General features: G+C 52.7%; 52 protein-coding genes and 1 riboswitch (2 of these 53 running past the window's edge). Of the genes, 26 read left to right on the top strand and 26 right to left on the bottom strand.

Annotated elements, in window-relative coordinates; all coding sequences use genetic code 11:
* The 6 genes from LZ463_RS11275 to thiE form a co-directional block, all read left to right on the top strand.
* Positions 1 to 452 carry the end of a tetratricopeptide repeat-containing diguanylate cyclase gene (locus tag LZ463_RS11275; protein WP_241455723.1) on the top strand. 1,702 nt of this gene lie to the left of the window's left edge, so the window shows 452 of its 2,154 coding nt (coding positions 1,703-2,154); its start codon lies off the left edge, out of view; its stop codon occupies positions 450 to 452.
* Between the two features lie 77 nt (positions 453 to 529).
* Positions 530 to 630: riboswitch (TPP riboswitch) on the top strand.
* A 78-nt stretch (positions 631 to 708) separates the two neighbouring features.
* Positions 709 to 2,622 carry a phosphomethylpyrimidine synthase ThiC gene (gene thiC, locus LZ463_RS11270; RefSeq protein ID WP_241455722.1) on the top strand — a complete coding sequence of 638 codons (1,914 nt, stop codon included), beginning with the start codon at positions 709 to 711 and terminating at the stop codon, positions 2,620 to 2,622.
* Between the two features lie 2 nt (positions 2,623 to 2,624).
* Positions 2,625 to 2,825 (top strand): sulfur carrier protein ThiS, encoded by a 201-nt coding sequence (gene thiS, locus LZ463_RS11265; RefSeq protein WP_241455721.1) that lies wholly within the window; start codon positions 2,625 to 2,627, stop codon positions 2,823 to 2,825.
* A 65-nt stretch (positions 2,826 to 2,890) separates the two neighbouring features.
* Positions 2,891 to 3,679, top strand: coding sequence for a thiazole synthase (locus LZ463_RS11260; RefSeq protein WP_241455720.1), 789 nt, complete (start codon positions 2,891 to 2,893; stop codon positions 3,677 to 3,679).
* Positions 3,680 to 3,689: 10 nt separating this feature from the next.
* Complete coding sequence (gene thiD / locus LZ463_RS11255) at positions 3,690 to 4,535, top strand: bifunctional hydroxymethylpyrimidine kinase/phosphomethylpyrimidine kinase (protein ID WP_241455719.1); 846 nt, start codon at positions 3,690 to 3,692, stop codon at positions 4,533 to 4,535.
* Complete coding sequence (gene thiE / locus LZ463_RS11250) at positions 4,523 to 5,140, top strand: thiamine phosphate synthase (protein WP_241455718.1); 618 nt, start codon at positions 4,523 to 4,525, stop codon at positions 5,138 to 5,140. The genes thiD and thiE overlap by 13 nt, the downstream gene beginning before the upstream one ends.
* A gap of 5 nt (positions 5,141 to 5,145) precedes the next feature.
* On the opposite strand, the gene LZ463_RS11245 is transcribed toward thiE, so the two are convergent.
* Entirely contained in the window at positions 5,146 to 6,033 is an 888-nt protein-coding gene (locus LZ463_RS11245) for a LysR family transcriptional regulator (protein WP_241455717.1), read from the bottom strand.
* A 111-nt stretch (positions 6,034 to 6,144) separates the two neighbouring features.
* Between LZ463_RS11245 and LZ463_RS11240 the strand changes: the two genes are divergently transcribed.
* The gene (locus tag LZ463_RS11240; protein ID WP_241455716.1) at positions 6,145 to 7,116 is read left to right on the top strand and encodes an MBL fold metallo-hydrolase; all 972 of its coding nucleotides are present in this window, start codon (positions 6,145 to 6,147) and stop codon (positions 7,114 to 7,116) included.
* 55 nt (positions 7,117 to 7,171) lie between these two features.
* Here LZ463_RS11240 and LZ463_RS11235 read toward each other — a convergent pair whose 3' ends face one another.
* Both LZ463_RS11235 and dapA read right to left on the bottom strand, forming a co-directional pair.
* Positions 7,172 to 7,888, bottom strand: coding sequence for a hypothetical protein (locus LZ463_RS11235; RefSeq protein ID WP_241455715.1), 717 nt, complete (start codon positions 7,886 to 7,888; stop codon positions 7,172 to 7,174).
* Positions 7,889 to 7,950: 62 nt separating this feature from the next.
* Positions 7,951 to 8,916 carry a 4-hydroxy-tetrahydrodipicolinate synthase gene (dapA, locus tag LZ463_RS11230; protein WP_241455714.1) on the bottom strand — a complete coding sequence of 322 codons (966 nt, stop codon included), beginning with the start codon at positions 8,914 to 8,916 and terminating at the stop codon, positions 7,951 to 7,953.
* Between the two features lie 392 nt (positions 8,917 to 9,308).
* Between dapA and LZ463_RS11225 the strand changes: the two genes are divergently transcribed.
* Positions 9,309 to 11,600, top strand: a complete 2,292-nt coding sequence (locus tag LZ463_RS11225; protein ID WP_241455713.1) for a UvrD-helicase domain-containing protein — start codon at positions 9,309 to 9,311, stop codon at positions 11,598 to 11,600.
* Positions 11,601 to 11,613: 13 nt separating this feature from the next.
* The gene (locus tag LZ463_RS11220; protein ID WP_241455712.1) at positions 11,614 to 12,876 is read left to right on the top strand and encodes a putative Na+/H+ antiporter; all 1,263 of its coding nucleotides are present in this window, start codon (positions 11,614 to 11,616) and stop codon (positions 12,874 to 12,876) included.
* Between the two features lie 137 nt (positions 12,877 to 13,013).
* Here LZ463_RS11220 and coq7 read toward each other — a convergent pair whose 3' ends face one another.
* Positions 13,014 to 13,667 carry a 2-polyprenyl-3-methyl-6-methoxy-1,4-benzoquinone monooxygenase gene (gene coq7, locus LZ463_RS11215; protein WP_489686106.1) on the bottom strand — a complete coding sequence of 218 codons (654 nt, stop codon included), beginning with the start codon at positions 13,665 to 13,667 and terminating at the stop codon, positions 13,014 to 13,016.
* 375 nt (positions 13,668 to 14,042) lie between these two features.
* Between coq7 and LZ463_RS11210 the strand changes: the two genes are divergently transcribed.
* Positions 14,043 to 15,179: a porin gene (locus tag LZ463_RS11210; RefSeq protein WP_241455711.1), complete on the top strand. Its 1,137-nt coding sequence runs from the start codon at positions 14,043 to 14,045 to the stop codon at positions 15,177 to 15,179.
* 378 nt (positions 15,180 to 15,557) lie between these two features.
* On the top strand, positions 15,558 to 16,619 hold the full coding sequence (locus LZ463_RS11205) for a porin (protein WP_241455710.1): 1,062 nt from the start codon (positions 15,558 to 15,560) through the stop codon (positions 16,617 to 16,619).
* Positions 16,620 to 17,158: 539 nt separating this feature from the next.
* On the opposite strand, the gene LZ463_RS11200 is transcribed toward LZ463_RS11205, so the two are convergent.
* The 8 genes from LZ463_RS11200 to dusB form a co-directional block, all read right to left on the bottom strand.
* Positions 17,159 to 17,989 carry a 2-keto-4-pentenoate hydratase gene (locus LZ463_RS11200; RefSeq protein ID WP_241455745.1) on the bottom strand — a complete coding sequence of 277 codons (831 nt, stop codon included), beginning with the start codon at positions 17,987 to 17,989 and terminating at the stop codon, positions 17,159 to 17,161.
* 128 nt (positions 17,990 to 18,117) lie between these two features.
* Positions 18,118 to 19,197, bottom strand: a complete 1,080-nt coding sequence (gene ruvB / locus LZ463_RS11195; RefSeq protein WP_241455709.1) for a Holliday junction branch migration DNA helicase RuvB — start codon at positions 19,195 to 19,197, stop codon at positions 18,118 to 18,120.
* A gap of 3 nt (positions 19,198 to 19,200) precedes the next feature.
* Complete coding sequence (gene ruvA, locus LZ463_RS11190) at positions 19,201 to 19,782, bottom strand: Holliday junction branch migration protein RuvA (RefSeq protein ID WP_241455708.1); 582 nt, start codon at positions 19,780 to 19,782, stop codon at positions 19,201 to 19,203.
* A gap of 135 nt (positions 19,783 to 19,917) precedes the next feature.
* On the bottom strand, positions 19,918 to 20,460 hold the full coding sequence (ruvC, locus tag LZ463_RS11185; RefSeq protein ID WP_241455707.1) for a crossover junction endodeoxyribonuclease RuvC: 543 nt from the start codon (positions 20,458 to 20,460) through the stop codon (positions 19,918 to 19,920).
* Positions 20,461 to 20,914: 454 nt separating this feature from the next.
* Positions 20,915 to 21,196, bottom strand: a complete 282-nt coding sequence (locus LZ463_RS11180) for a GIY-YIG nuclease family protein (protein WP_241455706.1) — start codon at positions 21,194 to 21,196, stop codon at positions 20,915 to 20,917.
* A gap of 81 nt (positions 21,197 to 21,277) precedes the next feature.
* Positions 21,278 to 22,843 (bottom strand): bifunctional phosphoribosylaminoimidazolecarboxamide formyltransferase/IMP cyclohydrolase, encoded by a 1,566-nt coding sequence (gene purH / locus LZ463_RS11175; RefSeq protein ID WP_241455705.1) that lies wholly within the window; start codon positions 22,841 to 22,843, stop codon positions 21,278 to 21,280.
* Between the two features lie 47 nt (positions 22,844 to 22,890).
* Positions 22,891 to 23,124 carry a helix-turn-helix domain-containing protein gene (locus LZ463_RS11170; RefSeq protein WP_110258221.1) on the bottom strand — a complete coding sequence of 78 codons (234 nt, stop codon included), beginning with the start codon at positions 23,122 to 23,124 and terminating at the stop codon, positions 22,891 to 22,893.
* Between the two features lie 91 nt (positions 23,125 to 23,215).
* Positions 23,216 to 24,226 carry a tRNA dihydrouridine synthase DusB gene (gene dusB / locus LZ463_RS11165; RefSeq protein WP_241455704.1) on the bottom strand — a complete coding sequence of 337 codons (1,011 nt, stop codon included), beginning with the start codon at positions 24,224 to 24,226 and terminating at the stop codon, positions 23,216 to 23,218.
* Positions 24,227 to 24,536: 310 nt separating this feature from the next.
* On the opposite strand from dusB, the gene LZ463_RS11160 reads away from it, so the two are divergent.
* Complete coding sequence (locus LZ463_RS11160) at positions 24,537 to 25,865, top strand: NAD(P)/FAD-dependent oxidoreductase (protein WP_241455703.1); 1,329 nt, start codon at positions 24,537 to 24,539, stop codon at positions 25,863 to 25,865.
* A gap of 178 nt (positions 25,866 to 26,043) precedes the next feature.
* Here the strand turns inward: LZ463_RS11160 and LZ463_RS11155 are convergent, their stop codons facing one another.
* A complete protein-coding gene (locus LZ463_RS11155; protein WP_241455702.1) occupies positions 26,044 to 27,747 on the bottom strand; it encodes a glycoside hydrolase family protein in 1,704 nt (567 codons plus the stop codon).
* 327 nt (positions 27,748 to 28,074) lie between these two features.
* Between LZ463_RS11155 and LZ463_RS11150 the strand changes: the two genes are divergently transcribed.
* Genes LZ463_RS11150 through LZ463_RS11140 form a run of 3 tightly spaced genes read left to right on the top strand, consistent with a single transcriptional unit; the run spans position 28,075 to position 30,487 of the window.
* The gene (locus LZ463_RS11150; protein ID WP_241455701.1) at positions 28,075 to 28,680 is read left to right on the top strand and encodes a hypothetical protein; all 606 of its coding nucleotides are present in this window, start codon (positions 28,075 to 28,077) and stop codon (positions 28,678 to 28,680) included.
* A 29-nt stretch (positions 28,681 to 28,709) separates the two neighbouring features.
* Entirely contained in the window at positions 28,710 to 29,744 is a 1,035-nt protein-coding gene (locus tag LZ463_RS29215) for a sensor histidine kinase (RefSeq protein ID WP_241455700.1), read from the top strand.
* Positions 29,741 to 30,487 (top strand): LytR/AlgR family response regulator transcription factor, encoded by a 747-nt coding sequence (locus LZ463_RS11140; RefSeq protein ID WP_241455699.1) that lies wholly within the window; start codon positions 29,741 to 29,743, stop codon positions 30,485 to 30,487. The genes LZ463_RS29215 and LZ463_RS11140 overlap by 4 nt, the downstream gene beginning before the upstream one ends.
* 126 nt (positions 30,488 to 30,613) lie before the next feature.
* Here the strand turns inward: LZ463_RS11140 and LZ463_RS11135 are convergent, their stop codons facing one another.
* The 3 genes from LZ463_RS11135 to tyrS form a co-directional block, all read right to left on the bottom strand.
* Complete coding sequence (locus LZ463_RS11135) at positions 30,614 to 31,273, bottom strand: histidine phosphatase family protein (RefSeq protein WP_241455698.1); 660 nt, start codon at positions 31,271 to 31,273, stop codon at positions 30,614 to 30,616.
* A gap of 4 nt (positions 31,274 to 31,277) precedes the next feature.
* The gene (gene dtd / locus LZ463_RS11130) at positions 31,278 to 31,718 is read right to left on the bottom strand and encodes a D-aminoacyl-tRNA deacylase (protein ID WP_241455697.1); all 441 of its coding nucleotides are present in this window, start codon (positions 31,716 to 31,718) and stop codon (positions 31,278 to 31,280) included.
* 136 nt (positions 31,719 to 31,854) lie between these two features.
* Complete coding sequence (gene tyrS, locus LZ463_RS11125; RefSeq protein ID WP_241455696.1) at positions 31,855 to 33,123, bottom strand: tyrosine--tRNA ligase; 1,269 nt, start codon at positions 33,121 to 33,123, stop codon at positions 31,855 to 31,857.
* Positions 33,124 to 33,391: 268 nt separating this feature from the next.
* Here tyrS and LZ463_RS11120 point away from each other — a divergent pair, with 268 nt between their 5' ends.
* The 3 genes from LZ463_RS11120 to LZ463_RS11110 are packed head-to-tail and all read left to right on the top strand — an operon-like array spanning position 33,392 to position 36,529.
* Complete coding sequence (locus LZ463_RS11120) at positions 33,392 to 34,765, top strand: M23 family metallopeptidase (protein ID WP_241455695.1); 1,374 nt, start codon at positions 33,392 to 33,394, stop codon at positions 34,763 to 34,765.
* Between the two features lie 36 nt (positions 34,766 to 34,801).
* Positions 34,802 to 35,338, top strand: coding sequence for a GNAT family N-acetyltransferase (locus tag LZ463_RS11115; RefSeq protein WP_241455694.1), 537 nt, complete (start codon positions 34,802 to 34,804; stop codon positions 35,336 to 35,338).
* A gap of 42 nt (positions 35,339 to 35,380) precedes the next feature.
* Positions 35,381 to 36,529, top strand: coding sequence for an anhydro-N-acetylmuramic acid kinase (locus LZ463_RS11110; protein ID WP_241455693.1), 1,149 nt, complete (start codon positions 35,381 to 35,383; stop codon positions 36,527 to 36,529).
* A gap of 50 nt (positions 36,530 to 36,579) precedes the next feature.
* Here LZ463_RS11110 and LZ463_RS11105 read toward each other — a convergent pair whose 3' ends face one another.
* A complete protein-coding gene (locus LZ463_RS11105) occupies positions 36,580 to 37,305 on the bottom strand; it encodes a tetratricopeptide repeat protein (protein ID WP_241455692.1) in 726 nt (241 codons plus the stop codon).
* A gap of 315 nt (positions 37,306 to 37,620) precedes the next feature.
* Between LZ463_RS11105 and LZ463_RS11100 the strand changes: the two genes are divergently transcribed.
* The 3 genes from LZ463_RS11100 to LZ463_RS11090 all read left to right on the top strand — a co-directional run bounded on the left by LZ463_RS11100 (position 37,621) and on the right by LZ463_RS11090 (position 41,790).
* On the top strand, positions 37,621 to 38,289 hold the full coding sequence (locus tag LZ463_RS11100) for a DsbA family protein (RefSeq protein WP_241455691.1): 669 nt from the start codon (positions 37,621 to 37,623) through the stop codon (positions 38,287 to 38,289).
* Positions 38,286 to 39,209, top strand: a complete 924-nt coding sequence (locus LZ463_RS11095) for an aldo/keto reductase (RefSeq protein ID WP_241455690.1) — start codon at positions 38,286 to 38,288, stop codon at positions 39,207 to 39,209. The genes LZ463_RS11100 and LZ463_RS11095 overlap by 4 nt, the downstream gene beginning before the upstream one ends.
* A gap of 214 nt (positions 39,210 to 39,423) precedes the next feature.
* On the top strand, positions 39,424 to 41,790 hold the full coding sequence (locus LZ463_RS11090) for a putative bifunctional diguanylate cyclase/phosphodiesterase (protein WP_241455689.1): 2,367 nt from the start codon (positions 39,424 to 39,426) through the stop codon (positions 41,788 to 41,790).
* Between the two features lie 17 nt (positions 41,791 to 41,807).
* Here LZ463_RS11090 and LZ463_RS11085 read toward each other — a convergent pair whose 3' ends face one another.
* The gene (locus LZ463_RS11085) at positions 41,808 to 42,695 is read right to left on the bottom strand and encodes a LysR substrate-binding domain-containing protein (protein WP_241455688.1); all 888 of its coding nucleotides are present in this window, start codon (positions 42,693 to 42,695) and stop codon (positions 41,808 to 41,810) included.
* Between the two features lie 77 nt (positions 42,696 to 42,772).
* Positions 42,773 to 44,197, bottom strand: a complete 1,425-nt coding sequence (locus LZ463_RS11080; protein WP_241455687.1) for an FAD-binding oxidoreductase — start codon at positions 44,195 to 44,197, stop codon at positions 42,773 to 42,775.
* 106 nt (positions 44,198 to 44,303) lie between these two features.
* Between LZ463_RS11080 and LZ463_RS11075 the strand changes: the two genes are divergently transcribed.
* The 3 genes from LZ463_RS11075 (at position 44,304) to LZ463_RS11065 (ending at position 47,856) form a co-directional block, all read left to right on the top strand.
* Positions 44,304 to 44,855 carry a cob(I)yrinic acid a,c-diamide adenosyltransferase gene (locus tag LZ463_RS11075; RefSeq protein ID WP_241455686.1) on the top strand — a complete coding sequence of 184 codons (552 nt, stop codon included), beginning with the start codon at positions 44,304 to 44,306 and terminating at the stop codon, positions 44,853 to 44,855.
* 227 nt (positions 44,856 to 45,082) lie between these two features.
* Complete coding sequence (locus LZ463_RS11070; protein WP_241455685.1) at positions 45,083 to 46,918, top strand: ATP-binding protein; 1,836 nt, start codon at positions 45,083 to 45,085, stop codon at positions 46,916 to 46,918.
* A 290-nt stretch (positions 46,919 to 47,208) separates the two neighbouring features.
* The gene (locus LZ463_RS11065; RefSeq protein ID WP_241455684.1) at positions 47,209 to 47,856 is read left to right on the top strand and encodes a DsbA family oxidoreductase; all 648 of its coding nucleotides are present in this window, start codon (positions 47,209 to 47,211) and stop codon (positions 47,854 to 47,856) included.
* A gap of 106 nt (positions 47,857 to 47,962) precedes the next feature.
* Here the strand turns inward: LZ463_RS11065 and LZ463_RS11060 are convergent, their stop codons facing one another.
* Both LZ463_RS11060 and LZ463_RS11055 read right to left on the bottom strand, forming a co-directional pair.
* Positions 47,963 to 49,015, bottom strand: coding sequence for a DMT family transporter (locus tag LZ463_RS11060; RefSeq protein WP_241455744.1), 1,053 nt, complete (start codon positions 49,013 to 49,015; stop codon positions 47,963 to 47,965).
* A 59-nt stretch (positions 49,016 to 49,074) separates the two neighbouring features.
* Positions 49,075 to 49,632, bottom strand: coding sequence for a TetR/AcrR family transcriptional regulator (locus LZ463_RS11055; protein WP_241455683.1), 558 nt, complete (start codon positions 49,630 to 49,632; stop codon positions 49,075 to 49,077).
* A gap of 238 nt (positions 49,633 to 49,870) precedes the next feature.
* On the opposite strand from LZ463_RS11055, the gene LZ463_RS11050 reads away from it, so the two are divergent.
* On the top strand, positions 49,871 to 50,254 hold the full coding sequence (locus tag LZ463_RS11050) for a DUF2141 domain-containing protein (protein WP_241455682.1): 384 nt from the start codon (positions 49,871 to 49,873) through the stop codon (positions 50,252 to 50,254).
* Between the two features lie 7 nt (positions 50,255 to 50,261).
* Complete coding sequence (locus LZ463_RS11045; protein WP_241455681.1) at positions 50,262 to 51,182, top strand: sterol desaturase family protein; 921 nt, start codon at positions 50,262 to 50,264, stop codon at positions 51,180 to 51,182.
* A gap of 90 nt (positions 51,183 to 51,272) precedes the next feature.
* On the opposite strand, the gene LZ463_RS11040 is transcribed toward LZ463_RS11045, so the two are convergent.
* The 5 genes from LZ463_RS11040 to LZ463_RS11020 all read right to left on the bottom strand — a co-directional run.
* A complete protein-coding gene (locus LZ463_RS11040; RefSeq protein WP_241455680.1) occupies positions 51,273 to 51,833 on the bottom strand; it encodes a hypothetical protein in 561 nt (186 codons plus the stop codon).
* 422 nt (positions 51,834 to 52,255) lie between these two features.
* On the bottom strand, positions 52,256 to 54,109 hold the full coding sequence (locus LZ463_RS11035; RefSeq protein ID WP_241455679.1) for an O-linked N-acetylglucosamine transferase, SPINDLY family protein: 1,854 nt from the start codon (positions 54,107 to 54,109) through the stop codon (positions 52,256 to 52,258).
* A 575-nt stretch (positions 54,110 to 54,684) separates the two neighbouring features.
* Entirely contained in the window at positions 54,685 to 56,529 is a 1,845-nt protein-coding gene (dxs, locus tag LZ463_RS11030; RefSeq protein ID WP_241455678.1) for a 1-deoxy-D-xylulose-5-phosphate synthase, read from the bottom strand.
* A gap of 197 nt (positions 56,530 to 56,726) precedes the next feature.
* Positions 56,727 to 57,614: a polyprenyl synthetase family protein gene (locus LZ463_RS11025; RefSeq protein WP_241455677.1), complete on the bottom strand. Its 888-nt coding sequence runs from the start codon at positions 57,612 to 57,614 to the stop codon at positions 56,727 to 56,729.
* Positions 57,611 to 57,671, bottom strand: partial view of an exodeoxyribonuclease VII small subunit gene (locus LZ463_RS11020; RefSeq protein ID WP_241455676.1) — the 3' portion only. 233 nt of this gene lie beyond the right edge of the window; the window shows 61 of its 294 coding nt (coding positions 234-294); its start codon lies off the right edge, out of view — the gene reads right to left on this strand; it ends in the stop codon at positions 57,611 to 57,613. Before LZ463_RS11020 ends, LZ463_RS11025 begins: the two co-directional genes overlap by 4 nt.

Below are 57,671 nucleotides of genomic sequence, written 5' to 3'. Positions count from 1 at the left end.
TGGTGTTGCGCTGGGGGGGCGAAGAATTCCTGATTTACTCGCCCCGCACCAACCCTGCACAGTTGAAAAACCTGGTTGACCGCGTCTTGCGCGGCATAGGCGAGGAGCCAATCAAAGTGGAAGGCGCAGAAATCCACGCAACATTGACAGCAGGTTTCATCAGCTTGCCGTTTTCTGGTGTGCCCGAGTTGATGTGTAACTGGGAAAAAGCCCTGCAGATTGCTGATATGGCGCTCTACCTGGGTAAAGTTAACGGACGTAATCGTGCTTACGGTGTCAGCAGGCTATTGATTCCGTATGAGGAAGCCTTGCCCGTACTTGATCATGACCTGTCCGCCGCCATCAAGGCTGGTATGGTTGAACTGGCTGAAGTGCACGGGCCGGTGAAAGCGGCAGAAGAGCCGGTTACCTTGTCAGACGCACAAGGTGATCTGGTCAGTGAAATGAAGTAACAACCACAAATAACAGCCATAGCTTGTAAAAAGTCGTATAATTTGCCGTCGCTGCCGGTCCGCCAAGGACCTGCGGTGAAAAATGCTAGGGGTCCTGCCAACTGTTTGTTGTCGGGTGAGAAATACCCTCGAACCTGATCTGGATAATGCCAGCGAAGGGAAGCTGCCGAAGACTGTGCCGCCCGTGTTCCTGTGTGTGCCACCTGATTTGGAAACTCCTTTGCTGGCTCCAAGCCAATAAAGCCAAGGAGCCAAAATGAACGCCAACCCGCAATTTCTGTCTGCTACCGCTACGGTAGATGAGGCAGCAATCCAGCCATTACCGAATTCCCGTAAAGTTTATGTACAAGGGAGCCGTCCTGATATCCGCGTACCCATGCGCGAGATCAGCCAGGCTGATACGCCCGCCATGTTTGGTTCTGAAAAGAACCCGCCGATTTATGTGTACGACACATCCGGCCCTTACACTGACCCTGAAGCAAGGATAGATATACGTTCAGGACTGGCTTCCGTACGCGGCGCCTGGATAGCCGAACGCAATGACACCGAAGAATTAGCAGGCCCGACTTCTGAATACGGTATTGCCCGTCTGCATGACCCCAAGCTGGCTGAACTGCGCTTCAATCTGAAACGCAAGCCACGCCGCGCACTGGCAGGCAAGAATGTCTCGCAGATGCACTACGCGCGCCAGGGCATCATTACGCCAGAAATGGAATTTGTCGCCATCCGCGAAAACATGCGCAGACAGGAATACCTGGCCAACCTGAAAACCTCCGGCCCCATGGGCAGCAAGCTTGCTGAAGTGATGGGACGCCAGCATCCCGGCCAGTCATTTGGCGCTTCCATCCCCACAGAAATCACACCGGAATTCGTGCGTTCAGAAATTGCCCGTGGCCGCGCCATTATTCCAGCCAACATCAACCACCCTGAAATCGAGCCGATGATCATAGGCCGTAATTTCCTGGTCAAGATCAATGCCAATATCGGCAACTCAGCAGTGACTTCTTCCATCGGTGAAGAAGTCGAGAAAATGACCTGGGCGATACGCTGGGGTGGCGACAATGTCATGGATCTGTCCACCGGCAAACACATCCATGAAACCCGTGAATGGATCATCCGCAATTCACCTGTACCTATCGGTACCGTACCGATTTACCAGGCGCTGGAAAAAGTCAACGGCAAGGCAGAAGACCTGACCTGGGAAATCTTCCGCGACACGCTGATTGAGCAGGCTGAGCAGGGCGTTGATTACTTCACCATCCATGCCGGTGTACGCCTGCAATACGTACCGATGACGGCCAAACGCCTGACCGGCATCGTTTCGCGTGGTGGTTCCATCATGGCGAAATGGTGCCTGGCACATCATAAGGAAAGCTTTTTGTACGAGCATTTCGAAGACATCTGCGAAATCATGAAGGCTTATGACGTGTCCTTCAGTCTCGGCGATGGCCTGCGCCCTGGCTCCATCTATGACGCCAATGACGAAGCACAATTAGGTGAATTGAAAACCCTGGGTGAGCTGACACAGATCGCCTGGAAGCATGATGTACAAGTCATGATTGAAGGTCCCGGTCATGTGCCCATGCACCTCATCAAGGAAAACATGGACCTGCAACTCGAGCAGTGTCACGAAGCACCTTTCTATACTCTCGGACCCTTGACGACTGATATCGCCCCTGGTTACGACCATATCACTTCTGGCATAGGCGCAGCACAGATAGGCTGGTATGGCACGGCCATGCTGTGCTATGTGACACCGAAAGAACATCTGGGTTTGCCGAACAAGGTCGACGTCAAGGACGGCATCATCACTTACAAGATCGCTGCCCATGCAGCCGATCTGGCAAAGGGCCATCCCGGTGCGCAGATACGTGACAATGCCCTGTCCAAGGCACGCTTCGAATTCCGCTGGGAAGACCAGTTCAACATTGGTCTCGATCCCGACAAGGCGCGCGAATTCCATGACGAAACACTGCCCAAGGACTCTGCCAAGGTTGCCCATTTCTGCTCCATGTGTGGTCCGCATTTCTGTTCCATGAAAATCACCCAGGAAGTACGTGATTATGCCCAGGCTCAGGGTATTACCGAGATACAGGCCCTGAAGCAGGGCATGGAAGTCAAGGCGGTTGAGTTCATCAAGTCCGGTGCTGAAATCTACAAGAAGCAATGACCATGATAGCGATACAGCTTAATGGAGAAACGCGGCAACTGGTGAGCGCGCTGCTGGCTGATCTGATTACGGAACTGAATCTGTCGCAGCAGGCGATTGCGGTGGCGGTTAACCGGCAGATCATTCCGCGGTCGCGTTGGGCAGAACATCAGTTGCAGGTTGATGACAAGGTGGATGTGGTGCGTGCGATTGGCGGTGGTTGAGGTTTTAAGGTTCCTTCCCCTTCAAGGGGAAGGAGTTAGGCGGCATCCCAAATTTTGGAGAAACAATGAACACACAAAACCAAGGCTTGACCATAGCCGGTAAAACTTACCGCTCCCGCCTGCTGGTCGGCAGTGGCAAATACAAAGACCTGGAGCAAACCCGTCTGGCGACCGAAGCCAGTGGTGCAGAGATCATCACCGTGGCGATACGTCGTGTGAATATAGGCCAGGACCCGAATGCACCAAGTTTGCTCGACGTGGTACCGCCGAGTAAATACACGATACTGCCCAACTCGGCGGGTTGCTATAACGCTGAAGATGCCGTCTATACCCTGCAACTGGGACGTGAATTACTGGGCGGCCACAAGCTGTGCAAGCTTGAAGTGCTCGGTGATGAGAAAACCTTGTTCCCGAATATGCCGGAAACCTTGAAGGCTGCAAAGGTATTGGTGCAGGACGGTTTTGATGTCATGGTGTATTGCAGCGATGACCCGATACAGGCGCGCATGCTGGAAGATATAGGCTGCGTTGCTGTCATGCCCCTGGCCTCATTGATAGGTTCTGGCATGGGTATCTTGAATCCATGGAACTTGTCGCTGATCATCGATCAGGCGAAAGTACCGGTGCTGGTTGATGCCGGTGTCGGTACCGCATCCGATGCAGCGATCGCCATGGAACTCGGCTGTGATGGTGTGCTGATGAATACCGCCATTGCGGGTGCAAAAGACCCGGTGCGCATGGCGCGCGCCATGGGGTTGGCAGTAGAAGCCGGGCGCGAAGCCTTCCTGGCGGGACGCATGGCGCGCAAATTTGCCGCGTCGCCATCGTCCCCCATGGCTGGTCGTATTGTCTGACGTTCATCCGATGAAAGCATCAACCCGTCCCTGTGTGCTGGTGTTTGCCGGACATGATCCCAGTGGTGGCGCCGGCATACAGGCGGACATAGAAGCGATTGCCGCGCAAGGTGCGCATGCCCTGCCGGTGATTACGGCATTGACAGTGCAGGACAACGATCATGCCTATGCGGTACATGCCGTCGATGTGCAGATCATCTTGCAGCAGGCAATGACCCTGGTTGCCAAGATGCCTGTCAAGGTGGTCAAGCTGGGCATCGTCGCACATAAAAAAAATGCCACGGCAATTGCAAGCTTTATCGAGAACATGAAACAGCAACAGCCGGATTTGCAGGTCATCGTTGATCCTGTGCTGGGCAGCGGCCATGGCGACAGCCTGTCGCTTGACGATGCCGTTGTTGCGATACAGCCTTTACTCAAGGTTGCCACCCTGGTTACGCCAAATTTGCCAGAGCTGAAGCGGCTGTCTCCAAAGAGTCAGGATTTGCATGCACAGGTAGGGCAATTGATGCAGGACATGGAGGCGGATGTCTTGCTCAAGGGCGGTCATGCAAATGAAGCCATGGTCAGGAATATCTGGTTCCAGCATGGGCAATGGCAAACTGCGCAGGAGTGGCAATGGCCACGTCTGCCGGGTGAGTTCCACGGCAGCGGCTGCACGCTGGCTTCCGCCATCGCCGGGCAACTGGCATGTGGTGCGGACATGGGTGAGGCGCTGGGCCATGCGCAAGCTTATACCCAGCAGAGCCTGCAACATGCCTATGCCATCGCGGCGGGGCAGTTGATACCGGCACGCCATGCTGTTGTCATTAAAAAAAGCAAAAGAAGCAAACAGGAGGAATCATGCATCAATTAAAAGGTTTGTACATCGTCACACCGGACTGGGATGATACGGCGCAGCTCGTGGCGGTGACAGAACAGGCATTGCAGGGTGGCGCAAATATCGTGCAATACCGGCACAAGACCGCCAGCAGCACCCTGCGCAAAATCCAGGCGACAGCCTTGCTGGAATTGTGCAGGGAATTCGACAAACCTTTCATCATCAATGATCATCTGGATCTGTGCCTGGAGATTGATGCTGATGGTCTGCATGTAGGCGGTACCGATATCACCGTGGCAGAAGCCAGGGTCAAATTGGGGCCGGACAAGATATTGGGGGCGTCCTGTTATGGTGATCTTGAACTGGCCAGAACTGCAGTAAAAGGCGGCGCCAGTTACATTGCCTTTGGCGGTTTCTACCCCTCGCGCATCAAGAAATATGCGGTAACGACACCGGCCTCAATAGTCGCAGATGCCGGCAGGGAATTTAACTTGCCCAAGGTGGTGATAGGTGGCATGACGCTTGATAATTGCCGGCCTCTCATAGCCAACGGAACGGAGATGGTCGCGGTGATCAGCAGCGTCTACATGGCCGAGCAGCCGCGCGAGGCAGCACAGGCATTGACTGCCCTGTTTGCCTAGGTGTATCAGGCTTGCAGCCTGCCTGCCAGCTTACTCAGTTCTTCCAGCAGTAACTGGTAAATCACTTTTACCCTCAAGGTATCACGCAAGTCCGGATGAGTCAGCAGCCACAGTTCTGATGCACAGTCCGGCTGCGTTTCGCCCAGTCTTTGCAGACCTGCCTGGGCATCACCCATGAAGCAGGGCAGCAGGGCCAGGCCCAGCCCTGCTGCGCAGGCATCGCACACACCGCCAAAACTGTTGATACGAAAGCCGACTTCATCCAGCGGTTTGAATTTTTCCAGCCAGCGCAGGCTGCGATGGCGGCTGCGTGTATCGTCCAGGGCTATCCATTCATGTTCGGCCAGGTCCGTTGACGGATGCGTCTCCAGGTATTCCCTTGCTCCATAGATGGCAAAGCTCAGGCCGGCAATGCGCTTGCCTATCAGGTGCTCGGGCGGTTGCAGGGCCGGGCGTATGGCAATGTCGGCATCGCGTTTTGACAGGTTGGCCATTTCATTGTCTATCCCTACCTGCAGGCTGATCTGCGGATAGCGCTGACGGCACAGGTGCATGATGGGTTTCAGTAATACCCGCGCCACACTATCTGTCGTTGTGATACGCACACTGCCGCTGGGGCGCAGGTCTTGGCCGGCTACCTTCAGCAAGGCCTGGGCGGCCATGTCATTGATCAAGGTGCCAGCCTTGGCCAGTTCTTCACCAGCTGCGGTAGCCTGATAGCGCCCGGCGTGGCGCTCGAACAGGCGCACGCCCAGCTGGGCTTCGAGTTGCGTGATGCGGCGAAATACCGTTGCATGATTTACATCAAGCAGGCGTGCTGCACCCGCCAGCGAACCGGTCTGCAAGATGGCTGCCACATAGCGCAAGTCATTCAAGTCTTCTCTGATTTGCATAAGTGCAAATAATTATTGTCAAATATTGGAATATTTATGCGTCAATGCAAATGATAAGCTGCTTTCACTGTCAATTCAATTGACCTAACTGATCTAACAAGGAGCCTTGCCATGAAATCGATGTTGATCAAAACCGCCGTTGCCCTGAGCCTGTCGTCCGGTTTCGCTGCCTTTGCGGGCGAACCGATCTGGGACGGCAACAAGGTTGAGATGGTCAGTGAAAAACTGGCTGACCATGTTTATGCCTATTACGCCAAAGATGCCCGTGAGCTCAACGCCAAAGGCGGCGCCGCAGCCACCAGCGGCGGCCTGATCGTTGGCAGCAAAGGGGCGCTGCTGGTGGAAACCATGCTTAATCAGCGCCTCAATAAACAGGTGCAGGACCTGAGCCGGAAACTGGGCGGCAAGCCCCTGATGTATGCCGTCAATACCAGCTCGCATGGCGATCATTCTTACGGCAACATGTTCATGCCCGCCGGCACGCGCATCATTCAGCATGCTGTGACGCGAGACTATATTGCCGCGCATCTTGATGATGACAAGGCTTTCATGATCAAGAACTTTGGCACTGGCAGGGGTATAGAGCAAATCCAGGTGCGCAGCCCGGATGTGCTGGTGCCTGCCGGCGGCAAAATCACGATAGACCTCGGTGGCAAGAGCGTTGATATCATCGATTTTGGTTTTGGCCAGACCGGTGGCGACCTCTGGGTGTGGGAGCCGCAGTCCAAAGTATTGTGGGCCGGTAACCCGGTGATTGCCGCCAAGCCTGCCTTGCCCTGGCTGCTTGATGGCAATCTGGTGGAGACTCTTGATACCTTGAAGCGCGTGTATGCCTTTTTACCAGAAGATGCCCGCATCATACCCGGCCATGGAGTGGCCATGACACGTAACGACCTGAACTGGCATATCAATTACCTCGACACCATACGCAACAAGGTACAGGCGGCAATCAACCAGGGCCTGACGCTGGAACAAACCGTGCAGCAGACCACCATGCCGGAATTTGGCGGATATGCTTTGTTTGGCTGGGTACACCCTGGCCTGAATGTACCGGCAGCATATAAGGACCTGAGCAAGAAATAAGCTGGCTGAATACAGCAGGAAATCTCCCAGGCCCTGGCCTGGGCGAAAGAGAATGTCAGCGGTTCTGACTGTCACTTGTTGGCGGTTCCAGGCTTTCCACCTGCAATAATTCCGGTGTCGTCAGTATGCCTACACTCAGAATGTCATGACCCTCGATGTTATTGCACTTGCGTGGATTTTCCAGACTGCCTGCATTGCAGAAACGGATATTACCCTTGCTGGCATTCGCGCCAGGGTAATAGAAAAACATCATGTCATTGGCCTGTTTGATGAACAGGGCCCGATCAAGCAGCTCTTCCGGGAACTTGCCCTGGGTTGCATTGAGCAGCCATTCCTTCAGTTTGGGGATGGCTTCAACAGAAATCTCCAGGGTTTCCTTGTTGTGAGGGCCATGGAAGCCAAGACTGGTCCTGGCCAGGTCCTTGCCGGCCAGCATCTGCCTTTCTATGCCAGCCATGAAGATGATGGCGCAGGCAGAGTAGCAACTGCCGCGCACAGCCGTATTGATTTTTCTTTGCGTGATCAGATGTGAAATACCATAGGCAGCGCCCATGTCACCACCCGGGCTTTCTGTCAGTACCACGTGCTTTACCGGTCCGCCACTGAGATTGCGGTGAAAGCGTTGAAGATCACTGGCCTCGATTTTGCCAAACAGGATCAGGGTGTCGTTTGACCTCAGCATGGTCATGGCCGAGGCCGGGCTCACCATGCAGGGCAGTGCTGACAGGCTGAGTGTCAGTGCAGACAGCAGTTTGTAAATACTTGGCTTCATAAAAGAGCAGATAACAAATACAGCGCGCATTATCGGCTGCATTGCCCTTTCGGGCAATGCCATCATGGCACGTCCTGCAGGCAGGCATAGGCTTGCAGGATTTTTTCATTCATCGCAATGCTGGCATTTTGCATGGGTGCACGCAAATTGGCCTGCATGGGATAGATGGAAGCGAGCACCGCTTTCAAGGGAGCGGGATTGGGTTCTTCAAACAAGGCCTGCATCACTGGCAATAAATGGTAAAAGATGCTCCTGGCCTGATCCAGTTGTCCTTCACTGATCAATTTGTGCATGCGTGCAAATAAATCAGGGCGCAGATGGGCAGAGGCCAGTATGGCGCCGGTGCCGCCCAGGCACAGTGTGCTGAAGACCTGGTGATCTTCACCAGCCAGCACTTGTATCTCATCATCAATGATCAATTGCATGGTCGCATGCAGATTACCGCCGCAATCTTTGATGGCCACGATATTGTCGTGCCTGGCCAGTTCGCGCAGGGTGGGCAATTCCATGTTGACACCGGTACGGTAGGGGATGTTGTATAACAGCACCGGTACTGCAGAGGCATTGGCAATAGTCTGGAAGTAATGCAGTACGCCTGCTTGTGAGGGGCGTATGTAATACGGTGCCGTCACCAGTACGCCGGCGACCTGGCGCTGGCCTGTCAATGCCAGCCTGTCCAGGACGTTTTGCATATGATTGCCGCTCAGGCCCATGATGACCTGGCGGGCAGGCACAACAGCCAGTACCGCATCGAGTACCTGCAACTGTTCATCGCTACTCAGTGCGGCTGCTTCACCGGTGGAGCCGCAAACCACCAGGCCGGTGGCACCGTCAGCTATCAGTTTCTTTGCCAGGGTTTGTAGCGCCGGGAAGTCAATGGCGGCATCTGCGCTGTCGGTGAACGGCGTAATCAGGGCAACCCAGATGCCGGAAAAATCGGGTTTGCCATTTGCCCTGCGGGCGAGGGCCGCAGTATTCTGTGTGCTGATATGACTGCTGTTACTGTTGTTGCTCATATTGCTGGACATGCCTGTTCTCCTGTAGACCGGTAAAGACCCGTCTTCGGAGTTGACATGGGATACAAGGGGGTATTAACCGTTTTGCCATCCTGTCAGCTCACCTGACGGGACAGCACGCCCCGGTCAGATGAGCGTCTGTTTCTTGGCTTTGGCAAAGACCGGTCCCAAAGCAGCGATGCCCTGAGTTTGTGTCTGGTCTTTGGTGTGAATGTGCATGGTAATAAGATAAAAGTGTTGCCCTGATTATCTGCGGCTTTGCGCGATATTGTCAATACGCGATTTCTTCGCCGACAACAATATTGCCGGGCTACTCTCGATTGTGTGTGGCTTAACCTGTGCTTTGCTGAGTCCCGTACATAGTCCATCGTCTGGTCCTGCGCCGAGTCCCGTATAATCTGTCTATGCAAAATTTACTCCATAACTTAAATCCTGAACAACTTGCCGCCGTGACATTGCCGGCCCAGTCTGCCCTGATACTGGCTGGTGCGGGTTCCGGCAAGACGCGTGTGCTGACGACCCGCATCGCCTGGTTGATACAGACTGGCCAGGTCTCGCCTGGCGGTATACTGGCGGTGACTTTTACCAACAAGGCTGCCAAAGAGATGCTGACGCGGCTGTCGGCAATGTTGCCTATCAATACACGTGGCATGTGGATAGGCACTTTCCATGGCCTGTGCAACCGCCTCTTGCGTGCGCATCATCGCGATGCCGGTTTGCCACAGACTTTCCAGATACTCGATTCTGGTGACCAGCTGTCTTTCATCAAGCGCCTGCTCAAGGCGAATAATATCGATGATGAAAAATTTCCACCCAAGACCCTGATGTATTTCATCAATGGCGCCAAGGACCAGGGCTTGCGTGCCGCCCAGGTCGATGCCTATGACGATTTCAACCGCAAGCTGGTTGCTCTCTATGATCTGTACGATGCTCAATGCCAGCGTGAAGGCGTGGTTGATTTTGCCGAACTGCTGTTGCGCACCTATGAGCTGCTGAGCCGTAACCAGCCACTGCGTGAACATTACCAGGACAGGTTCCGCCATATCCTGGTCGACGAGTTCCAGGACACCAATGACCTGCAATACAAGTGGCTCAAGCTGATGGCCGGCGAGGGGACAAAAAAGGGCGGCGCCGTGTTTGCCGTCGGTGATGATGACCAGAGCATCTATGCCTTCCGTGGCGCCAATGTCGGCAATATGTCCGCTTTCGAACGCGAGTTCCAGGTGCAGAACCTGATCAAGCTGGAACAGAATTACCGTTCGCACGGCCATATCCTCGACAGTGCCAATGTGCTCATCGAACACAACAGCAAGCGTCTGGGCAAGAATCTGCGCACCGATGCCGGCCATGGTGAACCGGTGCGCATCATGGAAGCCAGCAGCGATATACAAGAAGCCAACTGGATCATCGATGAGGCCAAGAACCTGATACGCGAAGGTTCGCTGCGCAGCGAGATTGCCATCCTGTATCGTTCCAATGCGCAATCACGCGTGATTGAGCATGCGCTGTTCACGGCTGGCATTCCATATCGTGTTTATGGTGGTCAGCGCTTTTTTGAACGGGCAGAGATCAAGCACGCCATCGCCTACCTGCAATTGATGGATAACCCGCATAATGATTCTGCCTTCTTGCGCGTAGTGAATTTCCCAACGCGCGGCATAGGTGCCCGCTCGCTGGAGCAATTGCAGGATGTCGCGGGGCAGCACCAGACTTCCCTCTATGCTGCAGTACGCCATGTGGGTGGCAAGGCCGGTTCTTCGCTGGCATCTTTCGTCAAGCTGATCGAAGGGGCACGTTTTGAAACACAAAACCTGCCGCTGCCCGAGATGGTCAAGATCGTGCTCGAAGTCAGCAGCCTGTTGACTCACTATCAGAGTGAAAAAGAAGGTGCTGACCGTATAGAAAATCTGGAGCAACTGGTCAATGCCGCTACGCTATTTGTATCGGAAGAGGGTTTCAATAAGGAGGCACCTGCTTTTGCCGGCCCCGCCAGCAGCGCAACTGTCCTGCTCGATAACGGTGCAGGCGATCAAGTTATCGATGCCGATGCAGCCTTGCCGACAGTGATGTCGCCCTTGTCTGCCTTCCTTTCACACGCTTCGCTCGAAGCAGGTGATAACCAGGCCCAGGCCGGCCAGGATGCCATGCAATTGATGACCGTGCATTCAGCCAAAGGCCTGGAGTTTGATGCCGTCTTTATCACCGGCCTGGAAGAAGGTTTGTTCCCGCATGAGAATAGCGCGCAGGAAGACAGCGGTGTCGAAGAAGAGCGCCGCCTGATGTATGTGGCCATCACACGCGCCCGCAAACGCCTGTACCTGAGCTTCTCACAAACCCGCATGCTGCATGGCCAGACCCGTTATAACATGCGTTCACGCTTTCTTGATGAGTTGCCGGAAGAATCTTTGAAATGGCTCTCCCCGCGTGTACAGGCCAGCTGGTTTGGCAACAAAAAATCTGCCTGGGATGAGTCGCCCGATGAAGCTGCCAACCAGATTGCACAAAGCTTCAAGCAAAAAAATACAGGTGCAGGCTGGCGCATAGGCCAGAACGTATCTCATGAGCGATTTGGTGAGGGTGTGATCGTCAATATTGAAGGGGGCAGCGGCGGTGCCAGCCCCAATGCTCAAATCAATTTTGGCAAGTTTGGTATGAAACGGCTGGACCTGAGTGTCGCAAAACTAGAAAAAATATAAGGAAGAGACAGGGATGAACACAGAGCAAACGCTGCTTTATATCGCAGCGGCCATTTTTGCGGTCGCTGTTTTGCATACTTTTTCCGGCAAATTTTTTGCGCACATGGCGCACCAGAGCAAACACCATTCAGGTCTCTGGCATTTGCTCGGCGAAGTTGAGGTAGTGTTCGGTTTCTGGGCCTTTGTTCTGGTCATGATAGTTGCAGCCTATAGTGATCAGAAGTCAGCTATCCATTACTTGGAAGGACAAAATTTTACCGAACCGCTGTTTGTTTTTGTTATCCTGGTGATTTCTGGCACCAAGCCAGTCTTATGGTCGGTTCAGCATTTTGTGTCACGCGTTGCAGCCGTTGTGCCGTTGCCTACCCAGTTGGCCACGTATTTCCTGTGTCTTTCTTTGATCCCCTTGCTGGGTTCAGTAATTACCGAGCCAGCGGCCATGACGCTGGCGGCTTTGATGCTGCGCGACCGGTTTTATAAAAAGAAGATTTCTGCAAAATTGAAATATATGACTTTGGGCACCCTCTTTGTCAACGTATCGATAGGTGGTGTGCTGACGCCATTTGCCGCACCTCCGGTATTGATGGTGGCAGAAAAATGGGGGTGGAATGTGTCACACATGTTCTTTCATTTTGGCTGGAAGGCCGCTGCGGCGGTCGCTCTGAATGCACTGATGCTGACTCTGTTATTTCGAAAGGAGTTGCAAACCGTGGAGTCAGAGCCCGACAGTGCCGATGCCGGGGCCGTACCATTGACGGTTGTGGGAATACATTACCTGTTCCTGGTTGCGGTGGTCTGGTTTTCGCATTACTCGGTAGTGTTTCTTGGTCTTTTCCTGTTCTTCCTCGGTTTTACCGAAGCATACAAACAGTACCAGGATCGGCTGATGCTGCGTGAAGGCTTGCTGGTTGCTTTCTTTCTGGCAGGACTCGTCGTGCTTGGCGGCATGCAGCAATGGTGGTTGCAGGCAGTCCTGGCAGAAATGAAACCTGCCGCACTCTACTGGGGGGCGACGGCGCTGACCGCCATTACCGATAATGCGGCCCTGACTTACCTGGGGTCGCTGGTGGCTGGCTTATCGGATGCATCCAAGTATGCACTGGTTGCCGGTGCGGTAACAGGCGGCGGCCTGACAGTGATTGCCAATGCGCCTAACCCGGCTGCCTACGCTATTCTGAAGGAGTATTTTCACGAACAGGCAATCAGCCCTCTGGGCCTGTTTGCCGCCGCTGCGGTCCCCACTCTGATCGCGGCAATTTTTTTTCAATTGGCCTAATATGCTGGTCACTGCTGTCAGTATGACCTGACAGGCTGTTGTAAATGAGGCTGTCGTTTTACGCTCCCTTGCTTTGCCAGGGTATTGTCTGCGCTACCCCCTGGGCAGGGGGAACTGTTTTAATGTCGAATCTTCCCTTAAATATAGTAGGCGCTGCCGGTCATGACTTTCGCCATAAGCTTCATACCAGTCTGTACCGGTGCCGGCAGTTGACTGGCGCCCAAAGATTGTGCCGCTGTTCCATGGGCAATCTCATCAAGGCGCATCTGCTCAACAATTGCCCGCGACTTGGCATCTTGTGACGGCAGTTTTTTCAGGTGGCTGGCCAGATGCGCCTCTACCTGTCGCTCGGTTTCCACCACAAATCCCAGGCTGATGGCATCCCCGAATTTTGCGGCCAGCTTGCCACAGGCATATGCTCCTGCATACCACAGAGGATTGAGCAGGCTCGTATGTGAATTCAATTCTTGCAGGCGCTTTGCAGTCCAGGCGAGATGATCCTCTTCTTCTACACCAGAATGCTGAAATTGCTGGCGAATTTCTTCAGCCTGGGCGTTGGCTCCCTGTGCATCATATAGCGCCTGGGCGCAGATTTCTCCGACATGGTTGACGCGCATCAGGCCTGCACTATGGGCTTTTTCCTCGTCGGACATTTCTGCCTCTGGCAGTTCATGACCCGGGATCGAGCGTCTGGCTCTTGCCTGACCGCTGACAACGCGCAGGGCACGGTCAAACTGGCTGATCAGGTTATCAATTTTGGGGTTGGCACCCGGAGATGCTTTATTCATCATATTTCTTAAATTCAAGGAGAAGCTGTCGCTGACAGTAGCGACTCAGCAATGGAGCTATTGTAAGAATTATCCTGACTTTGTGCCATGCGCTGGCGCAAACAAGACAATGTGAGCAACTTATCAGGCGGCAACTTTCAGAAAAATTGGAGTTTTGATAATGAGAAAGATAAAGCTTGTTGTGATAACACCACATAAAATTTGCTTAAATACGATCGTTCGCAAATTCTCTTTGCCCAAAATCTTTTAATTTGTTTCAATGGAATCCAGCTTCTTAATCAGCAGGTTTCGAAGTCTTCGCAAGACAGAATGTATAGAAATGACTGGCGGGTAACTAAGTACGGTCACATAAATTTAATAATTTTGGAGACGCATTCAATGAAAAAATCGATACTGGCATTTGCAGTTTTGAGCGCATTCGCAGCTACGGCATCCGCGCAATCTTCAGTCACCATCTACGGTATCGTGGATGCGGCTGTTGTTGCTACAACCAATCAAACAGCAACAGGTGGTTCCAAGTATTCCATGGATGCTGGTCAGTTACTGACTTCCCGCTGGGGTATCAAGGGTTCCGAAGACCTGGGCGGCGGCTTGAAAGCCAACTTCAACCTGGAAGGCACACTGGCAAATGATACAGGTACAGCTGGTGCCGGTTTCGGTGGTAACGTCTTTAATCAGACTGGTAGCAACACATCCCTGTTTGACCGCCTGTCGTGGGTAGGTCTGTCTGGTGATTTCGGTAGCATTACCCTGGGCCGTAACAACATCCTGGGTGTCGATTCTGTCGGTCTGGCAGACCCGATCAGTCTGGCACATGCAGGCTCCAATCCCAACGTGATGTTCAGTGCATTGAACTCCGGTGCGTTCTTCGGTGGTTTCGGTACCAACGGTGGCGGTACAGCACTGCGTCAGAATAACTCGATCAAATATGTGTCCCCACTGATGTCCGGTTTCGGCGGTGCGCTGATGTATGGTTTCGGTGAAAAAGCTGGAGACACAACAGCAAATAACTATGCCGGTCTGTCGGGCTTCTTTACTGATGGCACTAACGGTGCCGCCCTGTCCTACGCAAAACTGCGTGACAATGCCAATGCCTCTTACCTGAGCGGCTGGGCTGGTGGCGGTAAAGTCAAAGTTGCCTCCAACGTCATGTTGCGTGCAACTTATTCCCAGAACAAAGTTGAGGGTAACGTCAAGATTGATGCCCTGCCGAGCGCAAACGGCCGCAAGATTGCTGTAATCGGCCTTGGTGCAGATTTCACCTTGTCTGATCAGATGACTTTGACAACCGCTTACTATAATACCAAGCGTTCTGGCGACATCGACGGCAAAGCTGACCAGTACATCCTGCTGGGCAAATATGCATTCAGCAAACGTACAACTGCTTATGCATCCCTGACTTATGCAAAAGCCGGTTCAGTCAATGCACAGGATGTTTCCCTGGCGCTGGGCATTATCGGTGCCGGCAATAGCTCGGCAACACGTACAGCTGTAGGTCTGTTGCACGCGTTCTGATTGCTGTAAGTTAATTTAATTTGCAAAGGTCGCTTTTGGCGACCTTTGCAATTTTGTTTTTGTTTCATTTTTCAGTGGAAAATGAAAAAAACAGGTATTATTTTCCATTTGGAAATATTGTTTTAATTGCATTGAATATGTTGCGTTTATTGCAATATTTGTTGCTTATTCGAGACATTATTGCCCCATATTCCCTCCAAAAGCCGATTTAGCTTGGCTGTCTAATACCATTTTTGGTCAAATACGTTAACTTCTTTTTAGCAGTCTTGTCGGTTCTTAAGAATTAGCGCGTTTCGTGCGATCAAATTTTGGCTCTGTTTTGCGCGCATCGTGCTCAATGTAGTTCATCTCAATGTGAAATCCTTTGGAGAAATATCAATGAAAAAATCACTCATCGCTCTGTCAGTTTTGGCTGCTGTTGCTGGTACAGCGCAAGCACAATCTTCTGTGACTATCTACGGTGTTGTAGATATGGCCTTGCAACATCAAAACACTGGCGATCCTGCTGGCTCCACTCTGGGCCTGGACAGTGGTATTCAATCCGGTTCCCGTCTGGGCTTCAAAGGCTCTGAAGATCTGGGTGGCGGTCTGAAAGCAAATTTCCAACTGGAAATGGGTATCAATGCTGATACAGGTAGCTCTGCTCAAGGTGGCCGTGCTTTCGGTCGTCAAGCATTCGTCGGTCTGTCCGGTGACTTCGGTGCGATCAACTTCGGTCGTCAATACACGCCAGCATTCGTTGCTATCGACAGCTTCGATCCATTCAGCACTGGTATCACCAGCGGTACAGCAGGTAGCGGTACATCCGGCCTGGGCGCTGCAGCTTACTTCGACCACGGTGGCGTTCGTACAAACAACGCAGCTGTTTACAACACAAACAGCCTGAGCGGTTTTGTTGGTACAGTATCTTATGGTTTCGGCGAAGTTGCCGGTAACAACACAGCTGGCCGTTACATCGGCCTGTCTGGTGCTTACACACAAGGCCCATTGTTTGCTGAATTCGCTTACAGCAATGCACAAAATGCTAACGGTTCTAACGCAACCAAGAGCTATTTGATCGCTGGTACTTACAACTTTGACGTTGTAACAGCACACGGCGCATTCTCTTCCATCAAAGATGATGGCGCAGGCGCAGCTGCTCTGGATCGTCGCGTATGGTTGCTGGGTGCAACAGTACCTGTCGGTTCTGGCGCGATCGTTACAAGCTACATCCGCTCCACAAACCAAAACAGCCTGATCAAAGATGCTAACGGTTCACAACTGGCTCTGGGTTATACATACTCCCTGTCCAAGCGTACTAACCTGTACACATCTATTTCCCGTGCAACTAACGACGCAAACATCAACCTGGGTAGCGCAGATTCTTCCGCTACATTCAAACCAGTTCCTAATGGCGCAACAGTCCGTCTGGTTAACGTTGGTATCCGTCACAAGTTCTAATTTTCTGCTGACTTAGGTCAGCGAAGTTAGTTACTGGCAAGATCGAAAAAAGCATCCTCAGGGATGCTTTTTTCTTTGTCTTTGCAAAAACCTTGAATTGCCTGAATTTACAAGTTGGCGATGTCAAAAATGCACTGCTTCCAAGGGTGAAGTGCATTTACCTTTTATGACGCCGAGCTTGAGGACGCCGGCAAACCGGCAGGTTATCGTCGCCGCATGACGATCAGGCGAGAGGTTCTACTGATGATGCCATCTGTTTTTTTAGAATATGAGGCTGCTAATGCAGGATTATTGGTGGCGATTTGTCGCTGTATGCACTGCAATCTGTGCCCAATTCTGGTTTTCGCAATGCATGCGGACACTCTTGTCTATTGACATGCTCATTGAGGGCATATGGACTGACTGCTGCTGGCAAGATAAAAAAACAATTGAAAACAGGTAAAAACCGGGTTGGCAAGACTTATTGTCAGGCTGTTCTGGATCATGTAATTGTTGAAAATTAACCGAAATTATCCGGAGTAGCCTGCCATTTCATTTATTTACGCAAAGCTGACACTCAGGCCAGGCAGTGGGACGCCAGAAAAAGCCGTGCCCCAGGTTTGTCCTGATTCAACCGGGTAGGCATCTGTCCAGGTACCGGTGGTGATGATTTCCCCCGCTTGCAAAGGCGGGAACTGCGGCTGCTTCTGCAGCAGGCTATGCAAATACCAGATGGCATGCAAAGGACTGTCAAGTACATTGCTGCCATAACCCGCACTGCGCAATGAGCCATCACAAGAGATCGATACACTGGCATTGGCCAGCACTTCTGCCAGATGCTGGCGGCTGGCGCTCGACAAAATACGTGGCTCGCCTATCAGCAGGGTACCATGCAGGCCAAGTGCGGCGATGGCATCGGCCGCTTCAAATTTCCAGTCAGGGAAAGGGCTGACCACGATCTCTATACTGTGCGCCATCCATTCCAGGCAATCGGCCAGCTCCTCTATGGTGGCGTCTGCCGCCGGCGTCTTGCCGAGCTTGAATACCACTTCAGGTTCTATGCGCGGCTGCAGGGCGCCAGCCAGGCTTTGATAGACGTAATTTTCTTCTACGTAGCGCACGGTACTGTCAAACAGGCTGGTCCAGATCGGCTCTTGTATCGCGACCTTTACACCATACTTGGACCATAGCTTGCGATTTGTAAAACCCAGTTTGCGACCTATGCGTACTTCGCCTTCGGCAATGCGTATTGCATCAGAAGCCTTGGCGATTTCATAGGCATGTTCGATACTCAGTTCAAATTGTGAAGACAGGGGGTGGATATGCTGGGTGCGGGCCCTGGCTTCAAGAACAGCATAAGCATGTTCTTCTGCCTGGAATGGCATGGGCATCATGTTTGGCATCATGTTCTGGATCATTTTCTATCTTGGAATCTGTCGACACCTGTATCAATCTCGTCAGATCAACAAATAATCACAGCCTGAATTTACAACTAGGAATGTCAGTTTAAATTCATGGCTCAACTACCGCCCCATAAGTCACCGTTGTTGCCCGATCTGGGCATGGTCACACCAAAATGTTCGTAGGCAGATGGGGTGGCAATCCTGCCCCTTGGTGTACGTTGCAAAAAACCTTGCTGTATCAGATAAGGTTCCAATACATCTTCTATGGTGTCGCGTTCTTCACCTATGGCGGCAGCGACATTATCCAGGCCAACCGGGCCGCCACCGAACTTGAACAGGATGGCTTCCAGCAATTTTCTGTCCATCAGATCAAAGCCCACCGCATCGACATCGAGCATCTTCAGGGCTGCATCGGCGATGTTCTTGGTGATCTCGCCCGTTCCCTTGACCTCGGCATAGTCGCGCACGCGACGCAACAAACGGTTGGCAATGCGCGGTGTGCCACGTGCCCGTTTGGCTATTTCACGCGCGCCATCAGCCTGTATTGGTGCATTCAACAGCGATGCAGAGCGGGTGACGATCTTGGTCAACTCTTCCGGTGTATAAAACTCAAGGCGCGCGACAATGCCAAAGCGATCACGCAGCGGATTGGTCAGCATGCCGGCGCGCGTGGTGGCGCCAACCAGGGTAAACGGTTGCAGGTCAAGTTTGACTGAACGTGCTGCCGGGCCTTCGCCTATCATGATGTCGATCTGGTAGTCTTCCAGGGCCGGGTATAGAATTTCTTCAACGACGGGCGACAGACGATGTATCTCATCTATAAACAGTACATCATTGGCTTCCAGGTTGGTCAGCAGTGCTGCCAGGTCGCCGGCGCGTTCCAGCACAGGGCCGGAAGTCTGGCGCAGGTTGACACCCATCTCGCGTGCGATGATGTGCGCCAGCGTGGTTTTGCCCAGGCCGGGCGGACCAAACAGCAGGGTGTGATCAAGCGCCTCACTACGCTGACGGGCGGCGGTAATGAAGATTTCCAGCTGGTCACGTATTTTCTCTTGTCCTACATATTCATCAAGCTGCTTGGGGCGCAGGGCGCGTTCTATCGCTTCTTCATTCGGCGAGCTGGGCGTGGCCGAGATGATGCGGGTATCCACTGCACCAGAAGAGCCGGAAGACAGGTTGTCGGTATGTATCGTCATGTCTTAGCCCTTGGACAATGCCTTCAAGGCCAGCTTGATACCATCCGACACGCCACTGCCTGCAGGAACCGACTTCATGGCCAGCAAGGCTTCTTTGTCAGAATAACCCAGTGCCAGCAAGGCATTGAGGATGTCAGCACTATGGTCGCCAGCTGCCAGTGCAGCACTGGCCGTACCCAGATCAGCACCAAGCTTGCCCTTCAATTCCAGTAACAGGCGTTCGGCGGTTTTCTTGCCTATGCCGGGCACACGGGTCAGCCTGCCTGCTTCTTGCAGGGTGATCGCCTGGGCCAGGTCTGCTACCGACATGCCGGACAAAATGGATAGGGCAGTACGGGCACCGACGCCGCTGATTTTGATCAATTGCTTGAAAGTGCTGCGCTCTTCAGCCGTACCAAAGCCAAACAGTACATGGGCGTCTTCACGGATGGCAAGATGGGTCAGCAAGACCACTTTCTCGCCAAGTGAGGGCAGGTTATAGAAAGTGCTCATGGGGACATCGACTTCATAGCCCACGCCCTGACAATCGACCAGCAATTGCGGAGGATTCTTTTCTATCAGCGTGCCTGCAATACGACCTATCATGAGACTGCTTTCATACTGTATGAATAAACAGTGATAGTAAACGATTCTTGGCCGTTTGACGAGTTTAATACAGGGAATTTATATTGATATTGCAGGAAGGTAATAATGCGCAAGAATAGCCGGATAAATTGCCCGTCAGCCTACCAGTCTGCCACCTTTGACGCGCAGGCCTTTTTTTGCCAGTCCTGGTGCAATCGCTCCCAAAGTGGCGAGGGTATCGCCGCTATGGGCGTGACAAATTGCTACGCCCAAGGCGTCGGCTGCATCCGTGCCGGGCAAACCTGACAGGGTCAACAGGCGTTGCACCATGTCCTGCACTTGCTCCTTCTTCGCGCGACCATGGCCGACCACGCCCTGTTTGACCTGCAAAGCCGTGTATTCTGACACCACCAGATCGGCTGCCACCAGGGCACAGATCGCTGCGCCACGAGCCTGACCCAGCAAGAGCGTTGATTGCGGGTTGACGTTGACGAAGACTTTTTCGATGGCAGCGCAATCGGGCTGGTAAGTGCATACTATTTCTGACACGCCTGACAGTATGGTTTTCAGGCGTTCAGGTAAAGTACCTTCCACCGTTTTTATCGTACCTGAGGCGATATACGTCAGTTTGCTACCCTGCTTGTGGATGACGCCAAAACCGGTGGTACGCAAGCCGGGGTCTATGCCTAGGATTTTCATGGATGTCTTGTATTGTTGGTCTGGTGCTGGTGTGCTGAGCTAGCTTTTGCTAGTGAGTATAGCGTACTGCGGTGAACTTCTATTCATTATTATACAAGTGCGTAATTACTTATTGTTATTTGTGGTCAGTATGTGTTGCATGCTTAAGTTGTAGTTTCTTGCGGATAGTATTCGTGAACAACGAACGCCGCTGGGCTCCAGCCTTCGCTGGAGCGACGTTAATTAAGCTTGCGGTTTGAGTGGGGATATTCAGCCCGGTTTATATCGTCGTATACCGGCCGCATGAATGAGTGAGCGGGTCTCTAAATTCGTCATTCCTGCGCAGGCAGGAATCTAGTGTCGTTTGTGGCATACCGAGGTGACTATTCTTTGTGCATAAGATTCGTAGAAAATCCAACTCACTGGAACGACGTCAATAAACGAGTGAATCTAGCAAATCGAGCATTTAACAGACTCACACAATATCCAAATACAAATCTCGCCAGTAAGGATTGGTTTCTTCAATCAACCTGATCTTCCATTCCCGCTTCCAGGCCTTGATCTGCTTTTCACGCTGAATTGCCGAAAGTATGGAAGCGACCTGTTCAAACCAGACCAGTTGATAAACTTTGTGCCGTGAAGTAAAACTGTCAACGAAGCCGTTCTTATGCTGATAAACACGCCTAATCAGATCGCTGGTAACTCCAACATACAAAGTACCATTCCTGGCGCTGGCTAATATATAGATGTAAGCCATGGGGATAAAAAAGACAGAATAAAAAACGGCCCTGATAAACAGAGCCGTTTTAAACAAAACCACTAATCAATCAATATCGCATCAATGACGGAAATGACGTGTTCCCGTATACACCATGACGACACCGCGTTCATCCGCAGCATCGATCACTTCCTGATCACGCATGGAGCCACCCGGATGAATCACGCAAGTTGCACCTGCATCCACCACCACATCAAGGCCATCACGGAAAGGGAAGAAAGCGTCGGACGCTACTGCAGATCCAGTCAGTGTCAGGCCAGCATTCTGCGCCTTGATGGAAGCGATGCGGGCAGAGTCAATACGGCTCATCTGACCAGCACCAACACCGAGGGTCATGCCATTGCCACAGAAGACGATGGCATTCGACTTGACATACTTGGCCACGCGCCAGGCAAACATCATGTCTGCCATTTGCTGTGGTGTAGGCTGCAGTTTCGAGACGACACGCAGTTCTTCCTGCAAGACGTTTTTGGCATCCGGTGCCTGCACCAGCAAACCACCGCCTACGCGTTTCATGTCATACAGGTTGAAGCCATTACCCATAGAAATTTCCAGCAGGCGCACGTTTTGTTTCGCTGCAAAAATCTGTTTTGCTTCTGCAGTGAAAGAAGGTGCAATCAAGACTTCAACAAATTGCTTGGCGACGACTTCTGCAGCCTTGCCATCAAGTTCACGGTTGAAGGCAATGATGCCACCAAATGCAGAGGTTGGGTCGGTCTGCAAGGCCTTGCTGTAGGCATCAAACGGTGTCGCTGCAACAGCGACGCCGCAAGGGTTGGCATGTTTGACAATGACGCAGGCAGATTCAGTGAAAGACTTCACACATTCCCAGGCTGCATCGGCATCAGCGATATTGTTGTAAGACAGTTCCTTGCCTTGCAATTGCTTGTAGTTGGCCAATGCGCCATCGAGAGATTTGATGTCGCGGTAAAACGCGGCAGACTGGTGCGGGTTTTCACCGTAACGCATTTCCTGCACTTTTTCAAAATGCAGGTTCAGGGTTTGCGGATAGGCGCTGCGTGTTGCGTGCGCCTTGTCTTCACCCAGGCTGGTCAGGTAGTTGGTGATCGCGCCATCATACTGTGCCGTATGGGCAAATACTTTTTTTGCCAGCGTGAACTTGGTGTCATAGCTGACGACATTCTGGTTCGCCTTCATCTCTGCCAATACAACAGCGTAGTCAGAAGGATCAACGATGACAGTCACGTCTTTGTGGTTCTTGGCAGAAGAGCGCAGCATGGTCGGGCCGCCGATGTCGATATTTTCTATCGCATCTTCGAGCGAGCATTCACCCTTGGCGACAGTTTGCTGGAAGGGGTACAGGTTGACCACCACCATATCGATGGTTGGAATGCCATGCTGCTCCAGTGCTGCCACGTGTTCAGGGAAATCACGGCGTGCCAAAATGCCGCCATGCACCTTGGGGTGCAGGGTCTTGACACGGCCATCGAGCATCTCGGGGAAGCCGGTGTAGTCAGCCACTTCGGTAACAGGCAGGCCATTGTCGGCCAGCAGTTTGGCCGTACCACCCGTGGACAGGAGCTTGACACCGAGCGCAGACAATTCACGTGCAAATTCGAGCACACCGGTCTTGTCGGAGACGGAAATGAGGGCTTGTTTGATCATGATTTTTGATGTGAGTAAGGAAATCGGTGTCAAGCCTCGCGGATGGATTAAAGCAAACCGTGCTGCTGCAATTTCTTGCGCAAGGTATTCCGGTTGATGCCCAACATATCGGCGGCTTGCGACTGGTTGCTGGAGGCGCGCGTCATCACCATTTCCAGCATCGGTTTTTCAACGGCTAACACGACCATGTCGTAAATATTGGATGCGGGTTGCTCGCCCAGGTCACGGAAATATTTTTCCAGATTCTTGTGGACGGCGTCTTGGATGCTATCTTTGCTCATGCTGTTTTTATCACTGTTCGGTTATGCCAGGCGGCGGGTCTTCCGTTTTTTACGGATGACAAGACAATTGTTTTTATAAAAGCGTGTTGTCTTATGCTGCCAGTTTTTCTTCAAAGGGGCGGTATTGTAACCGCTCCCCAGCCATGTGATCAAAAAAACTGCTGACGGCGTCTAATTGTTCATCACAATCCGTCAATAAGTTCATTTGCTGCCGGAACTCTTCACCGCCTACCAGGTCCTGTACATACCAGCCTATATGCTTGCGCGCCGTTCGTACGCCGAGGTAGTCGCCATAAAAAGCATAGTGAGCTTTTAAGTGGCTATCCATCAGTTCACGGACTTCGCTGATCAAAGGTGCTGGCAAATGTTGTCCGGTTTGCAGGAAGTGGGCGATCTCGCGAAAGATCCACGGTCGGCCTTGCGCCGCCCGGCCTATCATGATGGCGTCAGCACCGGTGACCTGCAATACGTGCTTTGCTTTTTCCGGTGTTGTGATGTCGCCATTGGCAACCACGGGGATATGGACTGCGGCCTTGACGGCAGCAATGGTGTCATATTCGGCATCACCCTTGTAGCCATCGGCGCGTGTGCGCCCATGCAAGGTCAGCATCTGTATGCCGGCCGATTCCGCCATGCGGGCAATGTTCAGGGCGTTTTTATTGGCCCTGTCCCAGCCGGTACGGAACTTCAGCGTCACCGGTACATCGACTGCACCGACCACAGCATCGAGTATCTGCCCGACCAGGCTTTCATGTTGCAGCAGGGCAGAACCACACCAGGCATTGCAGACTTTCTTGACCGGGCAACCCATATTGATATCGATGATTTGCGCACCTTTATCAACATTATGTTTGGCGCAATCGGCCAGCATCTGCGGGTCTGCACCGGCAATTTGCACGGCCTTGGGTTCCATTTCACCATCGTGGTTGGTGCGGCGTGTTGATTTTTCTGTTTCCCAGAGCTTGGGATTGGAGGCCGCCATTTCAGACACGGCATAGCCCGCGCCCAGTTCTTTGCATAACTGACGGAAAGGCCTGTCAGTCACGCCCGCCATGGGAGCAACAAAAATATTATTACGCAGCACGTAAGAGCCGATTTGCACGATCAGGGAAGGGGGAAATTCGAAGAAGCGCTATTCTACCTGAATCCTGCCTAAATATTCGGCAAAATCGTTGGTTCTGCCAAGGAATATTTTTATTTATATGGCACAGGTTTTCGATAGTTTAAATCTAGTAAATCTTGCAAGCTTTAGACTTGCTTTTCTAAATTACTAGCGTAGTCGATATACCAACCATGACAGGGATGCTTGTGTGTATACTGATCCTTACAGGCTCCTGACAAAAGTGCATTCCCTTGCCCGCAATTTTTAATCGCCATCAAGGGAATACATTTTTAATATTAAGGGAGTCGTTGTGAACACGCAAAACAGGGAGGCAGTACATAGAATCACCATCGTTGGCGGTGGTGCCGGCGGACTGGAACTGGCAGTCCGTCTCGGCAAAAAATTAGGCAAGCAGGGCAAGGCTGTCATCACGCTGGTGGATGCCAGTCGTACCCATTTATGGAAACCTTTATTGCACCAGGTTGCTGCAGGCACACTCGACAGCCACGCTGATGAGCGTGAGTATTTTGCATTGGCAAGATCAAATCATTTTGATTTCCGCCTGGGGCGCATGGACGGTTTGTCACGTGACAAGAAAGAAATCTATCTCGCCCCCACTTTGGATGAAAATGGCGTAGAGCTGTTGCCGCGCCAGGCCATACCCTATGACAGCCTGGTGATCGCTCTTGGCAGCCAGACCAATGACTTTGGCACGCCCGGTGCACGTGACAACAGCATCATGCTGGATTCACTTGCAGCGGCAGAGCGCTTTCATCAAAAGCTGATCAACTGCTGTCTGCGGGCGCAGACCCAGGCGCAGGCAGCTGGCGAAGGCCGTTTCACCGTCACCATCATTGGTGGTGGCGCTACCGGTGTGGAACTCGCTGCAGAACTGCACATGACAACCAAGATATTGTCGAGTTATGGTTTGCAAAACTTCCATCCCGAAAAAGATTTGAAGATCGTCATCGTCGATGCCGCACCACGCCTGTTGCAAATGTTGCCAGAGCGCCTGTCCGAGGCGGTTGCCCGTGAATTGCGCAGTATAGCTGTTGAAATCCATACCAATGAAAAAGTGGTTGAAGTGTCCAAGGCTGGCGTGCAGATGGCCAGCGGTAAATTCATCCCCAGCGGCATCGTGGTCTGGGCTGCTGGTATCAAGGCACCGGAGTTTTTAAAAGACCTGGACGGGCTGGAGTGCAACCGCATCAACCAGCTGGTCGTTAACCGCGCTTTACAAACTACGGTGGACCCCTCCATTTTTGCTCTTGGGGATTGCTGCGCCTGTCCGCAAGGTGAGGGTTTGCCGAATGTACCGCCACGCGCCCAGTCAGCCCATCAGCAGGCCAGCATGCTGGCCAAATCGCTGGCGCGCCAGTTACAGGGTAAATCCTTGTTGGAATTTACCTACAAAGACCATGGTTCACTGGTATCACTGGGTAATTACAGTACGGTTGGCAGCCTGATGGGAGCGATTGCCAGTGGTTCGGTTTTTATCGAAGGCACACTGGCCAAGTGGATGTACTGGTCCTTGCACAAACATCACCAGGTGGCCGTCAATGGACTCTTTCATACCTGGCTGTCGACCTGGGCAGAAACCATAGACAGGGTGCGTAATCCGCGTATCAAACTGCATTGATGGTCGGTGGCTGACAAGGCTGGCAGGCTGGTGCAGATGCCGGCCTGTCGGCTCATTACCCTAGTGGACTGTAACAGTGAAAAGCGAAGTGCCTGCCATGTGCTCGACGATCATGGCGGCGTTGCATCGACACGAAATCCGTCATTTTTATACGTCGCAATCTACGTGCGACACTACACTAGCTCGTACCTTTGCTGCGGTTCAGCTGTTTGATATAGACCGCACTGTCAGGGCGGAAGAAAGCGGCATTGATCTTCAGTGCCAGCTTGTCAAACGCCCTCTCCGCCATTACGGCGTAGACCTGGCTCTCCGGTGCACGGTGTACTGCGTCGCGGCTTGAGGTTTTGTATTCAACATTGAATGAATCGGGCGGTTCTACTTCCAGGTCAAACTTCCAGCGCTCCTTGACGTCGGGCACGACGATCGCCGCTTTGAAACGCATGACCAGACCGACGAAGGCATCGTCCTGGCGATCTGAAGTAAACACCTTGCCCGACGGTTCTATCTGGTAGGCAATCTGCAGCATGGGTATATTGCTCTGCGTATTACTGCCTGGTGAAAATGCCAGCACATCATTCGGGAAGATGGAACTGAAGGCAGTGCGTATACCTGTCGTGATGCGGCTTTCGCGTGTGGCGGCGCTGTCATCGGCAAAATATTTCGCAGCCGGGATGATTTTCATTCCACGCAGATTGCTTTCTTTCAGTTTCAGGAAAGCATCAAGCTGGCTCAGCTCGCTCGGGCTGGGGCGGGCAAAATTGATGGTCACGCCGGGGCTGTCGTGTTCTTCAGCATATTTAAGCAGATATTCCATCGCCTTGATCAAGCCTGTGTCGGAATTGACTGCCTGCGCCCGGAATTTTTGCAGCGATTTGTCATACAGCTGATGAATTTCTTCATTCACATCTGCCTGTATGTCCGTATGGGGGAAGCGTGTTTTCAATGCGCGCAAGGCACTGACCGAATTTTTCTTTTGTACTTCCTTGAAGACCACGCGTGGCAATTCAGCCTGCATCTCGGCAATATGGAACTTGCCGTGACCTAGATAGCCAAGATAAGAAGCCTCTGTCTGCGCCTGTTTCGCAGTCATATACATTTTCTTGTCAGAAGCGGCATTCCTGCCATACCAGAAGATGGCAGCAAATGTGATGGCCACTATCACCAGCGGCAGTTTTAATTCCATCAGCAAGTCCAGAATTTTTTTACCCAGGCTGCGGCCAGGGTCATTCAGGGACTTCTGCCATTTGCTTTTACGCAGGTCAAGCAAAGGGTCAAAGCCATACAGGCTGGCAATATCACGATTCTGGAAGGCGGCGCGAGCATTGTGCTGAAAACGGTTGAACTTTTCGAGTGCGATTTCGGCCCGGTTTTTATTGGTGAGGACCAGGGTCTTGCGGGTTCCATCTGTAAAATTGAAAGTGAATACGGTCTTGGTGTAGCGACCATTGGTTTCATGGTGTATTGCGTCAAGCTTGCGCAGCTGTGCCAGATCATGGATACCGATTTTTTCACTGCGTACATCGATCAGGGCCATGGGGAATAAATAGCGGCCAGGCAGAAAATGAAATTTCTGTACCATCTGCAAACGCTGCCACATCGCGTATGCACCGTAGACGATGCCAAAAAACAGTATGGAGTACCATAACAGCAGATGCCTGTCGGCCCAGGCGGTGTCCTTGATGGGGTCGCCATAATCGGCAGAGGCTGCCAGGTAGACTAAAAAGCCGCAGAACAGGCAGAGCGACAGGTTGACGGTATAGGTGTACCAGTTTGCATTTGCGTCGCCATAGACCAGGTGTTCAGGATTGCGCACTGACCTGGCTAATTGTTTCCTGACATTGCGGGACAGCGCATCATAATCGAATTGATAAAAGACTCGCACAAATTCCGTCCTTCAACTTAGAATGTTTGCCTTGGGGAAAATCGCTTACATTGCTTTCAGGAATTGTTCGATCAACCCAATTGTCGCAAGTGCCAGCATATAGAGATTGCAATGATACAGAGTGGGCAGTATCACCATTTCCTCCACCTTGGTCAATCTGTGTTGTTGCATTCTGTCTGGCATGCATAAAACTATTTTTTTGAACGCCCATTCATCAGACAATCCCCGCCATTTATCGGCGATTGTCTGGCAGTGATCGCAAAGCGAAGGAAACCAGACTTGCTCATCCGTATATTGCACATCATCAACCACCCACATGGAGTAAAGATGATGAAACACTGGAAAATCCTGATCGCCGCACCCCTCGTTGCATTGGCCGTTAATTATTCGTATGCAGGCGCAGTCAAGAATGGTATTCCCAAAGGCTGGACTGGCAATGGGGCAATCGCCACGCATTATGAAAGTGGCATCGATGAGTCGCAGGGAACAAAAGAACAGCCTGCTTTTTTTATTGCCGCCAAAAATGCCAAAGCGGATGACTTTGCTGCCATTACGCAAGTGGTGGATGCCACCGCGTACAGGGGAAAGACGATGTCCTTTACTGCATCAGTACTGCATATGGGAGAACACGGTGGCTATGAGTTCTGGATCAGGACCGTGGATGACAAGGGAGGTGTTTCGATTTCTTCTACCTGGGCACGCAAGAGTGATACCTGGGAGGCGATCAGGGCCAAGTTGACCGTGCCAGCCAATGCCACAAAGTTGGAGCTTGGCGTCAGTCTCAAGGATAATGGGAAGTTATTCGTCAAGGGCATGGCATTCAATGATATGCAGACAAGAACCCCCATTCCCGAAAGTAAAGATCATGTCGCCAATAAAATCACGATGGGGGCGGTGACGGCACCTCTGCAAAACTTGAATTTCTCGGAATAAGTTAAAAACTGATGCATCAAGAATTGACTGTGACTGGGCCAGATAATGGCAGCCTGACATCTGTTTCCTGGCCCCGGTTGCCTGCCATCGCTGTGCTGGGTTTGGTGGCTTTCGCCAGTTTTAGTGGTAAGCACTCAGCCTGGCTCGCAGATTGCCTGGCTATCCTGCTGGGCTATACCCTGGCGCAAGCCGGATTATGTCTGTCACAAAAAACAGCGTGGTTCAAACATGCCAGCCAGCGCTGGGCTATCCTGGCCTTGTCCGTGGTGCTGGCATTGTTTGCTGGGCTCAGGGTAGAAGCCGTATTCTGGCCTGCGTTGACCACAGGCCATGCCAGCTGGTTATTGCCTGCCATCCTTCTGGCATTTATTCTTGCCACGGTCTTGCCTGCTGCCATAGACCTGGAAATCAGGCAGCGCACCCAGGCCAGCCTGGCGGCAGAAGCCAGCAAGCACAAAATCGAGAGACAAATGCTGGAAGCCAAACTGGCTGCATTGCAGGGCCAGATAGAACCACATTTTTTATTTAATACTTTGGCCAATACCCGCGCCCTGATCCATCAGGATGCCAATCAGGCAGAGCAGATGCTCAACCACCTGATTGCCTATTTGCGTGCGGCCATGCCCGATATGCGGCTGACCACCACCACCCTGGGGCAGGAACTTGACCGGGCCGCAGCCTATCTGCAAATTTTCCAGATACGACTGGGCAGTCGCTTCCAGTTTTCCGTGCAGGCAGACAAAGATGTGCGCGCCTGTCTGATCCCGCCCCTGGCCATCATGAGTCTGGTTGAAAACGCCATCAAGCATGGCATAGAGCCACAGCCTGGTGAAGTGCGCATAGATATTCACGCCCGTTGCGAAGGCGGTACTTTACATGTGGCAGTCAGGGATAATGGCCGTGGTTTCCAGAACGAGCTGGGTAGTGGAGTCGGTTTGCTTAACGTGCAGGAAAGACTGCTGGCACTGTTTGGTGAACAGGCAGAATTACGACTCTCGCCGCGCCAAACCGGCGGTGTCGATGCAGAACTGATTCTGCCGGCAAGAACAAGGGCGCAGACATGAACTTGCCCGGCAAAGCCAGTCCACGCGCCCTGATCGCCGAAGACGAAACCATCTTGCGTGACGAATTGCAGGCAGCACTGGCACGCCTGTGGCCAGAACTGGAAGTGGTCGCCGCAGTCGACGACGGTATCACCGCCGCCCAGGCCATTGCCGACCTGCAGCCCGACCTGGCTTTTCTTGATGTGCGCATGCCGGGTCTGACTGGCATAGACGTGGCGCGTCTGGCAAGCCAGAACTGCCATATCGTATTTTTGACTGCCCACAATGATTATGCGATCGATGCCTTTGACCAGGGGGCTGTCGATTATCTGCTCAAGCCGCTTGATGTCGGTCGCCTGGCGCTGGCGGTACAAAGGCTGAAGCAACGGCTGACACAGCAACCAGCTGACCTGTCGGCATTGCAGATCAAAAAGCCGGATGTTGCCTTGCGCTGGATACAGGCATCAGTCGGACAGCAGATACGCTTCATCAATGTCAGCGACGTGCTTTGTTTCAGGGCCGACGCCAAATACACCAAGGTGCTGACCGGCAAACTCGAAGCCCATATACGCACCACCATCAAGGACCTGGCGGTTCAGCTTGATGGCGACAGGTTCTGGCAGATATCACGCAGCAATATCGTCAACGTCGCCGCTATCGCTGCCGTACAACGTGTCGATGGCGGCCTCAGCCTGCGGCTGGAAAACGAGATGGAATGGCTGGCCGTATCGCAGCCGTATCAATTTCAGTTCAGGCAGATGTAGGGAGGACAAGCAAGGTGCCAGGTGCAGACAGACTGTCTCCTGTCATCCTTACCATGCTGTATGGGAAGGCGGCGTATCGCCTGAAATGGAAATACTCCTCCTGCCATGCACATGTGCTGGTTCAGTTCATGGCTTCTGGTTGATTTCATCCATCGCGTCATCGGCATCCAGATGGGCTATGTCACCCCATTGCACCAGTTTGATGTTTTTGCCCGTGACTTCAAAGCGGTTGATGCTGGCGTTGTAGATGGTGATTTCACGCGGGGCACTCAATGGCAAATCCTTGGCGGCGCGATAGGCGCATTCGAGCACGCCGCCATGCGCTACCAGGGCGATCTTTTTGCCTTCAAACTGCTTTGCGTAGTGAAATACATGCTCCATCACGCGTTTGTGGAACTGGCGTATGGTTTCACCCTCATTTTCACCGGGTGGGAATGGTGCATCCGGTTCATGCGCCTGCCAGGCATGGTATTCCTTGCGGTACAGGCTGGGCAATTCGCTGTAAAGCTTGCCTTCAAAACCGCCGAAGCAGCGCTCACGCAAGCCCTTGTCGATACGGGTGCTGACGCCTTGCAGGCGTGCGATTTCACCAGCAGTCTGCACGGCGCGCTGCAAGTCGCTGGAGATGATCGCGTTCAGTTTCTCATTTTGCAAAGCCCAGGCCAGGGCCTTGGCCTGACGTGTGCCTTCGGCATTGAGCGGGATGTCTAGATGACCTTGCAGGCGGCGTTCAGCATTCCAGGCGGTTTCGCCGTGGCGTATCAATAAAATTTCTGTGGGTTTCATTTGTTTATTTTGTCTTTAACCAGAAGGTTACCGGGCCATCATTGGTCAGTGACACCTTCATGTCGGCGCCAAAGCTGCCGGTTTCTACCAGCGCATGTTTGCTGCGCGCCCGGGTGACGAAGTAATCAAATAACTGCCTGCCCAGTTCTGGCGGGGCAGCAGGAGTGAAAGAGGGGCGTGTGCCGGAATTGGTATCCGCCGCCAGCGTGAATTGCGGCACCAGCAGCAAGCCGCCCTGCACATCAGTGACACTGCGGTTCATCTTGCCGGCTTCGTCTGAAAACACACGGTAAGATAATAATTTTTTCAGCAGGTCGTCGGCCTGTTTTTCGGTGTCTTCACGTTCTGCGCAGACCAGGACCATCAGGCCGGCATTGATGGCGCCTATGGTGTTGCCGTCGACGACAACATTGGCGTGAGTGACTCTTTGGAGTAAGGCGATCATGGGGGAGAGTTTGGTTTTGTTGCTTGGATGGCGGTGAAGAGAGAGCGGGCGAAATTCCGTAGCTCGGGCAAGGTCCCGTAGGTTGGGCTGATGAAGCCTAGCCTAGCGAGGCCCGGCCCAACCTACGCACACAACATCATGCCGTCAAAGTTACCTTCGCAAACTTGCGCTTGCCGACTTGCACCACAAATGTACCTGCTTCAACTTTGAGGCCCTTGTCACTGATGACAACAGAGTCAATTTTTACACCACCCTGTTCCACCATCCGCATGCCTTCACCTGTCGATGCACACAGATTGGTTTGCTTCAGTAACTGGCCTATGCTCAATGGCGCACCTGCCAGACTGACTTCCGGCACGTCATCCGGTATCCCACCCTTGGAACGATTGACAAAATCTGCCAGCGCATCTTCTGCTGCCTGTTTATTGTGGAAGCGTGTCACGATCTCTTGTGCAATCGCCACCTTGATATCGCGCGGGTTCTGGCCTTCTGCCACGGCTTTCTTGTAGGCCGCGATCTGTTCCAGTGAACAGAAAGACAGCAGCTCGTAGTAGCGCCACATCATGGTGTCAGAAATACTCATGACCTTGGCGAACATGGTGTTGGCCGGTTCAGTGATGGCGATGTAGTTGTTCTTGGACTTCGACATCTTCTCGACGCCATCGAGGCCTTCGAGCAAAGGCATGGTCAGGATACATTGTGGCTCTTGTCCGTAATCCTTTTGCAGTTCACGGCCCACCAGCAGGTTGAACTTCTGGTCCGTGCCGCCGAGTTCGAGGTCAGATTTCAGGGCGACAGAATCGTAACCCTGCATCAGCGGGTACAAAAATTCATGTACCGAAATCGGTGTGCCGGCCTTGAAGCGTTTGGTGAAGTCATCGCGCTCCATCATGCGGGCAACGGTGTACTTGGATGACAGCTGTATCATGCCGCGCGCGCCCAGCGGGTCTGACCACTCAGAGTTGTAGCGTATCTCGGTCTTGCTGGCGTCCAGCACCAGGGCCGCCTGCTTGAAGTAAGTCTGGGCGTTTTCTTCTATCTGTTCGCGCGTCAGCGGCGGGCGGGTGGCGTTGCGGCCAGACGGGTCACCGATCATGGAGGTGAAGTCGCCGATCAAAAAGATCACGGTATGGCCCAGATCTTGCAGCTGGCGCATCTTGTTGAGCACAACGGTGTGGCCGAGGTGCAAATCTGGTGCAGTCGGGTCCAGCCCCAGTTTGATGCGCAGGGGTTTGCCAGTCTGTTCGCTGCGGGCGAGCTTCTGGGCAAATTCGGATTCAATTAAAAGTTCATCAACGCCGCGTTTGGTCACTGCCAGTGCATGCTGCACTGCATCGGACAAGGGCAGGAGTTTACTGGCGTTGCCAGTGGTATCAGGGGAGCTGGAATTTTGTTCAGAAGTCATTTTTAATTTACATCAAATTTTTTTGTAACACCGCTGGTCGAATTTCGGTTCTGAATCCATAATCAGCGTTTTGCCAAATTCTGGGTGTTGGTTAAATTGCAGGTGTGTTTATTGTTACCGCCAAAATGCGATTTTACTAGCTAAGAGATTGATTTATAATCTTTTCCTGATTTGTTGTCTGCCTGATATCTGCCACATTTGTTGGCAAGTTCAATTGGCGTCAACAGGCTCGAATTTTCTCTAAAAACAGTCAATTTTAACTTATTGCATGCGTCCAACAGATAAATTACTTCGTTTAGCTTCTGGTAGCAGGCTGTTATTCGGCACCACACGCGCTTCGCGCATCATTTCCGTTTCTGCACTTTTCTTTGCTGTGTGCGCATTTGGCGCAGTCGGTGTTGCCCCTATGGCGCCCGATGCATCTGACTTGCCGGTCAAGAAAATCAAGGAAGAACTGGCTTTGCCTGCACTGGATGACCAGGTTGCAGCATTGGAAGCGAATGACCAGCAATTCATCCGTGAAGCTACTTTCAAGAGCAGTGAGCCCCTGGCCAGTTTTTTGCAGCGCATCGGCGTCGATGACGATGAAGCCAGCCAGTTCATCAAGTCAGACAACATTGCCCGTAGCATGTTGCAGTTCAGGGCAGACAAGACCGTGGCAGTCAAGACCGATGATGAAGGCGAACTCCTGTGGTTGCAGACAACAGTCTCGGATGGTCCGGACAAACCGGTCAGGAACATCACGATCAGCCGTGATAAAAATGGCAAGCTGACATCTTCAGATACTACCGCCAACCTGGAAAGACGTATAGAAATGGCATCAGCCTATATCCGTACTTCGTTCTACCAGGCAACGGATGATGCCAATATTGCTACCAGTATAGCGCAACAGGTCAATACCATGTTCGAGACCAATGTTGATTATCGTCGCTTGCAAAAAGGTGATTATTTCAATATTGTCTACGAAAGCTTCTGGCAAAACGGCGAGCGCGTCCGCACCGGCCGTGTGCTGGCAGGTGAATTCAGCAATTCCGGCAAACTCTACCAGGCAGCCTGGTTTGAAGAAACCGGCGGCAAGGGGGGGTATTACACCTTTGACGGCAAGTCCCTGAAAAAAGCCTTCCTCAAGTCACCGATAGAATTTACCCGCGTCTCGTCCGGTTTCTCCATGCGTGTGCATCCTATCTCCGGCCAGTGGAAGCAGCACAAGGGTGTTGATTTTGCAGCCGCGACTGGCACACCTATCCGTGCTTCTGCCGATGGCGTGATTGAATCGGTAGGCCCCAGCGGCGGTTACGGCAACCTGGTCGTCATCAAGCACTGGAATGGTTACAGCACAGCCTATGCCCATATGAGCCGCTTTGCGGCAGGTATACACAAGGGCATGAAGGTCAGCCAGAGCGATGTGATTGGTTATGTCGGCACCACCGGCTGGTCCACCGGTCCGCATCTGCATTATGAGTTCCGTGTCAATAACGAAGCGCGTGACCCCATGTCCATCAACATGACGGAAGCGGCGCCGCTGGCTACCGCTGAAATGAATCGTTTCAAAGGCTTTGCCGGCGACATGATCCACCGCTTCAACCTGATGCACCCGGAACGCATGGCAGAAGTGATGCGCCTGGCGACCAAGCGCTCATAAGTCTGTATAAGTCGTCACAAGACTGACTTGGGCACTGTGTCCGCAGACCAGCTCATCATACGCAAGGCAGAGACAGCAGATGTCTCTGCCTTGACTGTTCTGATACTGCAAGTATGGCTTGATACCTACGTCAGGCAAGGTGTCAGACCTTCCATCGCCGACTATGTCTTGTCTGAACTGACAACGGCACGCACGGCAGCTTATCTCGCACAAGAGCATACCCACATTTTGCTGGCAGAGGTCGATGGCCATCTGGTTGGCTATTGCCAGACCGTGAACGGCAAATGCTGTACGCAAATACCGGGCGAATTTCAAGCCGAACTTGATCATCTGTATGTACATCCTGCTTTTTTCGGGCGCGGCATAGGACGCTGCCTGCTGGGTGAAGCAGAAGCGCACTTGCGCTCACAAGGCGTGCAGCAAGTCTGGCTCACCGCCTGGGTGGGCAATGACAAGGCGCTGCGTTTTTATCCGCAGGCCGGTTATGCTGACATTGGAGCTACCATCTTCCAGATGAAAGATGAAGAGCTTGCCAACAGAATTTTCTGCAAGACGCTGTCATCGTCCGTGTAGTCTTCTATACTCATGTCCACAGCGACAGTAACGGGTAACAGCATGAGCATGCAGCAAAGCAAAAACAATCAGGCACAAATCTACATAGGCATGATGTCAGGCACCAGCCTTGACGGTGTCGATGGCGTCATGGTGCGCTTCCCTGATATTGACGACGGGAGTGATACCGGCATGCAGATATTGGCGACGGCCTATATCCCGTTTGATGCAGAGCTGCGCCAGCGAGCCATGCGCCTGCAACAAGCCAGTGACGATGAGTTGCATCATGAAGCCATGCTGGCAAATGAGCTGGTGCAGGCCTATGCGGCCTGCGTCAAAAAACTGCAGGCAGCGGCAGAAGGGCAAGCTGTACATGCCATAGGAGTGCATGGACAAACCATCAGGCACAGGCCGGAACTGGGCTATACCCGGCAGACAAATAATCCCTCACTGCTGGCAGAGTTGACCGGCATTGATGTCATTGCTGATTTCCGCAGCCGCGATGTTGCGGCTGGCGGCCAGGGCGCACCTCTGGTCCCGGCTTTTCATCGCGCTGTTTTTGGACGTGCAGGTGTCTCCAACGTCGTCGCCAATATCGGCGGCATCAGCAACATCAGCGTGCTGGCGGCAGATGGCAGTACCCGTGGTTTTGATACCGGGCCAGGCAATGTGCTGATGGATGCCTGGGTGCAGCAGCATCATGGTAAAACTTATGACGTGAACGGTAACTGGGCAGCGCAGGGGACTGTCATTCCCGCGTTGTTGAGCAGGCTGATGGGTGAAGCTTACCTGCACATGCCGCCACCCAAAAGCACAGGCCGCGACCTGTTCCACATGGCATGGCTGCAAGCCAGATTGCAGGGTTTTGAGACGGCATCGGCCGTCGACGTGCAGGCCACGCTGTGTGAATTTACTGCACAGGTACTGGCGAACGATATCGCCCGTTACGCTGCGGATGCTGCCCATGTATATGTTTGTGGCGGCGGCGCTTTCAATCGACTGCTCATGCAGCGTTTGCAGGCTTTGCTGGCAGCACAATCATGCGATGCCGCTGTCAGCAGTACTGCCGCATTGGGCGTTGCGCCCGAACAGGTAGAAGCCCTGGCCTTCGCCTGGCTGGCACAGCGTTTCTGTTTGCGTTTGCCCGGCAATCTGGCCGAGGTGACCGGGGCCAGGGGCGGGCGTATTCTCGGTGCGCTTTATCCTGCATGATATGGTGCATGAGATCGCGCAAGAAATGGTACGTGAAAAGGGCGTGGTATTTACCAGAATTTCCACCAGGGTTTGATGGGTTTGAATGCGGCTTCTTCCTGCTGTGACGACGGCGTTGCTGTTCCACTTGCCGACAATGTTTCTGTTGCGGCGGTGTCAGTTGACAATTGCGGATCAGGGTAAAAACGTGAAGAGCCTTTTTCCCCTGCCCTCAGTCGCTCGGTAATCTCCTTGACCTTGCCATCTGCCGGTACCAGTTTCAGGTATTTGTCGAACTGGACGATGGCTTCCCCGGTTTTTCCCTGATGCAGGCAGGCAAAGCCCAGGCCTTGATAGGCTTCTGCCGGTACGTAAGGTGTGGTCAGCTCTATCACCTTGCTGAACAGACGTTCGGCATCGGGCATCAGGTCATGATGCAGACTGACATACATGGTGGCCCTGCACATCATTGCTTGCAGGTGATATTCATCAATCCGGAAAATTTCATTGAGCAACATGTCGGCATGTTGCGCTGCATTAGGTATGCCCAGATTGTGTCCCATGCGCAGCAGTTCTGCCACCACCAGCTTGACTGTCATGTCTTGTGGATGGTCACGCAGCAGTGACGATGCATGGGAATAATCGGTTTGCCACAAGAAACGGATTTCGCGTTCCTGCTCTTCAGAACTGATATTGGTGGGCCAGCCGCCGATGACTTGCCGATACAGCACCAGACGCTCATCAAAGTAAGCCATCTTTTGTTCGTACTGTAGTTGCTGTGCTGTTTGCTCGGTCATGGCGATCATTTCTTTAGAGGCTGTTGCGAAATTAAGCTGGCGTTGTTGCGCCTCCCGAACGTAAAACCCGGTACTAAAGTACTGCCTGCGTCGGCGTCGCCTAGCCATCTTAATTTCGCAACAGCCTCTTAGTAACACCAAGAATCTCTATCTTAGTATTGCACCGGATTATGCACTTGGCAAGCATAGTCAGAACTGACCATGGTGCTGGCGACCATGACAGTCTTTTTCCAGTTTCTATACAATGACATACCAGCTCATTCCATACAAATGCATTTAATACAAACCTATTCAACACAGACACCAGAGAAAACAATGACTCACCTGATCTACGTAGCCGACCCCATGTGTTCCTGGTGTTATGGCTTCGGGCCGGAATTGCAGGCCCTGCTGGAAACTATACCAGATGCAAAAATTGACCTGGTCATGGGCGGTTTGCGCGCCTATAACAAGCAAGCGCTTGACGATGCCACTCGTACCATGTTGCTGGGCCACTGGCAACACGTGGCAGAGCGCAGCGGCCTGCCTTTCGATGAGCAGGCCCTGATGCGGCCGGGCTTTATCTATGATACAGAGCCGGCCTGCCGCGCCGTTGTGACAGCCCGCATCCTGACAGATGATGACAGTGGCCGGGCCGTGCTGGCGGTATTCCATGCCATACAGCATGGTTTTTATGCCAGTGCGCGCGATGTGTGCGATTCTGCCGTACTGGCAGAGCTGGCCGTTGCCGCCATGAACCAGGTCGAAGGCGAGGGCAGTTTTGATGAAGCCAGCTTCGGCGAGACGCTCGCATCCCCCATGGCCATGTCGGATACCAGGGCCGACTTTGAACAGAGCCAGCAATGGGGCATACGCGGTTTCCCGGCGCTGCTGGTCTTGCATGACAATGCCCTGCACATGATAGCCAATGGCTATACAGCACGCGACGACCTGATCAAGTCCCTGCAAGAATTACAGCAGTCATCACAGAAAGAACAAGCATGAGCAATCACCTGCATAGCCCTGCACTGAAGATCGCACCGGACGGGCCAGAATTTTCGCGCGTCGTGCTGGGCCTGTGGCGTCTGGTCAGCTGGCAGATGACGCCACAGCAAAGGGTGAGTTTTCTGGAGCAGGCACTGGAACTGGGCATTACCACCATCGACCAGGCAGATATCTATGGCGACTACCAGAGCGAAAGCCTGCTCGGTGAAGCGCTTGCCCTGGCACCGCATCTGCGCGACAAATTCCAGTTTGTCAGCAAATGCGGCATCAAGCTGGTTTCTGCCAACAGACCTGCGCACGGCATGCAGCACTACGACACCAGTGCAGCGCATATCATTGCCTCGGCAGAACAATCGCTGCGCGCCATGCAACTGGAGCAGCTTGACCTGCTATTGATACACAGGCCAGACCCGCTGATGGACGCTGATGAAATGGCAGATGCCTTCAGGCAATTGCAGGACAGCGGCAAGGTCAGGCACTTTGGTGTGTCCAACTTCACTAATAGCCAGTTTGAATTGCTGGCCTCACGCTTTCCGCTGGTGACCAATCAGATTGAAATGTCGTTGTTGCATAGGCAACCCCTGCATGACGGTACTCTTGATTTATTGCAACGTTTGCGCATTGCACCGATGATCTGGTCGGCCCTGGGCGGCGGCAGCTTGTTCATGCCACTGCATGAACAAAACGAGCAGGGCCGGCGTATCAGCAAGGTGCTGGCAAAAATTGCCGACGAGCATGCAGTCAGCACACCGGTCATCGCCATTGCCTGGATATTGCAGCATCCGTCAAGGCCACTGGTATTGACTGGATCTGGCCGGATTGCTGCCGTTAAGGAAGCAGTGCAGGCCACCAATATCAAACTCAGCCGTGAGCAATGGTTTGCCCTGTGGTGTGCGTCAGCCGGCAAAAACGTCGATTGAAATATTCAAGCAAGCGCTGATAAATTTTAAAGCAATATAATGTACTTGCCACAGCTCAAGATGCGCTGTGGCATTTCGGTTGCAATCATTGAAACTGTGTTGAATCGCTACGTAATAGTGCAAATGTTGGTATAGTATTACTGTAATGGCCACCGTTAGACGTTACGCCTGAGTCTGGCCCGCTCTGAGGTTTGATTGCAGAAGGACAGCATTTGTGACTGTTTTTCAATTCATCCGCAGCACCTATCTGGCACACCCTTCTACGCTGACTGAAACCCATCAGTGGCGAGAGCAGGTGTTGTCTGCCATCCTGTTTTTTGTGCTGGTGCTGGGCGGCGCAACAGCGGTACCCAGCATCGTGCTGGCGATTACTGAAAACCTCTGGTCTGTCGTTGTCGTTGATCTGCTGGCCCTGGCCTGGATAGCTACTATCTGGCGTCTGCCTTTCCTCAATTTTGAACAGCGTGCCTGGAATTTCCTGTTGCTGATTTACCTGCTCGGCGTCTGGTTCATCATCAAGGTCGGCCTGACCGGCCTGATTTACCTGATGGCTTTCCCGGCATTGACTTCGCTGCTGCTGAACATACGCCGGGCCATGCAGGCCCTGGTGCTGGCTTCATCGAGCCTGCTCGTTGTCGGCTATATGTCTGATACCAACCTGCACGTGTTCGGATTTGATTCTCACCCCGTCATGCAACTGGTGGTGGTCACCATCAACTTCACTTTTATTGCTGCCGTCATTTCCATTTCTTGCGGTGTGCTCCTGCAAAGGTTGGATGGTTCGCTGGAAAGCCAGAGGGTGATCACCGCGTCCCTGCAACAGGGGCAATCCTCACTCAAGGCGGCAAACGAAGAACTGCGTCTGATTGTTGCCGCTGTCGCACGTCTCAATGACATCGTGATGATCATCAAGGTTGAAGCTGATGCCGCAGACAAGCAAAGGCTGAGGCTGGTATTTGTCAATGACGCCTTCATGCGCCAGACGGGTTACAAGGACAGCGAGGTGATGGGCCGGTCGCCGGTTTTTTTGCAAGGACCACGCACCCAGCAAGACGAACTGGAAAGACTCAATAATGCCCTGGCCGCCTGTGAATCAGTGCACATAGAATTGATCTGCTATACCAAGGATGGCAGCGAATTCTGGATGGAAGCCGATGTCGTTCCCCTGGCCGATGAACATGGGCAATACACGCACTGGGTGGCGACTGGTCGCGACATCAGCGAACGCAAAAAAGCCCAGGAACATATACACAAGCTGGCCTATTTTGACGTGCTGACCGGCCTGCCCAACCGCCGCCTGCTGCTTGACCGCATGAGCATACTGCTGGCGACAGCCAGGCGCAGCAGCATGGTCAGCGCCGTCCTGTTCATTGATCTGGACCATTTCAAATACATCAATGATGCACGTGGCCATTCCGTTGGTGACGCCCTGCTGACCCTGGTGTCGCAAAGACTGGCCAGCAGCCTGCGTGAGGTCGATACGGTTGCCCATATCGGCGGTGATGAATTCGTCGTACTGCTGTGCCATATCTCCACTGACGTGACAGCCGGTGCGCGTGCTGCCCAGGCCGTGGCAGAAAAAATCCGTCATTCCATCTCGCAGTTTTTTGACATCGACGGCCTGCAATACAGCACTACCTGCAGCATCGGTGTGACCATGCTGCCACGTGACAACCAGAATGCCCATGACCTGCTGCGTGAGGCCGACACCGCCATGTACCGCGCCAAGAGCAGTGGCCGCAACCAGATCGCGTTCTATGAAACGGGCATGCAGACCGAGGTCGAACAAAGACTGACCATGGAAAGGGAACTGGCCGAAGCCATCTCCGGTGGACAGTTGCAGATGTACATGCAGGCCCAGGTGGACAGGCTGGGCAAACCGGTCGGTGGCGAAATGCTGATGCGCTGGACACACCCCGAGCGCGGGCCGATTTCACCGGCCCTGTTCATCCCCGTGGCAGAAGAGTCCGGCATGATATTGCGGCTGGGTGACTGGGTCATGGAGCAGGGGTGCCTTGCATTGCTGCAACTGCATGCCGCCGGTTTTGATCTGCCCGTGTCCATCAATGTCAGCCCCAAGCAATTCCGCCAGCCAGACTTTGTCGCCAAGGTGAAGCGTGTGCTCAAATATACGGGCGCATCACCGTCCCGGCTGATCTTTGAAGTCACTGAAGGCCTGCTCATCGACAACCTGCAAGACACCATAGAACGCATGCTGGAACTGACCACGCTGGGCATACGCTTTTCCATCGATGACTTTGGCACGGGCTACTCCAGCCTGGCCTACCTCAAGCGCCTGCCCCTGTATGAACTCAAGATAGACAGGAGTTTTGTGCAGGACACTCCCGGTGACGCCAATGACACGGCCATCGTGCAATCCATCCTGTCCATGGCAGCCCACCTGGGTTTGCGCGTGGTGGCAGAAGGGGTGGAGACGCGCGAACAGGCAGAGTTCCTGATCGCCAATGGCTGCGCTTCCATGCAGGGCTTCCTGTTCGCCCGCCCCATGGCGCTGGACAAATGGATAGCCCTGCAACAACAGATCGCGACGCCAGCCAGGGAGAACAGCAGTATCGCCTGATCTTGGCCCAAGCGGTCTCAGATTTGCTGGTAGGCTGCCTGCATCCAGTCAATGAACAACTGCACCTCTGGCCGTATATTGGCTTGCGCTTCATGCACCAGGTAATAAGCATGCGGCGGTGTCGCCAGCTGGATATCGAGCACCCGGACTACTTCACCGCGACGTATCATGTCCTGGGCAAAATGCTGTCGTGTCAGACCTATGCCGTGACCATGCTTGACCGCCTCCAGCAACAGACCCAGGTCATCAATGCGCAGGCCCGTGCTTGGCTCAGGCCAGTCCAGGCCCGCCACTTCAAACCAGGGCTGCCAGGGTTCCAGCGCAGAACGCAAAAGCTTTGCATGACGCAAATCTGCCGGTGCCTGTATCGGCGGCAAAGACTTCAGGTAAGCCGGGCTCGCCACCGCAAAGCTGGGTTCCACAAATAATTTCTTGGTGACCAGGTTGGGGTATTCACCGGCGCCAAAACGTACCTCAACATCGCTTTCCGACAGGCTCAGGTCATACAGCGGTACAAACAGGTAGACTTCAATTTCTATGTCAGGGTGCTGACGCATGAACTCTGCCAGGCGCGGCATGAACATATAACGGGCAAAAGTCGGCGGCACTGTTACCTTGACGCGCAACTGGCTCTGTGTGACCTTGTTCGGCAAGGGAAAGTCAGACAGCGTGCGCAAGGCAGCGCGCACCACATCGAGATAACGACGGCCAAATTCAGTCAGGGTGACACTGCGCCCTTCACGCACGAATACGCGCTCGCACAGATGCTCTTCCAGCAGGCGTATGCGGTGCGACAGGGCGGACGGGGTGATACACAATTCTTCCGCCGCAACGGCAAAAGAACTGTGACGGGCAGCGGCTTCAAAAGCCGATAATGCATGTACTGGTGGTAATCGTGTTGCCATACGTTTTTATCCAAATCAATGATGCTGCTTACCGCTATTAAAAAATCTTTTTATGCCGCAAAAAAATGTATCAGTCCTCATTCTTCAACCTCATCCCACGCAATGATCTTGCCCGGGTTTAAAATATTCTTGGGGTCAAATGCATGCTTGAGCATGCGCATCATGTGTATGGCGTCTGCTCCGTGTTCTTCAATCAAAAACGGCATCTTGTGCATGCCCACGCCATGCTCACCTGTACAGGTGCCATCCATGGCAATGGCGCGCGTCACCATACGCTGGTTGACGGCTTCGGCAGTATTGATTTCTTCTGCACTGTCAGGGTCGACCAGCATCAGCACGTGGAAGTTGCCGTCGCCGACATGGCCGATGATGGAATAAGTGATGCCGTGGTTTTCACAATCAATCTGGGTCTCGCTGATGCATTCAGCCAGGCGCGAAATCGGCACGCAGCAATCGGTGGAAATGGAACGTGAACCTGGCCGCAACTGCAGCAGCGCAAAATAGGCATTGTGCCGTGCTGCCCACAGGCGCGAACGGTCTTCTGGTCGTGTCGCCCACTCAAAGTCCCCGGCGCCATTGGCGGCGGCAATTTCCTGCACCAGTTCGGCCTGCTCTTTCACACCATGTTCGGTACCGTGGAATTCAAACAGCAGCAAAGGTTTGACCGGCAAATCGAGCTTGTCATGCGCATTGATGGCGCGCACGCCGTTGGCATCGAGAAATTCCACCCGCGCAACCGGCACACCCATCTGAATGGTCTGTATCACGGTATTGACGGCATCGGCATTGTCCGGGAAGCTGCACACCGCTGCCGATATCGCCTCGGGCAAAGGGTAAAGCTTGACCGTCACTTCAGTGATGATACCCAGCGTGCCTTCGCTGCCGACAAACACCCGCGTCAGGTCATAGCCGGCTGAGGATTTCTTGGCGCGTGAACCCGTGCGTATGATGCGGCCATCTGCCGTCACCACCGTCAGCGCCATGACGTTTTCGCGCATGGTGCCATAGCGTACCGCATTCGTGCCCGATGCCCGCGTGGCCGCCATGCCGCCCAGGCTGGCGTCAGCACCGGGGTCGATGGGGAAGAACAGGCCGGTATCGCGTATCTCGGTATTCAACTGCTTGCGGGTCACGCCAGCCTGCACCGTGGCCGTCAGGTCTTCAGCATGGACGGCAATCATCTGGTTCATTTGCGACAGATCAATGGTCACACCGCCATGCAGGGCAAGAATATGGCCTTCCAGCGAAGAGCCGGCACCATAGGGGATAACAGGCACATCATGCGCATGGCACAGTCTGACGATGGCAGCGACCTCTTCCGTACTCTGGGCAAACACCACCGCCTCTGGCGGCATGGGGTCATAAGACGACTCGTCACGGCCATGATGATCACGCACCGCCTGGGCAATGCTGCAACGGTCTTCCAGCAGGGTTTGCAGGGCATGCAGCAAACCGGCCGGCAAGGGCTTTCTGACACTGGCTAACAGGGCAGGATGGTTCATAATGCTTCCGTACGGGTCTTGATACGCTCTATTATGCTGTGTCCGGCCAAATTTTGCCGTATCCTTTCAAACTTCCTTATTTATTTTTCACTTTATTTTATTTGCCATGGGTAACCGACTCTCAAAAATTGCAACACGCACTGGCGACAAGGGCACCACCGGCCTCGGTGACGGCAGCCGCATCGCCAAAGACGCCCTGCGCGTACACGCCATGGGCGACGTGGACGAACTCAATTCACAAATCGGCGTCTTGCTGTGCGAAGACATGCCAGAGCAGATGAAGCATGAATTGTTATCCATTCAGCATGATCTCTTCGACATGGGCGGCGAACTCTGCATCCCCGGCTACACCATGATCACCGATACCCAGGTAGAAAGGCTGGACGCCCTGCTGGAAAAATACAATGCCGACCTGCCGCCGCTAAAAGACTTCATCCTGCCCGGCGGTTCCCGCGCCGCCGCCATCGCCAACGTCTGCCGCACAGTCTGCCGCCGCGCCGAACGCGCCATCGTCAGCGTCGGCAATGCAGAGACCATCAACGATGCACCACGCCAGTACATGAACCGTTTGTCAGATTTGCTGTTTGTGTTGTCGCGGGTGTTGAACCGGTATGCGGGGGGGAGCGATGTGTTGTGGGAGAAGGGCAGGGAACGGTAAAAAAACTTGCCAAAGCTAGTGTAATTTGAAGCATCTGATGCTTGTCATACACTTTTGAGTAAAGCATATTCGTTTGTGGCCTTTGAAGATTAATCCTAATCACATGTACATAACATTGCACGTCTCATATTTATATGTCAACATGAGTCAAAGTATTATGTGATATGCATTTATACTGTACTAGCATCATTAATTTTTCAAAATCAAATATAAATCGGAGTCAAATAATGAGTGCCTTTGCTATTTCCGAACGTGCTCGAACTGCGATAGAGTTGGGTGAAAGCCATTTTCGGGAGTTCAAAAGTGCTTTAGAAGGTCCTCCAGGAAGTAAACAGAAACGCCCAATAAAAGATATTGCGACAAATATAGCTCAAACATTAGTTGCGTTCGCCAACGCGGACGGCGGTGAATTACTTATTGGTGTTGAAGATTCAGGTGAAATCACTGGGCTTTTAGGGTTTTCTGACAGTGAGATTGATCAGTTGGAACAAGCACCTGTGACACGAGTACACACAGACACTCCGCTTCCAACGGTAAGAAAATATCGTCTTGATCTTGACAACAAAAAGATTCTTTATTTTTCTGTTTCAAAGAGTACACAGTTTATTCATATTACCTCTGATGGCCGGTGTTTACAGAGAAGAGATTTAGAGTCTATTCCAGTTGCTACAGAAGCAGTTCAATTTGATAGGCAAGAACGAAAATCAAGAGAATATGATCGGGAGTTTGTAGATGGTGTTTCGGCAGATGACCTAGACATTAATCTTGTTCGTATTGTCGCTGATCAAGTATCTAAAGGCATGTCCCCTGAAAAATGCTTGCAATACTTGGATCTTGGTGAATACGGTATGTCGCAGCTTAGACTCAGGCGCGCTTCATTATTGTTATTTGGAAAAATACCATCAAAGTGGCATCCGAGGCTTCAAATCCGAATATTAAAAGTTGATGGGGAGTCAGTTCTAACAGGGGAAGATTACAATGTAATTTCAGATGAATTGGTTGCTGGAAATATCTTAACGTTAGTTGACCGTGCTTGGGAAGCATTGCGTCCACACCTTATTCATACACGGTTTGATAAGTCGGGGCGATTTGAACGGCGCTCTATGTATCCCGAACTTGCTTGTAGGGAGGCTCTCCTCAATGCAATTGCGCACAGGGACTACTCTGATGAAGGACGTGGAATCGAGGTCTACGCTTTTGATAATCATCTTGAAGTTAGAAATCCTGGTGCATTATTATCTTCAATTCGTTTAGAAGATATAGCAAGTCAGAAGGGAGTGCATCAATCAAGAAATACTCATATCGCGAGGGTGTTGCGTGAATTAGGTTATATGCGTGAATTGGGTGAAGGCATGCGCCGGATATATGATCTAATGCATAGAAATGAACTCGCTCCCCCGAAACTTGAAAGTTCACCAGATGGGTTCAAAATCACCTTAACACATCTGCCACTCTATACTGCAAAAGACTTATTGTGGCTTGGTCAGTTTGATCATTTTGCATTAGACCGAGAGCAGAAAGCAGTTGTTTTGCTTGGTGAGAATGGAAGCATATTCTCTGCTCAGCAAGTTTGGGATGCCGTAGGAATCGTTGATACTGAGCATTATCGAAAACTTGTTGATACATTGATGAAATTGGATATTTTGGATAGTAGGGTAAACAAACAAACGGCCCAGAACCTTGCAAAAAGGAAGAGAATACCTTTTAGAGAATTTCCTAGATATGGAATCAAAGTTCCTAAAACAACTTTTTCCAATAGCAAAACTGGTACTGCAATATCAAAACAATTCATTGTTGGCGATCAAGAAGACATTCGCGACGATTCAAAACGATTGTATGTTGGAAATCTCCCGCGCAAAATTTCAAAGGATGAATTGTTTGACTTATTTGCTCAATTTGGAGAAGTTGCAGAAATGTACCTGCCATTTAATTTAGGTAGCTCCAAAGGATATGCGTTTGTTGAGTTTGCATCGGTTGATGAAACGAATGCAGCATTGTCCGCAAAAGATTTGAGATTGGGAAACAATCTCTTAGTCCTTAAGATAGCTTCAGGAAGAAAATAGACCTTAATGTTGTGCGTTAAAATACTTTCATGTAAAACTTCCTCAACGACTCTTTTAAGAAAATTCTACTTTTAAACGCGATTAATTTCCCGGGGGTGTTACCTCCTCAGCTATATTTTCGACTACTGTAATCGTAATACTGGCGTATTATAGATTTCTGAATTTCCACTTCATTCCAGCCTTGCACTTGAATTGGCATCAAGCGTGCAAATATGTGATCTTATCCTGGTGCATACGGCACTGGTCATTATAGGTGCAGCTCATAGTACTGACAGCAGAAAGATCAAAAAATGAGTAAAGAAATCAGAATCGACTTCGTGTCGGACGTGTCATGCCCGTGGTGCATCATCGGCCTGAAATCGCTGGAGCAGGCGATAGACAAGGTAGGTGATGACGTGAGTGTGCAGTTGCACTTCCAGCCTTTTGAGCTGAACCCCAAGATGGTGGCGGAAGGGCAGGACATAGGCGAACATCTGGCGCAAAAATATGGGGCGACGGCAGAGCAGACGGCGAAGAATCGCGAGATGATACGGGCGCGTGGTGCTGAGTTGGGTTTTGCGTTCAACATGGCGACACGCAGCCGCATCTACAACACCTTCGATGCGCATCGTCTGTTGCATTGGGCTGAGTTGCAGGGGCGTCAGCATGCCCTGAAGGTGGCGCTGTTTGAACTTTACTTCAGCAAGGGCGGCAACCCGTCTTCGCATGAAGAGCTGCTGCAGGCAGTGGCTGAAGTGGGGCTCGATACGGCAGAGGCGGCGCGCATACTGGCGTCTGACGACTATGCTGCTGATGTGCGTGAGGCCGAGCGTTTTTATCAGCAGCAGGGTATCAATTCGGTACCGGCGATCATCATCAACGAGCGTCATTTGATTTCTGGCGGCCAGCCGCCCGAGGTGTTTGAGCAGGCGCTGCGCAAGATCATGGCTGCGGAGTAAATCGGCAAAATGATGTGCTGATTTGTATGTGCTGGCCTGTGTGAGGCCACTGTGCGGTCAGTACAACGTAGAACAGTCATCCACCTGTACCGTCATGTCCGTGTTCTTAATGTGAATGCCGATGGTGAATGTCTGGGAAATGCGGGTGGGCATGTGTCATTGCATCATGCCGGTGTGGATGGATATGTGGTTCCTTACCATCCCAAACAAAGTCATGTTCGTGCCGGTGGTGGTCATCATGACGGTGTTCGTGCATATGTTCCAGTTCCTCATGCTCGTGAGTATGGTCATGACTTTCAGTCAGGTGCAGCCAGATACCCGCGCCCATCAACGCTACCGCTATCCAGAATGAGATACCAGGTTTGTCCCCCAGCATCAGCAGGGAGATGATTGCGCCGACAAAAGGCGCGGCTGAAAAATAAGCGCCGGTACGCGCTGTGCCCAGGTGCCTGAGTGCAAGTACAAACATCACCAGGCTCAGGCCATAGCCACAGAAACCGGTAAGGCCGGCAGCCAGTATTGTGCTGGCATCAGGTAAGGAATATCCCAGCATCAGTGCGATCAGCAGGTTGACCGCGCCTGCAACCAGTCCCTTGATGGCCGCTATCTGTACGGCGTCACTGGCAGATACTTTGCGGGTCAGGTTATTGTCTATCGCCCAGCACAGGCAGGCGCCGATAATCGCCACAGCGCCCCATGGCACGCCGAGGACAGGAACCTGTTCCCAGGACAATAATAGCCCGGCAGCGACGATCAGCAGCATGCCAATAAAGATACGTTTATCAAAATTTTCCTTGAAAACAAACCATGCCAGCATGGCGGTCAGCACGCCTTCCATATTGAGCAGCAGTGAGGCGGACGAAGCCGGTGTCAGGGTCAGCCCCAGCATCAACAGGACGGGGCCGGCAATGCCGCCTGCCAGCACTGCACCGCTGAGCCATGGCAGGTCTTCTGATTTCAATCGGGCTGTTTCCCCTTGGTCCTTGCGTGCAAGGGTTGCTCGCAAGACATACCAGGCGGACAGACCCAGGCCGCTGCCCAAATACAGCATGCCAGCCAGGGTAAGCGGTGCAGCCTGGTTGAGCAGTGTTTTGGCAAGCGGCGTGCTGGCGCCAAACAGCACCGCCGCCATCAGCGCGTAAAGGACACCTTGATGCATGTTCTTCATTTTGGTATTTCTGAAAAAACTGTTCCCTGTTCCCATCTGAGCAGGGGTCTTTATTCATTGTGAAAAGTGATGTTTTTGCTGCTGGTGAGCATGAAGTGTTCGAGCGTGCTGATGGCTGGCGCATCTGCTGCATCGACCCACCAGCTCATCAGGTCTACGATGCCAGCGGCCAGGAAACGCGCCTGCATTGGTCGCTGATCTGCTGCGACATTCTGCTTTGCCAGATCCTGTTCCAGTAACTGACAGACCATTTCCCTGAACCTGCGCTCAACACCATAGCCGCTGCGGCGTCCGATGACATTCCTGAACACCCGGCGGTTTTCTTCCATGTGTGCCAGCAAGCCTGGCAAAAACGCAAATGCTGGCGGCTGCACTGCACCCGTCCCTGTCGTCAGGGCATCGCGCAAATCATTCAGGCTCTCTGACAGCAGGTCATCCTTGCTGTCATAGTGCAGGTAAAAAGTTGAGCGGCCGACGTTGGCCTGATCGCAAATCTGCTGGATGCTGATGTCGTCCCAGCCATGTTCGGCCAGCAGGTTCAGCATGGCTTCGCGCAGTGCCAGTCTGGTTTTGATAATGCGCCGGTCAGGCGCTGTTTCTGCGGACATGGTAGGGGCTTTCCTGGACAAGAATGAGGAAAATGTCTGTAAATGGTCGTAATCAGGTATCAGGTTCTTCTGGCGCCTGCATTTGCTTGCGATTATGGACGCCTGTTCATTTTCAAACAAGGCCATGATGACAAACTTAGTTCATCCATATCAGTACAAATCCCTGCGTTTCGCCGATTCCCATTTTTACCCCCACTTTCTCTGGATCGTGGCGCTAGTTCTGCTCACATCGAGTCACATGGCAATCGCGCAACAGCAACATGGCGACCTGCATGTGCTGGCAAGCGGGTTTAAAAACAGCCAGGGCCATGCCATTGCAAGGCTCTATTTGCCAGGTAGTGAGCTGACAAAAAAAGGCCAGCAGGAAGTCAGCGCCACCATACATGAAGGGCGAAGCAGTTTTTTGTTCCCGGCCCTGCCTGCGGGGGAGTACGCCGTTGTGGTATTCCATGACGCCAACGATAACGGTACTGTTGACCATCATTTCTATGGTTTGCCATCAGAGGCGCTGGGGTTTTCCAATGGCTTCCGAGTCAGCCTGACTTCTGGCATGCCCAATTTTGAAAAATTGCGTTTCTCGCACGGCAGCAGTGTGCAGACCCTGCAAATTAATGTTGAGTGAATATATCATGCAAACCTTACCTGCCAAGACGTACACATCTTCGCCAGAAGATGGTTTTGTCCGCACGCACTTTATTCGTTTCATCAGATTTGGCTTTTATCCTGTCAGCCTGGTATTGACGCTGACATTCATCTACCTCAGCACACAGAAATTACTGGGCAATCCCAAACAGGCTTACGCGGTCTATCTGCTTGTTCTCATCGGCAGCATGCTTTTTCTGGAATGGTATATGCCAGCCAGACGCGACTGGTCCATGACCTGGCGCAGCTTTTTGCACAGGGACGTGCCAATGATGCTGGTCAATGGTGTTGCATTGGCGGGGACGAATTTCTGCCTCACCGCGCTGACACAGTGGCTGGGCACAGGTGCAGGCAGCACGCACTGGCTGCCCTGGTGGGGAGAGGCCTGTGCTGCCATCCTCATCTCTGATTTTTTATGGTACTGGGTGCATCGCTATAGCCATGAAGGGCAAGGCCGATTTGGACAGTGGCTCTGGAAGACCCATGTTGCACACCATCTGCCCCGGCAGGTATATGTCTTCATGCATGTCGTCGGTCACCCCATCAATGGTGCCTATGTCAGGGCGATACTGTTGTTGCCACCGGTCTTTCTGGGCTTTTCAACAGAAGCCATTTTTGCAGCCGCAACCTTGACTGGCCTTCAGGGGCTGGTATCTCATTTCAATGTGGATGTCAGGGCGGGATACCTGAATTATATTTTCATGGGTACTGAATTGCATCGCTACCATCACGGTGCGGCGTTGAATGAAGGAAAAAATTATGGTGCTGTCATCACCATCTGGGATCAGTTGTTCGGCAGCTTCGACTACCGCCCGGATACAGTGCCCGAGGCCCTGGGAGTACATGAACCGCAAGCCTACCCCGAGAGTGACAAGGTGCTGCAGGTGATGCTGATCCCGTTTAAATGATGGCGATGGTTTGTCAGCGCAGGTTCTTGACTGGACCTGTGCTACTGGCGGCTCAGTATCGCCAGGTCAAATTTTTAACCTTATCTTCGTTTATGGAATGAGTTCCAGTGACTGCAAAAAACGTTCCGCGACTTCGGCCGCTTTGTTGTTCAGTGGTGCATGTCCAGTCTGTAGCATGTAGATGGTATGCGGTGCTACATAGGCTCTGAGGGTGAAGTCCTGGCCATCCAGCCTGCCTTTTAACTGCTTGCCTTTCAGATTGCCTGCCGGCATGTCGATGTCTTTCCAGCCGGTATCAGAATCCAGTAACAATTTTGTGTGGAATCCCTTGAGCAGGTTGTCCAGCATGGTGTTCAGGTAGCGGGTTTCATAGCCTGATGCGGATGGGTCATCGTGGCGAAAGGCCAGTATCCCCAGCATGAGTGTCGTGCCCTCGGTTTCCATCGTGTAGGTGGTGCGCTTGTAGGGGGCGCCTTTGCGCTCAGACATGGTTTCTTCGGTTTTTTCCGGTGCGCCTGCTGCCCAGAATCTGACGTGTTTGTCCTCAGTCGTAAATATCTGACCGCCGGCATCTGCCGCCTGCGCAAATCCGCAAAGCAGGCTGCTGATTAAAATGATTGCCGACCATAATCGATTGTGGTGGGTGCACATGGTGGTTTCCTTCATAATAAATAACATGTGGAGATGTAATACAAGACGTCATACGGAAACTGTACAGTTTTATTCTCATACCCTGGGATCCAGCGACGGATAAGTCAGGAGGGCATGAGTATCAAGCCGGATACCATGATTATATTGATGTCGTGCCTCAGGCTCAAATCCCGGGCGATCAGCGGCAGTCCTGGGCGATGTATGGTTGCTGTGCTGTGGGTGAGGCTGTGTAGGCAGGCGTACTGGCATGCATGTCAGCGTTGATGGTGTTGACCGGAAAAACAAGGCCAGGTAGTCGAAACAGCGCAGCGCACCGGCAAACAGCATGCCGCCTGAAGCTCCTGTTTCCCCTTTGACAGCCCCCCGATAGGGGGCTGTCAAAGGGGAAACGCTTTGCCGTCAAGAGCGGTCAACACATGGTCTTAATGAGGATTTTTTTCACACCAGTCTTGCCACATGCTACGGTACGCTGTTTCCATCTTGCGGGCGAAACCAGCTTCGTCCATGAGCGGGCTGGCTTGCATTTCTTGACGTAAGTTCATGCGCAGCTTGCTTAGTTGTGGCAGATCCCTGGCCATGGCCAGGGTTTTTTCGATGTATTCTTCCTCGGTTTTCGCTATCCATTCCGAATGACCAAGGCCACTCAGTATGGAACTGCCTAGCAAGCCCATGCTGGGTCGGCCTGCCAGGGTGATATAGGGTATGCCCATATACAGGGATTCAAACAAGGTAGTCCCTGAATTATGGGGAAAACAATCGAGCACGATATCGACCTTGCGCAAGCTGTCCCACGGTGGGCTATGGCAAGCTATTTCCAGACGACTACCATCTATGCCGTGGGCGGCAAATTTTTCCAGGTAGCGTTCCTGCATGAAGGGTTCTCGGAAGTTGCCACTATTGATGACCAGCTTTGCACCATCCATTTGTTTCAGAATGTTGGCCCATACCTTGATAAGCTGGTCATTGAGTCGTATCGCACGACTAAAGGTGGCAAATGTTACGTAGCCGTTTTGTAGTGCCGGCAAGTCGCTAACCGGTCCAGTATCTTCTGGCGGGCGATAGACATAGAGAGGCCCAGCCAGACGCCAGGGCTGTTCTGTAAACAGGTCTTCGCTGCCTGTCGGCACGCTGATGTCATCCATTAAAAGATAGTCGATTGCGGATATCCCGGTGGTATAGCCAAAACCTAGCCAGGACATGGAGACCGGTGCGGGTTTTCTGGCAAATACCTGCAGGCGGTTATGTCCGGTATGGCCGGCCACATCGATCAGGATATCAATGCGATCAGCACGGATGCGTTCTGCCAGTTCATGATCAGACATAAGTATGGTTGGTATCCAGTGGTCAGCATATTTTCTGTACCGCGCTGTCACTTCGTCTTCCCAATTTAATTGGGCGTAAGCATAGACTTCAAACTGGCTTTTGTCGTGTCGAGCCATCAAGGGCTCGAGAAAATATTTGACCGAATGATTGCTAAAATCGGGCGACACATACCCTATCCTGAGCTTGCTGCCAGGGGAGCGCTCATTCTCGAAGCTGCGCCAGGTGCTTTTCAGTGCTACCGCAAAACGTTGATCATAGGCCTGGTAGGCAGCATAAATTTCTTTACTACTCAGATCGGGGTGGTAGTTGAGTGCAAACAAAAGATTGCTATGGGCCTCTGCAAAATCAGGATTGAGCTCCAGTGCTTTTTGATAAGCATTGACGGCATCGGCAATACGCCCCTGATCGGAAAACACCAAGGCCAGATTATTGTGTGGCATGGGATTGTTACTGTCCAGTCTGAGCGCATGACGGTAACTGTTTTCAGCTTCTTGCAACTGCCCGTCTCTTTTGTAGGAACTGGCCAGATTGTTATGCGCATTCAATAAATCAGGAGCAATCTCGACAGCGCGTTTCAAGCTGACGATGGCGTCTTTGAAGCGGCCCTGCAGATATGAGATCAAGCCCAGATTGTCATAGGCGATGGCATCATCAGGCCGTATCCGCAAGACTTGTCGCAGGCTGTTTTCAGCGGCTGGAAAGTGACCCAGGCTCATCAGCAGTAGACCCATGGTACCGTGAGCGTCCGCGTAGTCGGGGGCGATAGCAATGGCCCCTTGCAAGTTTTTGCCTGCATCATGAAACTTGCCTTGTTCCATTTGCAGGGAAGCCAGTTGGCATAATTTTACGGCTTCGTCAAAGAGTATGGGGGAGGGCCTCGCTTCAGTATTCTGTTTTGCAAAGTTGGATGCATCTTTGTGACTGGCAAATTTTCTTTTCAGCCATTTGAGCATGATAATTCGACCGGTTGTTGTAATGTCAGCCACACTACATTAAGTTTTTCGATAAAGCAATTTCCGCTTCGCCGCATGCTTGCTTTGGTACTGTATTAAGATCAGCTTGCATTGACGGTTGCTGCGCGCTACATTCGTGTGTAATGCTGTAGTATCCAAGCACGTAGCGCACTGGGTAAGGCAATGATGGTCATGCCGATTGCGGCTACTGTGAAAATAACACTAAATCCGGGATGACCTTTACAAATGAATTCTGGTTTGAGAACAGGTACGTGGCCGCAATCAATTGACAAAAAAATGAGGCTGATCAAGAAAGCGCACACAAATAGACCTACCCACTCGCCTGGAGTCTCTGGCCCGTAAGATTTGTTCTTTCCTGCCGACCAGAGTATTTCAGTCCATGCCAGGCAGGCGAATGCCATTGCTGCTAAATTACAAACTATCGCAATGGCAATATAGTCTCCGGTTGACAGAAAGGCGGCCAGTAATGTGACTTCAGCAAACAGGGCGACAATACCTGAGGCTTATGCAATGACTTGTATCTTGGCGCTTTGCATGCTTTGAAGAGCCAGGTTTTACTCACCAAATCGCGCCATCACCGATTTTTCTATACCCGTCGCATCCAGCCCGCATTGCGCCAGCAGCAAAGCCGGGTCGCCATGGTCAACGAACTTGTCTGGAAGGCCCAGTATCAGCAAAGGTTTGCTGATGCCAGCTTCGGCCAGGGCTTCGGCGACGGCAGAACCGGCACCGCCCATGGTGCAGCCTTCTTCGACGGTGACCAGTACATCATGGCTGGCAGCCAGTGACTTGACCAGGTCAATATCGAGCGGCTTGATAAAGCGCATGTTAGCCAGGGTAGCGTCGAGTTTTTCTGCAGCCTGCAAGGCAGGGTGGACCAGGGAACCAAAAGCCATGATGGCAATGCGCTTGCCCTGGCGTTTGATTTCGCCCTTGCCCAGCGTGAGGGTGTCAAGATTCTTTTCTGTGGGCACACCTATGCCGGCACCGCGCGGATAGCGTACGGCAGCAGGGCCAGGGTAGTGATAGGCGGTGCTCAGCATCTGGCGGCATTCGTTTTCATCGGATGCCGCCATGACCACCATATTGGGGATGCAGCGCAGGTAAGCGAGGTCGTAATTGCCGGCATGAGTAGCGCCGTCAGCGCCGACCAACCCTGCGCGGTCCAGTGCAAAAGTCACGTCCAGGTTTTGCAGGGCGACGTCATGGATCAGCTGGTCATAGGCGCGTTGCAAGAAGGTGGAATAGATGGCGACCACTGGCTTCAAGCCTTCGCAGGCCAGACCGGCGGCAAAGGTGACCGAATGCTGCTCGGCAATGCCGACATCGTAGTAACGCTTGGGGAATTGTTTTTCAAATTCCACCATGCCGGAACCTTCACGCATGGCTGGTGTGATGCCGACCAGTTTTTCATCAGCGGCAGCCATGTCGCACAGCCAGTTGCCAAATACCTGGGTATAACTTTGCTTGGCCGGTGCAGCAGCCGGCTTGATGCCTTCTGCCGGATTGAACTTGCCGGGGCCGTGATACAGGATGGGATCAGCTTCTGCCAGTTTATAACCCTGGCCTTTTTTGGTGACCACATGCAAAAATTGCGGGCCCTTCAGGTTCTTGATGTTTTGCAGCGTAGGCACCAGGGATTCAAGATCGTGGCCATCGATAGGGCCAATGTAATTGAAGCCGAATTCTTCAAACATGGTGGCTGGGACGATCATGCCCTTGGCATGTTCTTCAAAGCGCTTGGCCAGTTCCAGCACTGGTGACGGCAGGACTGATTTGCCGACGTTACGGGCAGCCGCATAAAACTTGCCCGACATCAGGCGCGCCAGATAACGGTTCAGTGCGCCTACCGGTGGCGAGATCGACATGTCATTGTCATTGAGGATCACCAGCAGGTTGATGTCTTCATGGACACCGGCATTGTTCATCGCTTCAAAGGCCATGCCTGCCGTCATCGAACCGTCACCGATGATGGCGACGGCATGACGGTCTTCACCCTTGGTGTGGGCGGCCAGTGCCATGCCCAGCGCGGCAGAGATGGAGGTCGACGAATGGGCCGTGCCAAAGGTGTCGTATTCGCTTTCACAACGGCGCGGGAAGCCTGATATGCCATGCAACTGGCGCAGGCTGTGCATCTGGTCACGGCGACCCGTCAATATCTTGTGCGGATAAGTCTGGTGGCCGACATCCCAGACCAGACGGTCTTCAGGGGTGTTGAACACATAGTGCAAGGCAATGGTTAATTCCACCGTACCCAGGTTCGACGACAGATGGCCACCAGTCTTGGAGACAGAGTCAAGCACGTACTGGCGCAATTCGTCCGCCAGTGGCTTGAGTTGGCTGCGCGTCATGCTGCGCAGGTCAGCGGGGGAATTAATGGTGTTTAATAAAGTTGTCATTGTTGTTTTCATTACCTGGCTAAACGCCTCTGATTGTCAGCTACTCAGCTACATCTGGTCTGGCTGACAGCCTGAGCTGCTATCGCATACCTGCACGGTAATCCTGCCTTGGGCACTGCCCTTTCAGGATTCCCTGTCAAACTTCTTGTTGCCTTACTTTGCAGGGCGTACCCTGCAAGCAAAACCAAATTAAATAATCAGGCCTGGCGTTGCACAATCAGGTCTGCCAGATCATGCAGCAAGCTTGCCTTGTCACCATAATCCTGCAGGGCAGCATGCGCATCATGGCACAGTTGCGCCGCCAGTGCGCGTGAAGCATCGAGCCCCATCAGGCTGACAAAGGTTGGCTTGTTGTCTGCCGCATCCTTGCCGGCGGTTTTGCCCAGGGTGGCCGAGTCAGCGGTGGCGTCAAGAACATCATCCACCACCTGGAAAGCCAGGCCGATGGCAGCCGCATAGCGGTCCAGGGCAATCTGGTCTGCTGCCGTCAGGGTTTTTCCACACATGGCGCCCAGCAGGACGGACGCGCGCAGCAGGGCGCCGGTTTTCAGCCTGTGCATCTGTTCCAGTTGCTCGCGATTCAGGGCCACGCCGACACTGTCAAGGTCTATGGCCTGGCCGCCGCACATGCCGACCGAGCCGGCCGCCCTGGCCAGCAATTGCAGCATGGCCAGTTTGCTGGCTGCATCGCCTGCGCCTTCAGCCAGGACCAGAAAAGCCTGTGCCTGCAAGGCATCGCCAACCAGCAGGGCGGTTGCTTCGTCATATTTTACATGGACAGTAGGCTTGCCGCGACGCAAGGCATCGTCATCCATGCAAGGCATGTCGTCATGCACCAGGGAGTAGGCATGGATCATTTCAACCGCCGCAGCGGCGCGGCTGAGCATGTCGGCCGGTGCATCAAACAATTGCCCTGCTGCATGGACTAATAAAGGACGTACTCTTTTACCGCCATCCAGAGTGGCATAGCGCATGGCTGCATGCAGCTTGTTCGGGACGGTATTTTCATCAGGTAAAAATTGCGCCAGGCTGGTTTCACAGGCTGCCTGGATTTGTCGCATCCAGTTACTAAATTTCTCATTCATACTGCATCCTCTGTATCAGTACTGCCACCAGCAGCTCCGGAATCGGCAAAAGGCTTG

Source organism: Undibacterium paludis (assembly GCF_022568815.1).
GTDB lineage: Bacteria > Pseudomonadota > Gammaproteobacteria > Burkholderiales > Burkholderiaceae_D > Undibacterium.
Note: the sequence above shows the minus strand (reverse complement) of the source record. Positions and strands in the feature narration are given on the sequence as shown.

Bases quoted from the DNA above. Each gene is read 5' to 3' on its own strand.
- thiC (WP_241455722.1), top strand. From the start codon at position 709: ATGAACGCCAACCCGCAATTTCTGTCTGCTACCGCTACGGTAGATGAG.
- thiS (WP_241455721.1), top strand. From the start codon at position 2,625: ATGATAGCGATACAGCTTAATGGAGAAACGCGGCAACTGGTGAGCGCG.
- LZ463_RS11260 (WP_241455720.1), top strand. From the start codon at position 2,891: ATGAACACACAAAACCAAGGCTTGACCATAGCCGGTAAAACTTACCGC.
- thiD (WP_241455719.1), top strand. From the start codon at position 3,690: ATGAAAGCATCAACCCGTCCCTGTGTGCTGGTGTTTGCCGGACATGAT.
- thiE (WP_241455718.1), top strand. From the start codon at position 4,523: ATGCATCAATTAAAAGGTTTGTACATCGTCACACCGGACTGGGATGAT.
- LZ463_RS11245 (WP_241455717.1), bottom strand. From the start codon at position 6,033: ATGCAAATCAGAGAAGACTTGAATGACTTGCGCTATGTGGCAGCCATC.
- LZ463_RS11240 (WP_241455716.1), top strand. From the start codon at position 6,145: ATGAAATCGATGTTGATCAAAACCGCCGTTGCCCTGAGCCTGTCGTCC.
- LZ463_RS11235 (WP_241455715.1), bottom strand. From the start codon at position 7,888: ATGAAGCCAAGTATTTACAAACTGCTGTCTGCACTGACACTCAGCCTG.
- dapA (WP_241455714.1), bottom strand. From the start codon at position 8,916: ATGTCCAGCAATATGAGCAACAACAGTAACAGCAGTCATATCAGCACA.
- LZ463_RS11225 (WP_241455713.1), top strand. From the start codon at position 9,309: ATGCAAAATTTACTCCATAACTTAAATCCTGAACAACTTGCCGCCGTG.
- LZ463_RS11220 (WP_241455712.1), top strand. From the start codon at position 11,614: ATGAACACAGAGCAAACGCTGCTTTATATCGCAGCGGCCATTTTTGCG.
- coq7 (WP_489686106.1), bottom strand. From the start codon at position 13,667: ATGATGAATAAAGCATCTCCGGGTGCCAACCCCAAAATTGATAACCTG.
- LZ463_RS11210 (WP_241455711.1), top strand. From the start codon at position 14,043: ATGAAAAAATCGATACTGGCATTTGCAGTTTTGAGCGCATTCGCAGCT.
- LZ463_RS11205 (WP_241455710.1), top strand. From the start codon at position 15,558: ATGAAAAAATCACTCATCGCTCTGTCAGTTTTGGCTGCTGTTGCTGGT.
- LZ463_RS11200 (WP_241455745.1), bottom strand. From the start codon at position 17,989: ATGCCCATGCCATTCCAGGCAGAAGAACATGCTTATGCTGTTCTTGAA.
- ruvB (WP_241455709.1), bottom strand. From the start codon at position 19,197: ATGACGATACATACCGACAACCTGTCTTCCGGCTCTTCTGGTGCAGTG.
- ruvA (WP_241455708.1), bottom strand. From the start codon at position 19,782: ATGATAGGTCGTATTGCAGGCACGCTGATAGAAAAGAATCCTCCGCAA.
- ruvC (WP_241455707.1), bottom strand. From the start codon at position 20,460: ATGAAAATCCTAGGCATAGACCCCGGCTTGCGTACCACCGGTTTTGGC.
- LZ463_RS11180 (WP_241455706.1), bottom strand. From the start codon at position 21,196: ATGGCTTACATCTATATATTAGCCAGCGCCAGGAATGGTACTTTGTAT.
- purH (WP_241455705.1), bottom strand. From the start codon at position 22,843: ATGATCAAACAAGCCCTCATTTCCGTCTCCGACAAGACCGGTGTGCTC.
- LZ463_RS11170 (WP_110258221.1), bottom strand. From the start codon at position 23,124: ATGAGCAAAGATAGCATCCAAGACGCCGTCCACAAGAATCTGGAAAAA.
- LZ463_RS11150 (WP_241455701.1), top strand. From the start codon at position 28,075: ATGATGAAACACTGGAAAATCCTGATCGCCGCACCCCTCGTTGCATTG.
- LZ463_RS11140 (WP_241455699.1), top strand. From the start codon at position 29,741: ATGAACTTGCCCGGCAAAGCCAGTCCACGCGCCCTGATCGCCGAAGAC.
- LZ463_RS11135 (WP_241455698.1), bottom strand. From the start codon at position 31,273: ATGAAACCCACAGAAATTTTATTGATACGCCACGGCGAAACCGCCTGG.
- dtd (WP_241455697.1), bottom strand. From the start codon at position 31,718: ATGATCGCCTTACTCCAAAGAGTCACTCACGCCAATGTTGTCGTCGAC.
- tyrS (WP_241455696.1), bottom strand. From the start codon at position 33,123: ATGACTTCTGAACAAAATTCCAGCTCCCCTGATACCACTGGCAACGCC.
- LZ463_RS11120 (WP_241455695.1), top strand. From the start codon at position 33,392: ATGCGTCCAACAGATAAATTACTTCGTTTAGCTTCTGGTAGCAGGCTG.
- LZ463_RS11110 (WP_241455693.1), top strand. From the start codon at position 35,381: ATGAGCATGCAGCAAAGCAAAAACAATCAGGCACAAATCTACATAGGC.
- LZ463_RS11105 (WP_241455692.1), bottom strand. From the start codon at position 37,305: ATGACCGAGCAAACAGCACAGCAACTACAGTACGAACAAAAGATGGCT.
- LZ463_RS11100 (WP_241455691.1), top strand. From the start codon at position 37,621: ATGACTCACCTGATCTACGTAGCCGACCCCATGTGTTCCTGGTGTTAT.
- LZ463_RS11095 (WP_241455690.1), top strand. From the start codon at position 38,286: ATGAGCAATCACCTGCATAGCCCTGCACTGAAGATCGCACCGGACGGG.
- LZ463_RS11085 (WP_241455688.1), bottom strand. From the start codon at position 42,695: ATGGCAACACGATTACCACCAGTACATGCATTATCGGCTTTTGAAGCC.
- LZ463_RS11080 (WP_241455687.1), bottom strand. From the start codon at position 44,197: ATGAACCATCCTGCCCTGTTAGCCAGTGTCAGAAAGCCCTTGCCGGCC.
- LZ463_RS11075 (WP_241455686.1), top strand. From the start codon at position 44,304: ATGGGTAACCGACTCTCAAAAATTGCAACACGCACTGGCGACAAGGGC.
- LZ463_RS11070 (WP_241455685.1), top strand. From the start codon at position 45,083: ATGAGTGCCTTTGCTATTTCCGAACGTGCTCGAACTGCGATAGAGTTG.
- LZ463_RS11065 (WP_241455684.1), top strand. From the start codon at position 47,209: ATGAGTAAAGAAATCAGAATCGACTTCGTGTCGGACGTGTCATGCCCG.
- LZ463_RS11060 (WP_241455744.1), bottom strand. From the start codon at position 49,015: ATGCATCAAGGTGTCCTTTACGCGCTGATGGCGGCGGTGCTGTTTGGC.
- LZ463_RS11055 (WP_241455683.1), bottom strand. From the start codon at position 49,632: ATGTCCGCAGAAACAGCGCCTGACCGGCGCATTATCAAAACCAGACTG.
- LZ463_RS11050 (WP_241455682.1), top strand. From the start codon at position 49,871: ATGGCAATCGCGCAACAGCAACATGGCGACCTGCATGTGCTGGCAAGC.
- LZ463_RS11045 (WP_241455681.1), top strand. From the start codon at position 50,262: ATGCAAACCTTACCTGCCAAGACGTACACATCTTCGCCAGAAGATGGT.
- LZ463_RS11040 (WP_241455680.1), bottom strand. From the start codon at position 51,833: ATGTGCACCCACCACAATCGATTATGGTCGGCAATCATTTTAATCAGC.
- LZ463_RS11035 (WP_241455679.1), bottom strand. From the start codon at position 54,109: ATGCTCAAATGGCTGAAAAGAAAATTTGCCAGTCACAAAGATGCATCC.
- dxs (WP_241455678.1), bottom strand. From the start codon at position 56,529: ATGACAACTTTATTAAACACCATTAATTCCCCCGCTGACCTGCGCAGC.
- LZ463_RS11025 (WP_241455677.1), bottom strand. From the start codon at position 57,614: ATGAATGAGAAATTTAGTAACTGGATGCGACAAATCCAGGCAGCCTGT.